This window comes from Waltera intestinalis (genome assembly GCF_009695995.1).
Taxonomy (GTDB): domain Bacteria; phylum Bacillota; class Clostridia; order Lachnospirales; family Lachnospiraceae; genus Acetatifactor; species Acetatifactor intestinalis.
This window is the reverse complement of sequence record NZ_VUMU01000008.1, coordinates 1-57,671: the sequence shown is the minus strand read 5'-3', so window position 1 is coordinate 57,671 and position 57,671 is coordinate 1. Positions and strand designations below refer to the sequence as shown.

General features: G+C 45.1%; 44 protein-coding genes (1 of these 44 running past the window's edge). 42 read left to right on the top strand and 2 right to left on the bottom strand.

The features are described 5' to 3' along the window. From FYJ59_RS08125 to FYJ59_RS07970, 33 genes are all read left to right on the top strand, one after another. On the top strand, nt 1–632 hold the 3' end of the coding sequence (locus tag FYJ59_RS08125; RefSeq protein WP_154496363.1) for an MBL fold metallo-hydrolase RNA specificity domain-containing protein. The gene continues 970 nt to the left of window position 1, outside the view; only the last 632 of its 1,602 coding nucleotides appear in the window; the start codon falls outside the window, past its left edge; the stop codon is at nt 630–632. Between the two features lie 189 nt (nt 633–821). Then, nucleotides 822–1,670 (top strand): thymidylate synthase, encoded by an 849-nt coding sequence (gene thyA, locus FYJ59_RS08120; RefSeq protein WP_154496361.1) that lies wholly within the window; start codon nt 822–824, stop codon nt 1,668–1,670. 111 nt (nt 1,671–1,781) lie between these two features. Next, a complete protein-coding gene (locus tag FYJ59_RS08115; RefSeq protein ID WP_154496360.1) occupies nt 1,782–2,276 on the top strand; it encodes a dihydrofolate reductase in 495 nt (164 codons plus the stop codon). A 173-nt stretch (nt 2,277–2,449) separates the two neighbouring features. Beyond that, entirely contained in the window at nt 2,450–3,505 is a 1,056-nt protein-coding gene (locus tag FYJ59_RS08110) for a branched-chain amino acid aminotransferase (RefSeq protein ID WP_227063998.1), read from the top strand. Between the two features lie 127 nt (nt 3,506–3,632). Then, the gene (locus FYJ59_RS08105) at nt 3,633–4,709 is read left to right on the top strand and encodes a peptidylprolyl isomerase (RefSeq protein WP_154496358.1); all 1,077 of its coding nucleotides are present in this window, start codon (nt 3,633–3,635) and stop codon (nt 4,707–4,709) included. 202 nt (nt 4,710–4,911) lie between these two features. After that, a complete protein-coding gene (htpG, locus tag FYJ59_RS08100) occupies nt 4,912–7,014 on the top strand; it encodes a molecular chaperone HtpG (protein WP_154496357.1) in 2,103 nt (700 codons plus the stop codon). Nucleotides 7,015–7,269: 255 nt separating this feature from the next. Continuing rightward, complete coding sequence (locus tag FYJ59_RS08095; protein WP_154496443.1) at nt 7,270–8,526, top strand: peptidoglycan-binding protein; 1,257 nt, start codon at nt 7,270–7,272, stop codon at nt 8,524–8,526. 791 nt (nt 8,527–9,317) lie between these two features. Then, on the top strand, nt 9,318–9,830 hold the full coding sequence (locus tag FYJ59_RS08090) for an NUDIX hydrolase (RefSeq protein ID WP_154496356.1): 513 nt from the start codon (nt 9,318–9,320) through the stop codon (nt 9,828–9,830). Next, nucleotides 9,817–11,931 carry an ATP-dependent helicase gene (locus FYJ59_RS08085; RefSeq protein ID WP_154496354.1) on the top strand — a complete coding sequence of 705 codons (2,115 nt, stop codon included), beginning with the start codon at nt 9,817–9,819 and terminating at the stop codon, nt 11,929–11,931. Before FYJ59_RS08090 ends, FYJ59_RS08085 begins: the two co-directional genes overlap by 14 nt. A 16-nt stretch (nt 11,932–11,947) precedes the next feature. Continuing rightward, complete coding sequence (locus tag FYJ59_RS08080; protein ID WP_154496353.1) at nt 11,948–13,513, top strand: response regulator transcription factor; 1,566 nt, start codon at nt 11,948–11,950, stop codon at nt 13,511–13,513. Further along, nucleotides 13,510–15,228 (top strand): cache domain-containing sensor histidine kinase, encoded by a 1,719-nt coding sequence (locus FYJ59_RS08075; RefSeq protein WP_154496351.1) that lies wholly within the window; start codon nt 13,510–13,512, stop codon nt 15,226–15,228. The genes FYJ59_RS08080 and FYJ59_RS08075 overlap by 4 nt, the downstream gene beginning before the upstream one ends. After that, complete coding sequence (locus tag FYJ59_RS08070; protein WP_154496349.1) at nt 15,225–16,208, top strand: substrate-binding domain-containing protein; 984 nt, start codon at nt 15,225–15,227, stop codon at nt 16,206–16,208. Before FYJ59_RS08075 ends, FYJ59_RS08070 begins: the two co-directional genes overlap by 4 nt. Before the next feature lie 197 nt (nt 16,209–16,405). Beyond that, complete coding sequence (locus FYJ59_RS08065) at nt 16,406–17,503, top strand: galactose ABC transporter substrate-binding protein (RefSeq protein WP_154496348.1); 1,098 nt, start codon at nt 16,406–16,408, stop codon at nt 17,501–17,503. Nucleotides 17,504–17,578: 75 nt separating this feature from the next. Continuing rightward, nucleotides 17,579–19,078, top strand: a complete 1,500-nt coding sequence (locus tag FYJ59_RS08060) for a sugar ABC transporter ATP-binding protein (protein ID WP_154496346.1) — start codon at nt 17,579–17,581, stop codon at nt 19,076–19,078. Nucleotides 19,079–19,090: 12 nt separating this feature from the next. Next, complete coding sequence (locus FYJ59_RS08055; RefSeq protein WP_154496345.1) at nt 19,091–20,194, top strand: galactose/methyl galactoside ABC transporter permease MglC; 1,104 nt, start codon at nt 19,091–19,093, stop codon at nt 20,192–20,194. A 126-nt stretch (nt 20,195–20,320) separates the two neighbouring features. After that, nucleotides 20,321–20,983, top strand: coding sequence for an InlB B-repeat-containing protein (locus FYJ59_RS08050; protein WP_154496343.1), 663 nt, complete (start codon nt 20,321–20,323; stop codon nt 20,981–20,983). Nucleotides 20,984–21,217: 234 nt separating this feature from the next. Continuing rightward, nucleotides 21,218–21,625 carry a GntR family transcriptional regulator gene (locus tag FYJ59_RS08045; protein WP_154496341.1) on the top strand — a complete coding sequence of 136 codons (408 nt, stop codon included), beginning with the start codon at nt 21,218–21,220 and terminating at the stop codon, nt 21,623–21,625. Continuing rightward, the gene (locus FYJ59_RS08040) at nt 21,622–22,320 is read left to right on the top strand and encodes an ABC transporter ATP-binding protein (protein WP_148445685.1); all 699 of its coding nucleotides are present in this window, start codon (nt 21,622–21,624) and stop codon (nt 22,318–22,320) included. Before FYJ59_RS08045 ends, FYJ59_RS08040 begins: the two co-directional genes overlap by 4 nt. Then, the gene (locus FYJ59_RS08035; RefSeq protein ID WP_154496339.1) at nt 22,314–23,207 is read left to right on the top strand and encodes a hypothetical protein; all 894 of its coding nucleotides are present in this window, start codon (nt 22,314–22,316) and stop codon (nt 23,205–23,207) included. The genes FYJ59_RS08040 and FYJ59_RS08035 overlap by 7 nt, the downstream gene beginning before the upstream one ends. Nucleotides 23,208–23,285: 78 nt before the next feature. Continuing rightward, on the top strand, nt 23,286–26,861 hold the full coding sequence (locus tag FYJ59_RS08030; protein ID WP_154496337.1) for a DUF5717 family protein: 3,576 nt from the start codon (nt 23,286–23,288) through the stop codon (nt 26,859–26,861). Nucleotides 26,862–26,896: 35 nt separating this feature from the next. After that, on the top strand, nt 26,897–28,135 hold the full coding sequence (locus FYJ59_RS08025; protein ID WP_154496336.1) for a DUF5716 family protein: 1,239 nt from the start codon (nt 26,897–26,899) through the stop codon (nt 28,133–28,135). A gap of 16 nt (nt 28,136–28,151) precedes the next feature. After that, the gene (locus FYJ59_RS08020) at nt 28,152–29,021 is read left to right on the top strand and encodes a hypothetical protein (protein WP_154496334.1); all 870 of its coding nucleotides are present in this window, start codon (nt 28,152–28,154) and stop codon (nt 29,019–29,021) included. Nucleotides 29,022–29,048: 27 nt separating this feature from the next. Continuing rightward, nucleotides 29,049–30,209 carry a hypothetical protein gene (locus FYJ59_RS08015; protein ID WP_118692246.1) on the top strand — a complete coding sequence of 387 codons (1,161 nt, stop codon included), beginning with the start codon at nt 29,049–29,051 and terminating at the stop codon, nt 30,207–30,209. A gap of 109 nt (nt 30,210–30,318) precedes the next feature. Further along, the gene (locus FYJ59_RS14090; protein WP_022152963.1) at nt 30,319–31,119 is read left to right on the top strand and encodes an amino acid ABC transporter substrate-binding protein; all 801 of its coding nucleotides are present in this window, start codon (nt 30,319–30,321) and stop codon (nt 31,117–31,119) included. 45 nt (nt 31,120–31,164) lie between these two features. Further along, nucleotides 31,165–31,815 carry an amino acid ABC transporter permease gene (locus FYJ59_RS14085; protein WP_022152964.1) on the top strand — a complete coding sequence of 217 codons (651 nt, stop codon included), beginning with the start codon at nt 31,165–31,167 and terminating at the stop codon, nt 31,813–31,815. A gap of 22 nt (nt 31,816–31,837) precedes the next feature. Continuing rightward, entirely contained in the window at nt 31,838–32,623 is a 786-nt protein-coding gene (locus FYJ59_RS08005) for an amino acid ABC transporter ATP-binding protein (RefSeq protein WP_154496333.1), read from the top strand. 112 nt (nt 32,624–32,735) lie between these two features. After that, nucleotides 32,736–33,611, top strand: coding sequence for a phosphoribosylaminoimidazolesuccinocarboxamide synthase (locus FYJ59_RS08000; RefSeq protein ID WP_022152966.1), 876 nt, complete (start codon nt 32,736–32,738; stop codon nt 33,609–33,611). A 57-nt stretch (nt 33,612–33,668) separates the two neighbouring features. Next, complete coding sequence (purF, locus tag FYJ59_RS07995; RefSeq protein ID WP_328597219.1) at nt 33,669–35,120, top strand: amidophosphoribosyltransferase; 1,452 nt, start codon at nt 33,669–33,671, stop codon at nt 35,118–35,120. A gap of 145 nt (nt 35,121–35,265) precedes the next feature. After that, complete coding sequence (gene purB, locus FYJ59_RS07990) at nt 35,266–36,723, top strand: adenylosuccinate lyase (protein WP_022152968.1); 1,458 nt, start codon at nt 35,266–35,268, stop codon at nt 36,721–36,723. 101 nt (nt 36,724–36,824) lie between these two features. Continuing rightward, nucleotides 36,825–38,231 (top strand): amidophosphoribosyltransferase, encoded by a 1,407-nt coding sequence (locus FYJ59_RS07985; protein WP_154496331.1) that lies wholly within the window; start codon nt 36,825–36,827, stop codon nt 38,229–38,231. Between the two features lie 154 nt (nt 38,232–38,385). Then, the gene (locus FYJ59_RS07980; RefSeq protein WP_148445677.1) at nt 38,386–39,678 is read left to right on the top strand and encodes an adenylosuccinate synthase; all 1,293 of its coding nucleotides are present in this window, start codon (nt 38,386–38,388) and stop codon (nt 39,676–39,678) included. A gap of 167 nt (nt 39,679–39,845) precedes the next feature. Continuing rightward, nucleotides 39,846–40,751, top strand: a complete 906-nt coding sequence (locus tag FYJ59_RS07975; protein WP_154496330.1) for a LysR family transcriptional regulator — start codon at nt 39,846–39,848, stop codon at nt 40,749–40,751. Between the two features lie 69 nt (nt 40,752–40,820). Further along, nucleotides 40,821–41,426 (top strand): HAD family hydrolase, encoded by a 606-nt coding sequence (locus FYJ59_RS07970; protein ID WP_154496328.1) that lies wholly within the window; start codon nt 40,821–40,823, stop codon nt 41,424–41,426. Between the two features lie 1,045 nt (nt 41,427–42,471). On the opposite strand, the gene FYJ59_RS07965 is transcribed toward FYJ59_RS07970, so the two are convergent. After that, nucleotides 42,472–42,753 carry a hypothetical protein gene (locus FYJ59_RS07965; protein ID WP_154496326.1) on the bottom strand — a complete coding sequence of 94 codons (282 nt, stop codon included), beginning with the start codon at nt 42,751–42,753 and terminating at the stop codon, nt 42,472–42,474. A 51-nt stretch (nt 42,754–42,804) separates the two neighbouring features. Beyond that, complete coding sequence (locus FYJ59_RS07960; RefSeq protein WP_154496325.1) at nt 42,805–44,103, bottom strand: HlyC/CorC family transporter; 1,299 nt, start codon at nt 44,101–44,103, stop codon at nt 42,805–42,807. 147 nt (nt 44,104–44,250) lie between these two features. On the opposite strand from FYJ59_RS07960, the gene FYJ59_RS07955 reads away from it, so the two are divergent. From FYJ59_RS07955 to FYJ59_RS07920, 9 genes are all read left to right on the top strand, one after another. Continuing rightward, nucleotides 44,251–44,631, top strand: coding sequence for a TIGR04086 family membrane protein (locus tag FYJ59_RS07955; RefSeq protein ID WP_154496324.1), 381 nt, complete (start codon nt 44,251–44,253; stop codon nt 44,629–44,631). A gap of 168 nt (nt 44,632–44,799) precedes the next feature. Then, nucleotides 44,800–44,943, top strand: coding sequence for a six-cysteine ranthipeptide SCIFF (scfA, locus tag FYJ59_RS07950; protein ID WP_022154192.1), 144 nt, complete (start codon nt 44,800–44,802; stop codon nt 44,941–44,943). Nucleotides 44,944–45,049: 106 nt separating this feature from the next. Continuing rightward, complete coding sequence (gene scfB, locus FYJ59_RS07945; protein WP_022154191.1) at nt 45,050–46,447, top strand: thioether cross-link-forming SCIFF peptide maturase; 1,398 nt, start codon at nt 45,050–45,052, stop codon at nt 46,445–46,447. Nucleotides 46,448–46,463: 16 nt separating this feature from the next. Then, nucleotides 46,464–48,725: a protein translocase subunit SecD gene (secD, locus tag FYJ59_RS07940; protein ID WP_154496323.1), complete on the top strand. Its 2,262-nt coding sequence runs from the start codon at nt 46,464–46,466 to the stop codon at nt 48,723–48,725. A gap of 151 nt (nt 48,726–48,876) precedes the next feature. Further along, nucleotides 48,877–49,599 (top strand): LytR/AlgR family response regulator transcription factor, encoded by a 723-nt coding sequence (locus tag FYJ59_RS07935; RefSeq protein WP_154496322.1) that lies wholly within the window; start codon nt 48,877–48,879, stop codon nt 49,597–49,599. A 3-nt stretch (nt 49,600–49,602) separates the two neighbouring features. Beyond that, nucleotides 49,603–50,892, top strand: a complete 1,290-nt coding sequence (locus FYJ59_RS07930; protein ID WP_154496320.1) for a GHKL domain-containing protein — start codon at nt 49,603–49,605, stop codon at nt 50,890–50,892. Nucleotides 50,893–50,915: 23 nt separating this feature from the next. Then, on the top strand, nt 50,916–51,077 hold the full coding sequence (locus FYJ59_RS13930) for a hypothetical protein (protein ID WP_205839492.1): 162 nt from the start codon (nt 50,916–50,918) through the stop codon (nt 51,075–51,077). Further along, nucleotides 51,064–51,954: a lysophospholipid acyltransferase family protein gene (locus FYJ59_RS07925; RefSeq protein WP_205839491.1), complete on the top strand. Its 891-nt coding sequence runs from the start codon at nt 51,064–51,066 to the stop codon at nt 51,952–51,954. The genes FYJ59_RS13930 and FYJ59_RS07925 overlap by 14 nt, the downstream gene beginning before the upstream one ends. Before the next feature lie 198 nt (nt 51,955–52,152). Beyond that, nucleotides 52,153–57,384: a chitobiase/beta-hexosaminidase C-terminal domain-containing protein gene (locus FYJ59_RS07920; RefSeq protein WP_154496316.1), complete on the top strand. Its 5,232-nt coding sequence runs from the start codon at nt 52,153–52,155 to the stop codon at nt 57,382–57,384. Nucleotides 57,385–57,671: the final 287 nt, after the last annotated feature.

Genomic DNA, 57,671 nt, shown 5'->3' with positions numbered 1-57,671 from the left:
GTGAGGAATCTAAGGCCATCAACTTTGACGAGACACCTAAGGTCATTATCTCCGCATCCGGTATGTGTGATGCAGGACGTATCCGGCATCATCTGAAGCATAATCTGTGGAGACCGGAGTGTACGATCCTGTTCGTCGGTTATCAGTCGGTGGGAACACTGGGCCGGGCACTGGTAGAGGGTGCTGACGAGGTGAAGCTGTTCGGTGAGACGGTTTCAGTGCGCGCCGAGATCCGGAAAATGACGGGACTGAGCGGTCATGCGGACAAGGAAGGTCTGATCGACTGGATCCGGGCCTTTGAAGAAAAGCCGAAGAAGGTGTTCGTGGTACATGGAGAAGACAGTGTATGTACCGGATTTGCCGAATGCCTGAAGATGGAGTATGGGCAGAGAGCCTATGCTCCTTACAGCGGTACAGAGTTCGATCTTGCAGTCAATAAGTTCACCTATGAGGCAGCACCTGTTGCCGTGCAGAAAAAGACGAAGCCTGCTACCGGAGTCTTCGAACGACTGCTTGCTTCTGCGAGACGCTTACTGGCACTGGTTACGAAGAGCGAGGGTGTCATGACCAACAAGGATATGGCGAAGTTCGCGGACCAGATCAATTCCCTATGTGACAAGTGGGAGATATAAAGTGCATCCATAGGAAGTATTTCTGACTGCTTGCAAGCGGGAAATACTTCCTATGAGAGGCACAAACAACCCTGAGTATGTAGGACGATAGCCCGGAATACGAAGGGGGGGACGATTTCGAGAGTGCGTAGCACGGAGAAATCGTTTATATATTATATTTAGAAGACAGAATCAGAATAAGGAGACAACATGAGTTTAGCGGATCATATTTTTATCGATATGTGCAATGACATTTTAACGAACGGTACCAGTACGGAGGGCGAGAAAGTGCGCCCCCACTGGCCGGACGGCACTCCTGCCTATACCATTAAGAAATTCGGAGTGGTGAACCGGTACGACCTGTCGAAGGAGTTCCCGATCCTGACCTTGCGCCGGACGGCATTAAAATCCGCCACAGATGAGATGCTGTGGATCTGGCAGCGCAAGTCCAACAACATTCATGATTTAAACAGCCACGTCTGGGATGAGTGGGCAGATGAAAACGGCTCGATCGGTAAGGCATACGGCTATCAGATGCAGGTGAAGCATCAGTATAAGGAAGGCATGATGGATCAGGTGGACCGCGTGATCTACGATCTGAAGAACAATCCCTTCAGCCGCCGGATCATGACCAATATCTATGTGCATCAGGATCTGCACGAGATGAATCTGTATCCCTGTGCATATAGTATGACCTTTAACGTGACGCAGAAGGCGGGAGAAGACAGGCTGACCCTGAATGCCATTTTAAACCAGCGTTCCCAGGACGTACTGGCAGCCAACAACTGGAATGTGGTACAGTATGCGGTGCTGGTACATATGCTGGCGCAGGTTTGCGATATGAACGTGGGCGAGCTGGTGCATGTCATTGCGGATGCTCATATCTATGACCGCCATGTGGATGCCATTAAGGAACTCATCAGCAGAGAGCCCTTCCCGGCACCGAAGTTCTGGCTGAATCCGGAGATCAAGGATTTCTATCAGTTCACACCGGATGATGTAAAGCTTGAAGGCTACCAGACAGGGGAGCAGATCAGGGATATTCCGATTGCAATCTGACATGAGTAAGTAGGGCGGTAGCCCGGAATACGAATATCAGTACGGTTTCGTGAGTGCGAAGCACGGAGAAACCGGTTATTATCATAGAAACAAACAGAAACGAGGTACACCATGAATTTAATTGTAGCAGTAGACAACAACTGGGCCATCGGCAGCAAGAACGAACTGCTGATCCGCATCCCCAACGATCACAAGCATTTCCGCGAAGAGACGACAGGTAAGGTAGTGGTTCTGGGACGCAAGACTTTGGAGACTTTCCCGCAGGGCATGCCTTTAAAGAACCGCATCAACATTATTTTGTCCAAAGATCCGAATTATCAGGTCAAGGATGCGATCGTGGTACACTCTATTGAAGAATTGCTGGAAGAACTGAAGAAATATGACGAAGAGAATATCTATATCATCGGCGGAGAGAGTATTTACCGCCAGATGCTGCCCTACTGTGATGTGGCACATGTGACGAAGATCGATCATGCCTACGAGGCGGATGCTTATTTCCCGGATCTGGACAGCGATCCCGAGTGGGAAATCACCGCGGACAGCGACGAACAGGTCTATTTTGACATCACTTATCAGTTCTTGAAATATGAGCGGAAAAAGTCTTAAATGCAATGACAGATATGTAGTGATTTTAATCTGAAAAAACTGTGAAAAGAAGAAAAACGACACATTTTCACTGAAAAAGTCACTGGAAAACATAAATGTGTATATTGACTTTTATTACAAATGGTATAATAATGAAAATCAATAAATTCTGTTAAGAGAAATCAACAGGCAGAGTGGTAAACCGAGGAAAGAAGGAATACAAAATGGAAAAGAAGAACATTGACTGGGGTAACATCGGTTTCGGTTATATCCCTACGGATTACAGATATGTGTCCAATTACAAGGACGGCAAATGGGATGACGGTCAGCTGACCCAGGACCCCAACATCGTATTAAATGAGTGTGCAGGTGTACTGCAGTATGCACAGACCGTATTCGAGGGTCTGAAGGCCTACACCACAGAAGACGGACATATCGTAACCTTCCGTCCTGATTTAAACGGTGAGCGTCTGGAGTCTTCCGCAGCAAGACTGGAGATGCCTATTTTCCCCAAGGAGCGTTTCGTGGAAGCTGTTACTGAGACGGTTAAGGCGAACGATGCTTTCGTGCCTCCTTACGGCAGCGGCGCAACTCTGTACATTCGTCCTTATATGTTCGGCAGCAACCCTGTCATCGGTGTAAAGCCTGCGGATGAGTATCAGTTCCGTATCCTGTGCACCCCTGTGGGACCTTACTTCAAGGGAGGCGTTAAGCCTCTGACCATCCGTGTCACCGACTTTGACCGTGCGGCACCTCACGGAACCGGTCACATCAAGGCTGGTCTGAACTACGCTATGAGCTTACATGCTATCGTATCCGCTCACAAGGAAGGCTACGATGAGAATATGTACCTGGATGCTGCTACCCGTACCAAGGTAGAGGAGACCGGCGGTGCGAACTTCCTGTTCGTTACCAAGGACAACAAGGTCGTAACTCCCAAGTCCGACAGTATCCTTCCTTCCATCACCCGGCGTTCTCTGGTATATGTTGCCAAGGAATATCTGGGACTGGAAGTAGAAGAGAGAGAAGTATACCTGGATGAAGTAAAAGACTTCGCAGAGGCTGGTCTGTGCGGTACCGCAGCAGTTATCTCCCCTGTTGGTAAGATCGTTGACCACGGCAAAGAGATCTGCCTGCCCAGCGGCATGACCGAGATGGGACCTGTCACCAAGAAGCTGTATGAGACTCTGACCGGTATCCAGATGGGCAGGATCGAAGCTCCTAAGGGCTGGATCCATGTGATCGAGTAATCTGATTTTCCAAAGGCGTGTGGAGTATATCCACACGCCTTTTTTATGTTTTGCAAGAAAACATGGCACAGAAGAAAAAAATAGGGTATAATCAGAATTCAGAGACTTTGAGAAAGTAGGAAAAGCTATGTTTTTTGGAAATAAATGTAATATCACCGCGGTATTGGTGGCGGGAGTGTTGGGCATAAGTATGGTGACGGGACTGACCGCCTGCGGCGGGGACGACGGCACAAAAGTAGTATTCACCACGGGATTTGGGAAAAATGAGGTCTTCCGGATCGGGGACGAATCCTGCTCTAAGGCAGAGATCATGATCTACCTGACCACGACACAGAACCAGTATGAGAATGTCTACGGAACGGAGATCTGGAACATTTCCTTAAACGGTGTGACACTGGAAGATAATGTCAAGGAGACGGTACTGGCAAGAATCGCACAGATCAAGACCATGTATCTGCTGGCAAAGGAAAAAGAGGTCGCGTTAGATGAAGCCGAGGAAGCAAAGGTCGTCCAGGCAGCGCAGGAGTATTATTCTTCCCTGAATGACACAGAGATCGAGACCATGGGTGCCACGGAGGAGATCGTGGAAAATCTGTACCGGGAATACGTCATGGCAGATAAGGTCTATCGGCTGATCATTCAGGATATCAATCCGGAGATCAGTGATGACGAGGCGCGCAAGATTACGGTGCAGCAGATCTTTTTCGCAACAGCATCCACAGATATGGACGGTAACTTAAAGCCCTATTCGGAAAGCTCTATCCAGAAATCTTACGAAAAAGCCTGTGAGGTGAGAACCATGGCGGTGGACGGAGAGCATGATTTCACGGAGCTGGCTTCTAAATACAGCGATGATTCCGAAATCACCTATTCTTTCGGTAAGGGTGAGGCGGAGAGTGCCTACGAGGAAGCAGCGTTCAATCTGGCAACGGATGAAGTGAGCCAGGTGATCCAGTGCGAAAGAGGGTATTATATTATCAAATGTACCAATACCCTGGACAGAGAAGAAACCGATGCCAATAAGCTTAAGATTGTAGAGGAACGGAAAAGGGAAGTCTTCGGACAGGAGTATGACAGCTTCGTGAATACGCTGGTGCGTCAGCTCAATGACAAACTGTGGGATGAGATTACCCTGATCACGGACGAACAGGTGACCACGGATAACTTTTTTGATGTGTATGCAAAGTATTTTCCGGAGGAGTAATTCTTAGGATCACCATATGCTTTATTAAAATTTTAGAATTGCGGAAACACTGATAAATACTGGATTTTCGACAGGTTGTTAGCACTCATTTAAAATGAGTGCTAAATTTGTCTTGACTTTTTATTTTTGCAGTCCTAAACTTAGAATCAGTTAGATAACAGTCAGCCATGACTGTGCAATTATAGAAAAGGATGTGGTAAAAATGGCAGCAAAAAGCGGTAGCTTATCAATCAACAGTGAAAACATTTTTCCGATTATTAAAAAGTGGTTGTATTCCGATCACGACATTTTCTACAGAGAGCTGATCTCTAACGGCTGCGATGCTGTGACCAAGCTGAAAAAGCTGGACATGATGGGAGAATATTCTCTTCCTGAAGGTTATAAGGGACGTGTGGATGTCATCGTGGATCCTGAGAAGAAGACACTGACCTTCAAGGATAACGGTCTGGGTATGACCGCCGACGAAGTGGAAGAGTATATCAACCAGATCGCATTTTCCGGTGCTACGGATTTCATTGAGAAATATAAGGACAAGAGCAATTCCGACCAGATCATCGGTCATTTCGGACTGGGCTTCTATTCCGCATTCATGGTAGCGGATGAAGTACATATTGATACGTTATCTTACAAGGATGGCGCCAAGGCAGTACACTGGGAGTGTGACGGCGGCACCGAGTTCTCCATGGAAGACGGAGACAAGACCGATGTCGGTACGACTATCACTCTGTTCTTAAATGAGGATTGCCTGGAGTTCTGTAATGAGTATAAGGCTCGTGAGGTGGTGAAGAAGTATTGTTCCTTCATGCCTACGGAGATCTATCTGTCCAAGGCGAACACCAAGGAGACCCAGATCATCAAGGAAGAGGAAAAGCTTCCCGATGATGAAGTCCTCGAAGAGATCGAGCCGGAGAAGAAGGAAAAAACAGAGGGCGAGAATGCAGAAGCCGAGGCAGCAGAAGAGCCCAAGAAGCTGAAGATCAGAAAGCGTCCCGAACTGATCAACGAGACACAGCCTCTGTGGAACAAGCACCCCAACGAGTGCACCAAGGAAGAGTATCTGGACTTCTACCGCAAGGTATTCCAGGATTACAAGGAGCCTCTGTTCTGGATTCACCTGAACATGGATTATCCTTTCAATCTGAAGGGTATTCTGTACTTCCCGAAGATCAATATGGAGTATGAGTCCATTGAGGGTACCATCAAGCTGTACAACAATCAGGTATTTATTGCAGATAATATCAAGGAAGTCATTCCAGAGTTCCTGCTGTTGTTAAAGGGTGTCATCGACTGTCCGGATCTGCCGCTGAATGTGTCCAGAAGTGCATTGCAGAACGATGGATTCGTGAAGAAGATCGCCGAGTACATTACCAAGAAGGTAGCGGACAAGCTGGCCGGTATGTGCAAGACCGACAAGGAAGAGTACGACAAGTACTGGGATGATATCAGTCCCTTCATCAAATTCGGCTGCCTGAAGGATGACAAGTTCTGTGAGAAGATGAATGATTACATCCTCTTCAAGAATCTGGACGGCAAGTATCTGACTCTGCCGGAGTGCCTGGAGATCAAGCCTCAGGATGAGGAAGAGAACAAGGAGAATGCCGTAGACGAGAACGGCAACAAGGTAGAAGCCGAAGTCGTAGAGGACAAGGCGGAAGATGAGGCTTCCGAGGAGAATACCGAGGAAGAGAAGAAGGAGAAGATCATCTACTATGTAACGGATGAACAGCAGCAGAGCCAGTACATCAATATGTTCAAGGCTGCCAAGATGGATGCTGTGATCCTGACCCACAATATCGATCAGCCCTTCATCTCCCAGTTGGAGCAGAAGAACGAGGGAATCAAGTTCCAGCGTATCGATGCGGATGTGACCGATGCCCTGAAGTCCAAGACTTCCAAGAAGGCTGAAAAAGAGATGGAAGAGCAGGCTGAGAGCATCAGCAAGCTGATGAAGAAGGCTCTGAAGAATGACAAGATCACGATCAAGGTAGAGAAACTGAAGAACAAGAAGATCTCTTCTATGATCACGCTGTCCGAAGAGAGCAGACGTATGCAGGATATGATGAAGATGTACTCCATGCCCGGTATGGATATGAGTGCTTTCGGCGGCGAGGGCGAGACCCTGATCCTGAATGCCAACCATCCTCTGGTACAGTACATTACGGAGCACCAGGACGGCGAGAATGCAGAAATGATCTGCGAGCAGCTGTATGATCTGGCTAAGCTCCAGCATGCCCCTCTGGATGCAGATGCCATGACCAAGTTCGTGGCAAGAAGCAATGATATTATGATGCTGCTGACGAAATAAATGAAGAGAAGGTCCGGTGAAGGACAATAAATAGAACAGGAACTGTGATGAGTGTTTTTGCATAAGTCATAGTTCCTGCTTTTTGTTAGAAAAATTATGGTAGTTATTCAGAAATTCATGCAATCATATTTATATGGCATTGAATTGCTAGCATTTAAGCACATCTTCGCGTAACGGAGCATATTCTGTAAGGAAGATTTATTGCCTGACCAAACATACGAGGACGATGTGGTACGGGATAGGCAGAAAGGACGCATGTCCATGGATGTTAAGGATACTACTTATACAGGAACACTACAGATCAGTGTTGTCTCTGCACTGGGGATGTCACCGATCCCCGGGGCTACGGTCACCATTTCTTATACCGGAGATCCGGATTCTCCGATAGAGACACTTACTACCGATGAATCGGGGCAGACCCCGGAGATCAATTTGAAAGCACCGCCCAAAGAGCTTTCTCTGACGCCTGATATTACGGAGCAGCCTTATTCTGAGTATAACATTCAAGTGACGGCAGAAGGCTTTGAAACAGTACTGGTATCCGGCTCTGAGATTCTGGCAGGTGCATATTCATTACAACCGATACGAATGAATCCATTGGATGTAACAGAAGAGGAGGAGAAGGTGGTGGTGATCCCGCCACATACCTTGTTTGGAGAATATCCCCCTAAGATTCCGGAAGAAGAGATCAAGCCTATGAACGAGACAGGGGAGATTGTCTTAAGCCGCGTGGTCATTCCGGAATACGTGATCGTACATGATGGCGACCCGGAGGATCCCACTGCCAGAAATTACTGGGTACGCTATAAGGATTATATTAAAAATGTAGCTTCCAGCGAGATTTATCCGACCTGGTCGGAAAGTGCGATCTATGCAAATATACTGGTGATCCAGTCGTTTACGCTAAATCGTATTTTTACAGAGTGGTACAGGGGAAAAGGATATGACTTTACAATAACTTCTTCTACGGCATATGATCAAAAATGGATCTATGGCAGAAATGTGTTCGAAGAGATCGATTATCTGGTAGATTCCATTTTTACCAATTATTTATCCAGACCCGGCGTACGGCAGCCTATTTTCACATCATATTGTGACGGCAACCGGACCAGATGCAGGGGACTTAGTCAGTGGGGTTCCCAGTCGTTGGCGGAGCAGGGATATTCCGCCATTGACATCATTCATTATTATTACGGTAATGATATGTACATCAATTCTGCGGATATTATATCGGGAGTGCCGTCCTCCTGGCCGGGATATGACCTGACCATCGGTTCTTCCGGGGAAAAAGTAAGACAGCTTCAGCAGCAGTTGAACCGCATCGCCAGGAATTATCCGGCGATTCCCACTCTGGTCCCGGACGGTATCTATGGAAGAGATACTGCGGAAGCAGTCAGGATGTTCCAAAAAATATTTCATCTTCCGCAGACCGGTATAGTCGATTATCCCACATGGTTTGAAATATCGGATATCTATGTGGGCGTCACACGCATCTCAGAACCGGATGTGTAGAAAATTGAGAGTTGGTGAAATAGTTGTTCTAAAATCTTCATGGGTCTATAGAAGATAAATTGCCCTGTAGGTACTTTTTGGGACAGGTAAAAAACAAAAACGAAACAATATGGGCCTATAGCGAAAAATTCGCCTGCCAGATACTCAATTTCTTCAAAATGAGTATCTCAGGGCCAGTTTTTTCCCTATAGACCCATATTCATCTTGTTATACGTTATTTGTAGCAAATTTAGTATCTCACAACACAGTTTTTCTGTATAGACCCAAAACACAGAACGCCAACGCTGAGGCAGAAGGTTTCCAGCAGAAAAGGACTGCTCCCCGGGCGTAGATGCGGCGGAGACTGTGAGATTTTCTTGGAAAGTGGTTGAACCGCAGGGGCAACGCGAACACGATGTTCGCGTTAGCCGGTAAGTGCCATGGATGGCAACGTAAAGGCGGCCCCGTCATGATGAGAAACACTTGGCCACTTTCCTTTAGAAAATCCACAGTTGTAGCTAGCATCCGAGTCCGGGGCAGGCAGCCCTTTCTGCGTGGATTTTACGGCAACCCTACGTTACGAGCCATGCACTCAATTCATAAATGTGTCGCAAAAGGCGCTCCACATTTATTTCATTGACGGCTGTCGCCGTATATAGTCAAAAACAAAAACAGCGACTTGTGAGCAAGCTCCCAGATCGCTGTTTCCGTTTTGACTTTGCATGGCTCGTAACTCTCAACATTCTATTTGTGTGCCCACCCGGAATCTGTTATACTATCTTTAATATGACATTTGTGAGGGGAGAACTTTGATGGGTATACAACAGAAGGGCAGTAATCTTACGACGCTTTGCTATATAGAGCGGGGCGGCAGGTATCTGATGCTTCATCGAGTGAAAAAAGAAAATGATATAAATAAGGATAAGTGGATTGGAGTAGGCGGCCATTTTGAGGCAGGGGAAAGCCCAGAGGAATGTGTGCTCAGGGAAGTAAAAGAAGAGACGGGATACACACTGACTTCTTACCGGTTTCGAGGCCTGATCACATTTGTATGCGGTGAGGAATACGAGTATATGTGTCTCTATACGGCGGATGGATTCTCAGGAACTCCTGTGGAATGTGATGAAGGCACCTTGGAATGGGTCGATATGGACAGAATAGAAGAATTGAATCTTTGGGATGGAGACAAGATTTTCTTCCGGTTACTGCAAGAGAACCGGCCATTTTTCTCCTTAAAATTGTCCTACGGAGATGGTGGTATTCTTCGGGAGGCAATCTTGGATGGGAAACCCATGAAGGTAGGGTGCGACATTGAACTTCACTGATTTTACGGAAAAATATAACATTCAATTGAATGAACAACAGCTTCGGGCAGTGCAGGCAGTGGACGGCCCGGTGTTACTGCTTGCGGTACCCGGCAGCGGTAAGACTACCGTGCTGGTCAGCAGACTGGGATATATGATCTATTGTCTGGGGATCCGACCGGAATCCATTCTGACCGTAACTTATACTGTGGCGGCCACCGAGGATATGCGCAGAAGATTTGCTAAAATATTCGGGGAGGAAGATGCAAAGCGATTGGAATTCCGTACGATTAACGGGATTTCTCAGAAAGTATTGCAGTATTTTGCATACCGGACGCAGAAGACACCATTTCAGGTGGCAGATAAAGAAGCTTCCACCGCGGTTAAGCAGTCCTTTCTGGAAGTGACCGGAAAGTATGCTACGGAAAACGATATCAAAGAAACACAGCTGGAGATCACTTACGCGAAAAATATGCGTCTGACACCGGAAGAAATCCGTGATATGGATACGGAAGTGGAAAAGTTCCCGGAGATTTTCCGGACGTATAATGCGAAACTCAGACAGATGCAAATGATAGATTATGATGATCAGATGATCTATGCTCTGCGGATTCTCGAACAGTATCCGGAGGTGCTTGCGTACTTCAGAGAAAAATATCAGTATTTCTGTGTGGATGAAGCACAGGATACTTCGAAGATACAGCATGATATGATGGATCTGCTGGCGGCAAAAAGCAGAAATCTGTTCATGGTGGGGGATGAAGATCAGAGTATTTACGGGTTCCGGGCGGCATATCCAAGGGCACTGGTGGAATTCGAAAGCAGACATCCCGGGGCGCAGCTGCTGCTTATGGAGACGAATTACCGCAGCAGACAGGAGATCGTCCGGGCGGCGGATCAACTGATACAGAAAAATCGGAACCGCCATGCGAAGACCATGACCGCAGCCAGAGCAGCCGGTGGCTGTGTCACGGAGATCAGGGCAGTGTCCAGACAGGGACAATATAACTATCTGCTGAAAGTTGCTGAGGACTGTGAACAGGAGACAGCGGTACTGTACCGGAACAATGAGAGTGCACTTCCCATCATTGATATGTTGGAACGAAAGGGTCTGTCTTATCGGGTGAAAAATACGGATATGACCTTTTTCTCACATCCTGTCGTGAACGATATCTGTGATTTTATTCATTTGTCACTGGATCCATGGGACGGGGAGACTTTTTTGAGGATTTATTATAAAATGGGTGCCGGAATCAGCAAAAAGGCGGCAATGGAAGCGGTTGATGCCAATACCGGGAGACTGACATTGCTGGATATGGTCGCAGAGCAGGAGGATGTGTCCGTTTATACCAGAAAACAGTGCAGGGCGCTGGCAACGCACCTGGACAATATGAGGTATGAGACGGCAGGCAGGGCGATCTACCGGATCCTGAATTATATGGGATATCAGGAATTCATGGATAGCCACGGTATGGACAGTGGTAAAGCAGAGATCTTGAAAGTACTGGGAGACCGGGAGGAGAGTCTGTTTGATTTTCCGAAGAGATTACAGAAATTGCAGGAGATGATCCGGGAAGGATGTGGCGATCCGGAGAGCAAATTTATCCTGTCGACGATCCATTCCAGCAAAGGATTAGAATATACAAGGGTCTATCTGGCGGATATGCTGGCCGGAGTACTGCCGGCAGCGATCCCGCCCGGAGGATGCAGACCGGACTCTCCGGAGGCAAATGCCTACGAAGAAGAGAGAAGGCTTTATTATGTAGGAATGACCCGTGCAAAGGAACAGCTTTATATATTTACTTTTGGACCGAATATGACTTCTGTGTTTTCAGGGGAAGTGTTGAAAAAGCCGAAGGAGCGACAGATCCTTCCGGAAAAAGCACAGAAAAACATACATAAAAATGTACAGAAAAAAGTACAGCAATTGTCTGCGCAGGAGGTGGAAAAATGTATTGAGGCATGTGTTACCGGTTGTAAGGTGCAGCATCGGAAATACGGAACCGGTGAGATCATATCAGGAGATGGCAGAATCGCGGAAATCTTGTTTTTGGGAGAAAACACGCCACGGAAGATTTCTCTTCCGATCGCATTTTCCGCGCAGATACTTACTTTAAAATAAAACAGTGAGGTTACCTATGTATACGATTGTAGTTGCAGATGATGAAGAAGAATTACGCAGAGCGATCATACGGAAAATTGATTGGGAAAGTACTGGGTTCCGTGTGGTGGGAGAAGCTGAAAACGGTATCGAAGCATTGGAGCTGGTGGAGCGGATGGAACCGGATCTTTTACTGACGGATATCCGGATGCCTTTTGTGTCGGGGATTGAACTGGCCAGACAGGTCAGAGAGGTGCGGCCTACCACACAGATTGCTTTCTTAAGCGGATTTGATGAATTTTCCTATGCACAACAGGCCATTCAGTACAACATTATCAGTTATATGCTGAAGCCTATTACTATGGCGGATCTGACGGAAGAACTGAAGAAGATTAAGCTTAAGATCGATGGTATTTTTGCGGAATTTGACACCAGAAAAAATGATAATCCCAATCTTCAGCAGTTTTTTCTACCGCTGCTATTGGATGATTATGTAAATTTCGACAGTGGAGAGAGAGAAGAGAAGCTGATCGAACAGGCGATTGCGAATGGATTCCTGAAGGACCGGAATAACTCGTTTGAGTATGCTGTATTGGCAATCTCGGTGGAAGACAGAGACGGACAGAACTGCACCCGGCCGGAGCTCGCACATTCGGCTGATATGATCCTGCAAAAATATATGAAGCATTACAGCTTTGCCATGGATGGGCGGATCATAACGATACTGGCGGCTACGAGGACCACGTTTGAAAAATATCTTCATATTGCAGTCGGTGAGATGGTACAGAGTACGGAACGTATTTTGAACATGCATTGCCACATTGGTGTCAGCCGTATCAGAGAGCGTCTGGGAGAATGTCACGAGGCATACCACGGAGCCATGAGTGCACTGGGATATTGCAAACCGGGAGAGAGCGGGATCCATTATATCGCGGATGAGGAACGGGACAACTCCATGGATATGGAAATGGTTTCGGAATACGTGGTGCAGATGGAGAATCTGATCCGAAGCGGTTCCCGCACAGAACTGGAGCAGTATCTGAAAACTGTTTTTGAAAAACTGGAGTCGGAACAGGATGCTCAGTTAAAATGCAAGTTTATGATTTTCAGAATGTCATCGGCACTCATCCGTATAGCTTATACCGTGACGGATGACAGCGCCCTGTTCCAGCGGTTTGCCATGCTGGAGGGTCCGGTGCGAGAGGTAAAAGACCGTTTTACGTCCTTATGTCTGGAGGTCTGGGAGCTGATCAACACCGGCAAGAAAAAAAGCAGCCAGATCCTGTGTGAGAAGGCAATGCAGATCATCGAAAGGGATTATGGTGATCCGACGCTGTCTTTGGTGGGTGTCAGCAACAACATTCATGTAAGTCCGAACTATCTAAGCGCACTGATCAAAAAGGAGACCGGAGCCAGCTTCGTAGACCTGCTGACCAAAAAACGGATCGAGACGGCGAGAGAGCTGGTACTGGGCAGCGCAATGAAAATGAGGGAGATCGCGGAACGCTGCGGCTACAGCGATCAGCATTATTTTAGTTATTGCTTTAAAAAATATTGCGGAATGTCTCCCAATGCCATGCGTCAGGAGAAAGAATCATTATGAAAAAACGGAAAGCATCACTTTCTTTTATCATTACGATATTGGTGGTCGGACTGGTTACGCTTTTTTTACTGTGGTCTACCTTTTTCTTTTTATCGCTGTATGTATCCAGTATGAAACAGGCAGCGCAGACCAGCAGTGAACAGGCGGTGACACAGGCATCCAATGCGATCTCCAACTATATCGGAGACATGCAGGAGATCATGAGCCTGATCGAAAAGAATCTGACAAAGAGCGGAGAAAAATCCGACCAGACCCTGGAGACGCTTTGCAATGTACGCTCGGATCTCGTGGCTGTCTATATTTACGATGAACAGGGACGGCTGACGGATTCCTATACAGGGACGCATACTCTGAAGGAGCATTATCTGAAAGATCTGTCTTATATTGCACTGGATTCTTACAATCCGGACGTGCTTTATTTGTCAGAACCGCATGTAGAGTCGCTGCTGCAGGATTATTATCCCTGGGTGGTATCGGTGCTTCAGGAGCTTACCGGGGCAGATGGACAGAGGATGCGGGTTGTCATTGATATCCGCTTCTCTAAAATATCGGATTATGTGGATAACGTGGGAATCGGACAACATGGTTATTGCTTTATTACGGACAGCAACGGAGAGATTATCTATCATCCACAGCAACAGCTATTATATTCCGGGCTGAAAAAAGAGGCAACCGCCGGACTGGATCTGAGCAGCAACGGTTCTTTCGAGACAGATGACCTGATCTGCAACGTGAGGTCTCTGGATAATTGTGACTGGAAGGTTGTGGGAGTCAGTTATATCAGCGAACTGGTGACAGCCAAGGAAATGGAACTTTTGGGCAATATCTGCGTGATGCTTACCATTATTTTGCTGGTGACAATGCTGGTAAGCTTTCTGGTCTCCAGACTGGTGACGAACCCGGTGCAGCGCCTGATCCGGGCTATGGGAGAGTTTGAAAAGGATGCAGCGGGATATGTTTATCGTCCGGTGGAAGGGACTATGGAGATCGAGGCACTATCCCAGTCCTATGAGCACATGGTACGAAAAATCCAGAAATTGATGAATCAGGTACGTCAGGAGGAAATATCTCTGCGAAAAACAGAACTGAAAGCATTGCAGGCACAGATCAATCCTCATTTCTTATATAACACACTGGATGCCATCGGCTGGCTGTGTGAAGAAGAAAGATGTCAGGATGCCGTGGAGATGGTCAACGCATTGGCTAAGCTGTTCCGTATCAGTATCAGCAAGGGACATGAGCTGATCACGATTCAAAAAGAGGTTGAACATGCGAGAAGCTATCTGAAGATCCAGAACTTCCGGTATAAGAACCAGTTTTCCTATGACTTCCAGATAGAAGAAGACTGTCTGCAGTATTATTGTAATAAGATCACATTACAGCCGATCATTGAGAATGCGATATATCATGGGTTGGACCGCATGGTGGATGAGGGGCATATCCAGATCCGGATCTACAGTGAAGGTGAGGATGTTATTTTCCGGGTGGAAGACAACGGGGTCGGTATGTCGGAAGAACAGTGCAGATCCATTCTGCATAAGGAGCCGGGGGACAATTCCGGTATCGGTATTAAAAATGTAAACGACAGGATCAAAATATATTTCGGAAAAGAGTATGGACTGTCCATTGAAAGTGAACTGGATGTGGGAACCTGTGTTACGATACGGATGCCTAAAGTAGAAGAAAATGCAGCGGCAGGATGGGAGAAAGTATGAGAAATAAGATAAGGAAGAAAATACTGTCCCTGCTGCTTGCGGGAATCCTGGCAGCCGGGCTGTGTGGCTGTGGACAAGAAGCGGAGACACAGAAGACACGGGTTGCAGTGATCGTAAAATCTACAGAAAGTGCTTTTTGGAAAAGCGTTTTTGCCGGAGCCGGAGCAGCAGCCACGGAGTACAATATTAATGTATCTTTTGATGGGCCGGCGGCGGAGGAAGATTATGAAACGCAGAATGAGATGGTACGCCGGGCAATGGATGACGGTGTGGACGTGATCATATTTTCTGCCGTGGATTATAATGCCAATGCCGAGATCATTGATCAGGCGGCACAGAGAGGGATCAAGATCATCGTGATCGATAGTGATGTGAACAGTAGTCAGGTCAGCTGCCGTATCGGAACCAACAATCTCCAGGCAGGGATAAAGGCAGCGGAAGCAGCGCTTGCCACTGATGATGAGGAATTATATATCGGTATTGTGAACTATGATGTGAATTCCGCTAACGGACAACAGAGAGAGCTTGGATTCCGGCAGACGGTGGAGCAGGATCCGAGGGTCAAAAATATAACCACGATCAATGTGCTCTCCACCACGGAAGATGCCAGAGCGGGAGCCAAGGAAATGCTATTGTCCGATTCCAGGATCAATGTGGTGGTGACCTTTAATGAATGGACCAGTCTCGGAGTAGGCTGGGCGATCCGGGATCTGAACCGGGCGGACAGGATCCAGGTGGTGGCTTTTGATTCCAATGTGGTCTCTGTGGGAATGTTGGAGACCGGAGAAGTAGATGCCCTGATCGTACAGAATCCATATGCTATGGGATATCTCGGAGTGGAGACAGCAGCTAATCTGATGAACGGACAGACAGGCGGTCCCAGCGTGGTGGATACTGCCACGACCATTGTCACCAGAGAGAATATGTATGAACCGGAGAGCCAGAAGATATTGTTTTCTTTTGAAGAGGAAGGTTATTGATCCTGTGCAAAATCTTACGATAACGATAAGCAAAGTGTAAAAATATGTACAAAACATGAACGAAATATGTACAGAATAGTATAATTTCTTACCCCTTGCGTAAGATTTTGCATATCTTTTTTGTACAACCTGACATATAATTACCTCATCAAGAGATGAAACACATACAATTTCATCAAAACAAGGAGGTATTTTGTATGAAAAAGATCATGTCACTACTGTTGGTCGGCATTATGATGCTCAGCCTCGTAGCGTGCGGAAAAGACGGCGGAAAGAACAGCGGAGAGCTGAACGTAGGTGTATTCTATTATACTTACAGTGATACTTACATCTCCAGCGTACGTACCGCGCTGGACAACGCACTTACCGAAGCAGGTATCAAGTTCCAGAATTATGACGGCAACAGTAACCAGACCACCCAGAACGAACAGATTGATACCGCTATTGCACAGGGTACCAACCTTCTGATCGTTAACATCGTTACATCCGGTTCCGTAGACGCTTCCCAGGCTATCGTTGACAAGGCAAGCGCAGCAGGAATCCCTGTTATCTTCTTTAACCGTGCGGTTGAGTCCGATGAGGATGAAGGTAAGGTATTAGGCAGCTATGACAAGTGTGCATTCGTAGGAACCGATGCTCCCGAAGCAGGTCATATGCAGGGTAAGATGGTAGGCCAGTACGTAGTAGATAACTTTGATGCTATCGACTTAAACGGCGACGGCAAGATCAGCTACGCAATGTTCATGGGTCAGTTAGGTAACGTAGAAGCAATCTATCGTACCCAGTACGGCGTAGAAGATGCAGACGCAGTGATCACCGCAGCAGGCAAGCCCGCTCTGGAGTACTTCGATGCATCCAATACTGATAAGTACCAGGTTGACCAGGACGGTAACTGGTCCGCAACCGCAGCTAACAACTACATGACTACCAACCTGTCTCAGTACAATGAGTCCGCTGGTAACATGATCGAGCTGGTAATCTGCAACAACGACGGTATGGCTGAAGGCGTTATCTCCGCTCTGAATGACAAGGGCTACAACTTAGGCGACGGCAGCTGCACCACCATTCCTGTATTCGGTGTTGACGCAACTGACGCAGCTAAGCAGCTGATCGCAGATGGCAAGATGACCGGTACCATCAAGCAGGATGCAGAAGGTATGGCAAACGGTATTGCTTACCTGGCTAAGAATATCCAGTCCGGTAAGGAGCTGATGGCAGATACCAACAGCTTCAACATCTCTGAGAAGGTTAGCAACAAGATTTACATCCCTTACGCTACTTATACCGGAGAATGATCTGAATAACAAGTAAATAAAAAGAGCGGCTGCTGCATCGGGCAGCAGCTGCTCTTTATGTATAGGAGGATGCGTATGGGACAGGAAGTATTGCTTCAGATGACAGACATATGCAAGGAATTCCCCGGCGTAAAGGCACTGGATCATGTATCCCTGACCGTAAAAAAGGGAACGGTACACGCGCTGATGGGAGAGAACGGCGCCGGTAAATCCACCTTGATGAAGTGTCTGTTCGGTATCTACAGTAAGGATGCAGGAAAGATTGAGCTGGAAGGCAAGGAAGTTAATTTCAAGAATTCCAGAGAAGCACTGAACAACGGAGTGGCCATGGTTCATCAGGAATTGAACCAGGCACTGAAGAGAAATGTCATGGATAATATCTGGCTGGGCCGTTATCCCATGACAGCAGGTATTATGGTCAACGAGCATAAAATGCTGGAAGACACCAATAAGATTTTTGAAGAACTGGGGATCGCAGTAGACCCCAAGAGAATTATGAGTACGATGCCGGTATCACAAAGGCAGATGGTAGAGATCGCCAAGGCGGTATCCTATAACAGTAAGATCATTGTATTCGACGAACCTACTTCATCCCTGACGGAAGAAGAAGTGGAGCATCTGTTTAAGATCATCAACATGCTTCGAGACAGAGGATGCGGTATTATTTATATCTCTCACAAGATGGCAGAGATCCTTAGGATCGCAGATGAAGTAACCGTCATGCGTGACGGTACCTGGATCGCAACGGAGCCTGCAGAAGAATTGACCACAGATAAGATCATCAGACTCATGGTAGGACGAGAGCTGACCAATCAGTTCCCTCCCAAGACGAACAAACCCGGAGAAGTGGCATTGGAAGTGGAGCATCTGACTGCAAGGTATTCTCTGTTGCAGGATGTGTCCTTTAAGGCCAGAAAGGGTGAGATCGTGGGCCTGGCCGGACTGGACGGAAGCGGAAGAACGGAGACTCTGGAGAATATCTTCGGCGTTGCTACCAGAAAAGACGGTCTGATCAAATTAGACGGCAAAGAAGTGAAGAACCGCAATGCCAGAGAATCCATTAAAAACGGCTTTGCACTTCTGACAGAGGAACGTCGTGCTACCGGTATTTTCGGTATCCTGAATATCCGGGAGAATACGGTGATCTCCAGTCTGAAGAAGCATAAGAGAGCAGGATTTTATCTGAGTGATAAATCCATGGAGAAGGACACCACATGGGCTATTGATGCCATGCACATCAAGACACCTTCTCAGAAGACGAAGATCCGGTCATTGTCCGGTGGTAACCAGCAGAAGGTTATCCTCGGCAGATGGCTTCTCACAGAGCCTGAGGTGCTGATGCTGGATGAACCTACCAGAGGTATCGACGTAGGTGCAAAATATGAGATCTACCAGCTGATCATCGATCTGGCGAACAAGGGCAAAGTTGTCCTGATGGTATCTTCGGAGATGCCGGAGCTGTTGGGTGTATGTGACAGAATACTTGTCATGAGCGGCGGCAGACTGGCAGGAGAAGTAGATGCCAAAAATACGACACAGGAAGAGATCATGTCTCTTGCTGCAAAATATGTATAGGAGGATATGCGTATGAATCCCGGCAAAGCAATTCAGAATAAAATTAACGGCGTAAAGCAAAATTTTGCAGACTACAAGAAGCTGGACAGCAGAGACAAGAAGACCTACTGGAAAGAATTTTTCCTTAACAATGCCTTATACATCCTGCTGATCGTAGCAATTATTTACACTTACATCCAGAACTCCAATTTCCTGTCGGCGGCTTCCATTGTCAACATTATCAGCCTGTCCGCAGCGAACCTTCCCATTGCCTGTGGTATTGCGGGATGTATCGTATTGACCGGTACTGACCTGTCCGCAGGACGTGTGGTAGGACTTACCGCATGTATTACCGCATCCCTGATGCAGTCCGTAACCTATGCGACCAAGATGTTCCCGAACCTTCCGGTACTTCCGATCCCTCTGGTGATCCTGATCGTACTGTTGGTCGGTGGTATCGTAGGATGGGTCAATGGATTCTTCGTGGCGAAGTTCCAGTTACATCCCTTCATTGTAACTCTGGCTACCCAGCTGATCGTATATGGTTTACTGTTAATGTATATCATGATCAACGGCAATAACGGTCAGCCTCTGTCCGGTCTGGATCAGCATTTCAATGATGTGGTAAAAGGAAGCGTAGTATCCTTTAATGCCGGCGGAGCAAGAATCGCCATTCCCAACTATGTATGGCTGGCAGCTGTCATTGTTATCATTATGTGGTTCATCTGGAACAAGACAACCTTCGGTAAGAATATGTTCGCAGTCGGTTCCAATCCGGAAGCAGCGAAGGTATCCGGTGTTAACGTAATGCGTACTACCATTCTGGTGCATACTCTGGCAGGTGCTATGTACGGTCTGACCGGTTTCATCGAGTCCTCCCGTATCGGTTCCAATACCGCCAACACCGGTCTGAACTATGAGTGTGATGCTATTGCAGCCTGCGTTATCGGCGGTGTATCCTTTGTAGGTGGTACCGGTAAGATCAGCGGTGTTGTACTGGGTGTATTCCTCTTAAGAATTATCTTCGTAGCACTGAACTTCCTGTCCATCAACATGAACATGCAGTATGTGATCAAGGGACTTATCATTCTGGTTGCCTGTGCGATCGATATGAGAAAGTATCTGGTAAGAAAGTAATGATATAAGACACACGCATAGAAAACATCCGCGCCTGCCTGCAGGCAAAGGATGTTTTCTGCGTGGGGAGTAAAATAATATGAGCATGAAGAAATTGCTTATATCAGATTAGGAAAAGGAAAGATTATGAATCAGGAACAAGTGACAGCAGAGAATACAGAAGAAAAGGCAGCAGAGGTCACCGCATCGTCAGAAATGGCGGGACAGACGCAGGAGGCGGTCCGCCCGAAGGGAAAATGGTTCGGCCGCGGTATCTACGGAAGCAAGGATGTCCCCATCCGCATTTTGGACGGCCTGATCGGTGTTTTGATCGTGGTGATCGTGGGAATGATCATTTTCTTCGCGGTACGCGGTGGATTCAACATTATGTACGATACGGATGGCGGAAGCGAAGTGCCCGCACAGAAGATCCGCTACGGTGAGTTCATTACGGAGCCGGAGACACCTTACAAGCCCGGATACACCTTTGACGGATGGTATACGGAAAAGGAAGGCGAGACGGTGTTATGGTATTTCCAGTCGGAAAAAGTTACCGGCGATATGACATTGACCGCGCATTGGATACCGGCACAGTTCACAGTGAAATTTGACTATGACGGTGGCACGGATGCAGACGGTGCGGTCACGGAATCCAAGCAGGTGACTTTCGGTGAGACCTATGGCACACTTCCGGAACCGGTCAAAGAAGGAAGCATCTTTGCCGGCTGGGAATACAGCGGACAGACGATCACCGCAGATACCGTTGTCCAAATGACAGGAGAACATGTCCTGACAGCAATCTGGAAATGATCTGTTTATTGTTTCAATATCGGTAAATTCAAGAACTCCCGGCTGGAGGCAGATACTGCTTCCGACCGGGAGTTCCTGTTTTTTGAAAGCAATTTTCCCAGACTGTTATAAAAGAAAAGCCTCTTGACAGGATGCAAATAATGTCGTACTATTGTATTATACAAATAATACAACAAAACAATAGATATGAAAATGTAAAAACGAAATGAAAATTATTAAGAAAGGATGATAGGAATGGCGTGGGAATTAGATGCTGACAGACCAATCTATGCGCAACTGGTAGAACGGATCCAGCGGGAAATCGTATCCGGAAAATATCAGCCGGGAGAGAAGCTCCCCAGCGTCCGTGATCTGGCAGCGGTGGCAGCGGTGAATCCGAACACGGTCCAGAAGGCATTTGCGGAACTGGAGCGGAGTGGTCTGATCATGACGCAGAGGACCAGCGGCAGAACGGTTACGGAGGATACGGAACTGATCTCCAATACGAGGGAGAAGCTGGCAGCCGGTCATATGAGGAGCTTTATAGACAATATGCAGGAGCTGGGGTATGACACCGGGGAGATCAGAGAGCTCTTGGCTAAAATGCAGTCCCGAGAGACCGGGGATTCCGGTAAACAATCAAGAGAGGCGGAAAATAAATGAATAATTTGGTGGAAATCGTGAACTTAACCAAGAAATACGGCACCAATGTGGCCGTGAATCATCTGACCGTAAGTCTTCCCAAGGGGAAGATCATTGGTCTGCTGGGACCCAACGGCAGTGGTAAGACGACCCTGATCAAAATGCTGAACGGTCTGCTGACACCGACGGAAGGAACCATTTTGATCGATGGCAATAACGTGGGACCGGCGACTAAGAGTAAGGTGGCCTATCTCCCGGACCGCACATACCTGACTATGAATCAGACGATCAGGGAGATCCTGGATTATTTTCAGGACTTTTATGCGGACTTTTCCAGGGAACGTGCAGAAGAAATGTTAAAAAGCCTTGGAATCGACCCCACGGTGAAGATGCGGACCTTATCCAAAGGTACAAAAGAAAAGGTACAGCTGATCCTGGTGATGAGCCGGAATGCCAGCCTGTATATTCTCGATGAGCCGATTGCCGGTGTGGATCCTGCAGCGAGAGATTATATTCTGCGCACCATCATCAACAACTACAATCCCGAAGCTACGGTACTGATCTCCACCCATCTGATCGAGGATGTGGAGCAGGTACTGGATGAAGTGATCTTCATGCGCTACGGTCAGCTGGTGTTGTATACCTCTGTTGACAATATCAGAGAAGAGAAGGGGAAGTCTGTAGATGCTTACTTCAGGGAGGTGTTCGCATGTTAGGAAAGTTGATGAAATATGAATGGAAAAATATCTGGAGAGCAGGTACACTGATGCTTCTTGGAATGTTTGTAGTCACCGTGATCGGCTGCGTGGTATTACGCATGCCGGGAGGACTGGTAACGGAAATTGTGGACGGCAATGATATAAATGCGGCACAGAGCTGGTTTGTAGTCTCTTCCTTTGTGGCAACACTGATCCTGTATGTGATCATGCTGTTGGCGTCCACCTGGGGCATGCTGATCTTCCTGGGAATCCGCTTTTACCGCAGCATGTATACGGATGAAGGCTATCTGTCCCATACTCTGCCGGTGACGGCAAACCAACTGTTCTTAAGCAAGGTACTGGTCTCCGGCGCCTGGTATCTGTTTCTTACGATAGGCATTGGTATCTCAGTGATGGCATTGGTCGTGTCTTTGATGACAGGACTTTTAAATGTTGGTGAACTGAGTGGTGTAATGACACAATATAATGGGAATATCTGGGAATTCCTGACGGATGCTTTTTATGAGATTGGCAGAGCATATGAAGACGAGATGGGAATCAATCTGCTGCATTATGGGATCACACTGCTCTTAACCTATGTAGTAGGACCTTTCATTACTATGGTCACTCTGTTCGGAGCCCTGACGATCGGCCAGTTGTCTTCTAAACATAAAGGGTTCATGGGAATCCTGGCCTATGCGGGAGTGACAATCCTGTCTTCCATCATAGGCAGCACTGTACAGAGTGCTTTCATGTTTGGTACAAATGTCATGAGCAGTCAGAGTGGAATCTCGGTGAGTGCCAATTCGGCCTATGATATTAATGTGATCACCAGCCTGCTCCTGGCAGCGATCATGTACGGAGTATCTTATTACATCATGAATAAAAAATTAAACCTGGACTAACAGGTATGGCACCTTGCCCTTACGTACGAAATTTGGTATAATAAATCCAAATTGACAACAGGGAACGGGTGAAGGTATATGCAGGAGATAATTGATAGAATTTTAGGAGGAAACTTCGATTATGAGAATGGTTCTTTGGAATTCTCCTGCTCTAAAATAGAGATTTCCCTGTCTCAGGGAACAGCGTACGAAGGCTCTTTTCACATCCTTTCTGCATCGGAAGGCTATGTAAAAGGATCTGTAATATCGGACCATCTGCTGATGGAATGCATAACAGACCAGTTTACCGGCTCCGATGCAGAAATTTTTTATTGCTTCCATGGAGAGAATCTGGAGGAAGGGGATGTGGTGAAGGGCTCTTTTTCTGTAGTCAGCAACAGGGGAGAATACAATCTGCCTTTCGTGGTGACCGTGGAGCATGGCGTATTGAATTCTTCCATCGGTACCATAAGGAATCTGTTTCATTTTGCTAATCTTGCGAAAAGTAACTGGGCGGAAGCGGTACGGTTATTCTATGATCCGGATTTTCGGCGTCTGTTCCAGGGGAATGATGAACATTTTTATGGCTGCTATCGTATGCTGTCCGCCTATGAGGGCAATGAGCAGAACGTGGAGGAATTTCTGATCTGTATCAATAAAAAACAGCAGATAGAGTTTCTGATAGAGGAAAAGGAACTGGTGAAAAAGCTTTCCAGAGCGGAAGGTAATTACGGGGTGACGGAGAACAGCCTGAATATTGTCAGAAACGGCTGGGGATATACCGATTTACAGATCGAATGTGAGGGAGAGTTTGTCTTCACAGAAAAAGAAACATTAAGTGATGACGATTTTCTGGGAAACAGGTGCAGACTCCCGGTCTATATCGACAGCAGTATATGCAGGCCCGGTAAAAATTTCGGCAGGATCTATATATACAATGCTTATACGTCGCTGGAGATCCCGGTGACGGTACAGCTGGGGGATATGACGGTGGTGCGGCATGCGGACCACAGTCATATGCAGTGCAGAGCTCAGATCATGAAATATTATGAGGATTTTAGATTACGTAAGATCGGAACAGGTACCTGGCTGGCAGAGACTGGCAAATTGGTGGAACGTATGGTGACTATGGATGAACGGGATGCATCGGCCAGACTGTTTCAGGCACAACTTCTGATCACCGAAGAGAGATACAATGAAGCCGGCTGGATTCTGGATCATGCAGCGGATATGCTGGAGGAACAGAAAGCTGCCGGCGGGGATCTGTGGGCATATTATCTGTATCTGACGACACTGATCCACAGAGATCCCCAGTATACCAGGCAGATGGCAGAACAGGTGGAGCAGATCTATCGCTATGACAGGACCAGATGGCGGGTGGCGTGGTTGCTTTTGTATCTGTCGGAAGAGTATAACCGGTCTGCTTCCGGAAAATGGTTGTTTCTGGAGAAGCAATATCAGTATGGATGTACCAGTCCGGTCATCTATCTGGAGGCACTGGCACTTCTGAACAGCAATCCTGCATTGTTGCGGAAGCTGAACGGATTTGAACTGCAGGTGCTACATTTTGGCGCCAGACAGGAGGCGATCAGTGACAGCCTGTTAGAGCAGCTTCTGTATCTGTCTGGCAGAGTGCGGGAATATTCGCCGCTTTTGTGCAGAATTCTGAAAAAAGTATACGGGAAAAAAGAAGATGTACGTATCCTGCAGGAAATCTGCAGTCTGTTGATCAAAGGAGGCAAGACCGGTACGGATGCTTTTGGCTGGTATGAGAAGGGTGTGGAAAGCCATCTGCGGATCACCAATCTGTATGAATATTATATGGCCTCGATAGATATGGATTCCGTAACGGAACTGCCGAAGGTAATATTGATGTATTTCTCGTTCCAGAACAATCTGGATTACGAACACAGTGCCTTTTTATATGCGTATCTGTTGAAACACAGGGCGGAATACGAAGAATTGTATGAACATTACGAACCGCGTATCGAACGGTTTGTCATCGATCAGATTCAGAAACAGCACATTAACAGACATCTGGCGGTGCTGTATCAGGAATTCCTGACACCCGCGATTGTGACGGAGACAATGGCAAAGCCGCTTTCCCGTCTTCTTTTTGCACATCTGGTACGGGTGGAAGATAATAGAATACGCAAGGTGATCGTCGGTCAGCCGGGCAACCTGAAAATGACGGAGACTTTACTGCAGAACGGTATCTCATGGGTAGCAATCTACGGAAATGATTATACCATTGCATTTGAGGATGCCTATGGGAACAGATTCCTGAAAAATGTGGAATACACGCTGGAGAAGCTTTTGGTGCCTGGAAAATATCTGCGGCTGTTGGAACATTATGTGCCGGATACTGTGGAACTGGATCTGTATTTTGCAGAAAATGACAGAGGAGAAGATGCTATGTCTTCCGCAAAGTTAATGCGTATGGCAAGACTTGCGGCATCCGATGCCGTGGAGCCGAAGCTGCGGCATAAAATAGCGGTAGAGCTGGCGCAGGCTTATTTTGATGCCGATGATGTGCAGGCATTGGATGAATATCTGCAGGAGTTTGATGGAGAACACCTGACGGTGGAACAGAGGGAGACCGTACTGCGTTTCCTGATACTGCGTGGGAATTATGAGAAGGCATATCAGTGGATCGAACGGTATACACCGTATTTTGCGGAAGCCAAAATATTGCTGCGCCTGACGGATGCGCTGATCTCACAGTCCGTACATGACGGAGAACCTGCCTTATATGCGGCGGCATTGTCTGTTTTTCGCAGAGGAAAATACAACGGAAATGTTTTGGAGTATCTGTCTCATTATGTACAGGGAACGACGAAAGAGCTGCGTGATATCTGGAAAGCAGCCAGATCTTTTGAAGTAGACTGCTATGAACTCAGTGAGAAAATTCTGGTACAGATGTTGTTTTCCGGTGCATTTGTGGGAGAACGGCTGGATATTTTCCGCTATTACGTATCTCAGGGAGCCGGACAGGAGATCGAAGAGGCGGTTCTGATCCAGAGCTCTTATGATTACTTCTGCAGAGAAAAACTGACGGAGGAATACATTTTTCATGAAATCCGTAATTGCTATCTGCGGGGGGAAGAGACACAGAGAATCTGTAAACTGGCATATCTGAAATTCTATGCGGAGAACAGAGACAGGCTGGAGAGAGAAGATGAGCTGCTGATCTGGGACTTCCTGCAGGAAATGATGAAAGAGCATATTCATCTGAACTTTTTCCGGGAATATAAGGACTGCTTTCCCGAGCTGCAGGAACTAAAGGACAAGACCATTGTGGAGTATCATACCAGAGGCGGTGTCCGGGCAAGAATTCATTATGTGATGCTGCATGAGAACGGACAGGCAGAGGATTATCTGTCGGAATACATGCAGGAAGTATACAGTGGAGTATTTTTCAAAGAGTTTGTGCTCTTTTTTGGTGAGAATATTCAGTATTATATTATGGAAGAATCCGCAAACGGAGAACAACTGACGGAGAGCGGAAGCTTACAGAAGAGTGATATCATGAATGATAATCCAGACAGTAAATACGAGATTGTCAATGATATGATGATCAGTATGACGCTGCAGGATGATGATACACTGGATCATCTTCTGGAGGAATATTACCGCAGAGAATATCTGGATCACAGACTGTTCACTCTGCAGTAAGATCAGACAGACCACAGAGAGGAGGCGGAAGGAAGATGCGACTGCCGGGAAGCGAAAAAGTAATCGTCGGATATGATCTTGGCAACAAATATGCGCAGATCAGCTGCTATGTTACGGGTAGTGAGGAAGAGATCAGAACATTGTCTTCCGTAGCGGGATCTTCGGTCTATACCATTCCGCTGGCGCTCAGTAAGAGACAGGGAGTCAACCAGTGGTTTTACGGAAGTGAAGCAATACGATATGCCGGGGAGGAAGAAGGAATTCTGGTGGAGAACCTTTTGAAGCTGGCCAGGGACGGAGAACCGGTGCAGATCGACGGCGCACCGATTGATCCGGTGGCGTTACTGACGCTTTTCCTGAAACGAAGTCTGGGTCTTTTATCTCAGGTGACAAATACGGAACGTATCGGTGCCCTGATGATCACCTGCGAAGAATTGGATCATCGGATGTTGGAAGTGCTGACAGCGGCCACAGAGGGACTTCATCTGAAGACGGATCAGATCTGCTTCCAAAGTCATGTGGAGAGCTTTTATTACTATAATCTGTACCAGCCGGAGGAACTGTGGCGGCATAAGACGATATTATGCGAATATGGAGAGGCTTCCATACGTACCTACTGCATGGAATGCAACCGGCATACCACACCTGTAGTGGCATATATGGAGGAGAGGGAATTTCCTTTCCCGGTACCGGAATCCGATGAGAAAATGCAGGAGATCGCGAAAAAACTGTGTGAAAATCAGATGATATCTTCGGTATATCTGATCGGTGAAGCTTTTTCCCGGGACTGGATGAAGGAATCCCTGCGCTATCTGTGTAAGGGGAGGAGAGTTTTCCAAGGCAATAATCTGTTCAGCAAGGGTGCCTGTTATGGCATGATGGAGAGAATGACTCCCGGGGAAAACGGTAAAAATCATGTGTTTCTGGGAAGAGATAAACTCAAATCCAATATCGGAATGAAGGTTCTCAGGCAGGGAGAGGAATCCTACCAGGCATTGCTGGATGCCGGAATCAACTGGTATGAAGCCAAAAATACCATGGAATTCTATCTGCTGGAGGGACGAGCTGTGGAGATCCTGATCACTTCCCTGACCGGCAAGGGGAACCGGATCGCCAGAATCGTACCGGAAGAATTACAGGAGGGAATCATCCGCCTGCGGATCAGCGTGGAAATGCGGGATGACACACACCTCAAGGTAGAACTGGAGGATTTGGGATTTGGCACATTTCGTGCTGCAACACATCACATCTGGAAGGAAGAGATCGAACTCTGACCGGAGATGAAGATGGATGGAGATGAGAATGGAAATGAAGGCAAGTCTGTGTGTAGGTGAATATTGTGAAACAGCCTATAATATAGAAGGACTGGAGATCCGGGTCTATTGCATGGAGGAACTGTGTTATTGCCTGAAGGAAAATGCGTTTCTTCTGGATATGTCTATCATGAATGATAAACTGGTGGACTGGATCGGAGAGGAATGCAGGGTCAGAGAACTGGCAAAGCAATTGTACCCCATGGTACATAAACAGGGGTCACTGAGTGTTTTCGTGCTGACGATTCTGCAGTATGTGGGAATCTATGGGGAAGAAGAGCTGCAGGCAGTCGCACAGGTGCTGAAGCAGGGATCCGGACTCAGCAACCTGGAGAAACGTAAGAGCCAGATCGACTATATGGTGGAAAAAAGAAAATATGCCGCGGCCATTCGCGGATATGATATGCTATTGGAAACCTGGAGTGATCTGGAGAGAGAAGGAAGAGAGCTTCCGGCCGGAAAAGTCAGGGCGGCGATCCTGCATAATAAAGGCGTGGCCCTTACCGGACTGATGCTTTATGATAAGGCGGCAGAGTATTTTCGTGAGGCATGGCAGGCGGATCCGGACAGAAGCCATCTGGATGCTTATCTTGCGGCAAAACGCATGGAGCTTTCGGAAGATGCTTATGTGGCATTTGCGGCCCGGAACCCGGAATTCTATACAGAATCGCTGGAACTGGAGAAAAGTATGGAACAATTCGGGAGAGAATGGGAACAGCAGCCGGAATTCCGGCAGTTGAAACTGCGAAGAGAATGGCGCGCAAATGACAGACAGAAATACGATGCGGAAAATGAGAGACTCATCACAGCATTGAAAAACAGTTATCGGACGAGTGTCAGCATATAACAGGACCAGAACGGACAGGAGAAAACTATGGCGTGGTGGAAACGCTTTTTTAAGAAAAAAACAGAGCCGGTGGAAGAGGATGACTGGGAACAGTTGGTCTATACACGTAACGGTGTAAATTTTGAAGAGGAAGATCAGCGGAAACGTTACATTGTGAACTGCCTGGAGCAGATAGCGGAAGCTTCCAGGGAGATCGATCTGCTCACCGGAGAATATACACTGGTAACATCGTACCTGACGGATATGGAAGAGATTGAGGCGTTACCTGCACAGCAGAGAGGGGAGATCAACCGTACCGCAGGTAAAATATCTGCGCTGGAACAGGAACGCAGTAAATATCGTGAGAAGAAAAACCGGATGAAAGATGCGGATTATTATGCCATCCGTAAAAGAGAAGATGAGATCGAAGAAGGGATTCAGAAGATCCGGGAAGGCGAAAAATACGGCAATCTGGTACGACAGGATCTGCATCGACTGGATGGAGAACGGCATGCCTATGAATATCGCAGAAATGAACTGGAGAATCTGATGAACAATCAGAGGGGAATGGCGGTGATCTTCCTGACGGCATTGATCGTGTGCGTGATCATGCTGGCTGTTCTGCAGTTTGCATTTGAAATGGATACTTACGTGGGATATTTCCTGGCGGTAGGCGCCGGCGCAGTGGCAATCTCCTATGTGTGTATCAAATACATGGACAGTGACAGGGAATTGCAGCGTGTGGAGAAGACCATCAATAAACTGATCCAGCTGCAGAACAAAGTAAAGATCCGGTATGTGAACAACTGTCAGCTGATGGAATATCTGTATCTGAAATATAATACAGACAGTGCAGCCAGACTGGAAAAGCTGTGGAAAATGTACCAGGATGAAAAGGAAGAACGGAAACAGTTCGCGGAGGCGGAAGCCAAGATCGAATATTACCAGAAGCAACTGGTGGAACAGCTGTCTAACTATCGGGTACAGATGCCGGAACGCTGGATCGGTCAGACAGCAGCTCTTTTGGATAAACGCGAAATGGTGGAAATCCGACATGAACTCATTCAGAGAAGACAGGCGCTCCGCAAACAGATGGATTACAACCAGGAGGTGGCGGAGACCGCCAGGAACGAAGTGAAGGATGTAGCAGCAGCATACCCCAGATATGCAAAGGAAATTCTCTCGATGGTGGAACGTTACGACCGATAAAGAATTGACAAGACCCTCCCGTTATGTTACTATGACACCGTGTTAGCAATTTACCATGCTAAAGTATACAATGCGGCCAACAGTGAGTGGCAGAACGGGAGGATGTATTATGAAAAGAGTATTAGTGGCATTATTGGCGATCAGCATGGCAGCAGGTGTTCTTACCGGCTGTGGTTCTAAAGGATCTGATAAGACATTTACCGTAGGTTTTGATGCGGAATTTCCCCCTTACGGATATCGTGATGACAATGGAGAATATGTAGGCTTTGACCTGGATCTGGCAGCGGAAGTATGCAAGAGACAGGGCTGGGAACTGGTAAAGCAGCCCATTGACTGGGATGCAAAGGATATGGAGCTTTCTTCCGGAGCCATTGACTGTATCTGGAACGGGTTCACCATGAACGGCAGAGAGGATGCCTACACCTGGACCGAGCCCTATGTGGATAACAGCCAGGTGTTCGTCGTAGCAGCAGCTTCCGGTGTACAGAATAAGGAAGAGCTGGCAGGCAAGGTTGTAGCGGTACAGAAGGATTCTTCCGCACTGGCTGCACTGAATGATGAAGAGAACAGTGATAACATTGCACTGCGTGATTCCTTTGCACAGCTGATCGAGTATGCGGATTATAACACTGCTTTCATGGATCTGGAGCAGGGTGCGGTAGATGCCGTAGCTATCGATATCGGTGTGGCACAGTACCAGATCGCCCAGAGAGAAGCAGGGAAGTTCGTTATGCTGCAGGGTGAGGACAACAAGCTGGCAGTAGAGCAGTACGCCGTTGGTTTCTTAAAGGGTAACGATGAGTTAAGAGATACCGTGCAGAAGACCCTCGATGAGATGGCAGCAGACGGTACTTTCACACAGATCGCTGAAAAGTGGGGACTGACCGACAGTGTCTGCCTCGGTAAATAACAAAAGCTAATTGATGTAAGTCAGGATAATTAAGGAGTAGATTTCATGAGTTTGCTGACCATGAGTGCCCAGCTGGCAGAGGGCTTTCTGATAACGGTGGAAATATTTGTACTGACCCTTTTATTCTCCCTTCCTCTTGGGTTGATCGTAGCCTTCGGAAGAATGTCGGGATGTAAGGTGATCCGCATTATTTCCAAAATTTACATATCCATCATGAGAGGAACCCCTCTGATGCTGCAGATCATCGTGGTGTATTTCGCACCCTTTTATGTGTTCCGCATGCACGTGGGAACGGGGTATCGTTTCCCGGCGGTGATCGTAGCATTCGTGATCAACTATGCAGCATATTTTGCGGAAATCTACCGTGCGGGGATCGAATCTATTCCGGTGGGACAGTATGAGGCTGCGCAGGTACTGGGCTACAGTAAGGCACAGACTTTCGTGAAGATCATTCTGCCGCAGGTGGTGAAGCGGGTGCTTCCGCCGGTGACCAATGAGACTATCACATTAGTCAAGGATACTTCTATGGCATTTACCATTTCCATCGCGGAGATGTTTACAGTGGCGAAGCAGATCGGAGCAGCACAGACCAGTGTGGTTCCGTTGCTGGCGGCAGGTGTATTCTATTATATCTTTAATCTCGTTGTGGCATCCTTCATGGAATACCTGGAGAAGAAGACATCTTATTACAGATAGGTGACAGACAGGAGTATCGTATATGGAACAGACAGACGGCGAAATCCTCTTAGAAATGAATCATGTGAAAAAAAGCTTTGATGGAAACGGAGTGTTGGAGGATATCTCCCTTACCGTGAAAAAGGGAGAGGTGGTCTCCATCATCGGTCCCTCCGGTTCCGGGAAGTCCACACTGCTTCGCTGTGCAACGCTTTTGGAAAAAATGGACGGCGGTGAGCTGATCTATTTAGGGCAGACGGCAGCTTCAGAGAAAACGGATAAAAACGGCAGAGTACAGTGCGAATATGCATCGAAGGCGGAATTACATAATATCCGTAAATGTTTTGGACTGGTATTCCAGAATTTTAACCTTTTTCCCCATTATACAGTGATGAAAAATATCATCGATGCGCCGATCCATGTGGATAAGGTAAGCCGCACAGAAGCCGTGGCGAGGGCGGAGAAGCTTTTAGCACAGTTGGGACTGTCGGATAAGGCAGATGCCTACCCTTACCAGTTGTCCGGCGGACAGCAGCAGAGAGTATCCATAGCCAGGGCACTGGCACTGCAGCCTAAGATCCTGTTCTTTGATGAGCCGACCTCAGCACTGGATCCGGAATTGACGGCAGAAGTATTAAAGGTGATCAGACAGCTGGCAAGTGAACATATGACCATGATCATCGTGACTCATGAAATGCAGTTTGCCAGAGAAGTATCCGACCGCATTATTTTCATGGAACAGGGTGTGATCGTGGAGGAAGGTTCTCCCGAAGCACTTTTTACAACGGAAAATGCCCGGGTTCGGGAATTTATCGGTAAGTTGCAGTAAAAACATATTGATTTTTTTTCGCAAATCTGTTTATCTATTAGGTGTGGGTGTATCTTGCCCACACCTGTTTCAATAAAAGACTGAAAAACATAAGAATGCGAGGACTGATGGTATGAGCGTACAGGAAATGAAACCTATCAAGGAAGGCAAAGTTCGTGAGATCTACGACAACGGAGATACCCTGATCATGGTGGCAACTGACCGTATCAGCTGCTTTGATGTGATCTTGGACAACACAGTAACGAAGAAAGGAACTGTATTGACCCAGATGTCAAAATTCTGGTTTGATATGACTGAGGATGTGATCCCCAATCATATGGTATCCGCTGATGTTAAGGATATGCCGGAATTTTTCAGACAGCCGAAGTTTGACGGCAACAGCATGATGTGCAAGAAGCTGAACATGCTCCCCATCGAGTGCATCGTTCGTGGATACATTACCGGAAGCGGCTGGGAAAGCTACAAGAAGAACGGTACCGTATGCGGCATCAAGCTTCCGGAAGGTCTGAAGGAGGCAGATAAGCTTCCTGAGCCCATCTATACCCCTTCCACCAAGGCAGAGATCGGAGATCATGATGAGAACATCTCCTACGAACAGAGTGTGGAATATCTGGAGAAGCGTTTCCCCGGAAAGGGTGCAGAATATGCTGCCAAGCTTCGTGACTATACCATCGCTATTTATAAAAAGTGTGCGGATTACGCATTGACCAAAGGAATCATCATTGCAGATACCAAGTTCGAGTTCGGTCTGGATGAGAACGGCAATATGGTACTGGGAGATGAAGTGCTGACTCCCGACAGCTCACGTTTCTGGCCGGTAGACGGCTATGAGCCCGGACATGGCCAGCCTTCCTTTGACAAACAGTTCGCCCGTGACTGGCTGAAAGCCAATCCCGAAAAGGGCTGGAAGCTGCCGGAGGAGATCGTGGAGAAGACCATCGGCAAATACCTTCAGGCATACAAGATGCTGACAGGAAAGGATCTGTAAATAATAATTTTGGGTATTCCTTTTTGCGGGGGCAGGCAGGAAAGGTAAGGCTTACAAGTGACGGACAACATTTATATCCAGACAGAAAATAACGACAAATTAAAGGAAGAATGCGGTGTCTTCGGTGTGTACGACTTTGACGGACACGATGTGGCATCTACGATCTATTACGGACTTCTGGCATTGCAGCACAGAGGTCAGGAGAGCTGCGGTATTGCCGTCAGCGATACAAACGGACCGAAAGGGAAAGTCTTAAGCAGCAAGGATATGGGACTGGTCAATGAGGCATTTACACCGGAACACCTCGAGAAGTTAAAGGGGGATATTGGTGTGGGACATGTCCGCTATTCCACGGCGGGCGGTTCTACCAGAGAAAATGCGCAGCCTCTGGTATTGAATTATGTAAAGGGTACTTTGGGACTGGCACATAACGGTAATCTGATCAATGCTCCGGAACTGCGGAGAGAGTTAGAGTACACCGGTGCTATCTTCCAGACCACCATTGACTCCGAGGTCATTGCATACCATATTGCCAGAGAGCGTCTGAATTCCAAATCCGTAGAGGAAGCGGTGGGCAGAGCCATGACGAAGATCAAGGGAGCGTACTCCCTGGTGGTGATGTCTCCGAGGAAGCTGATCGGCGCCAGAGACCCTTATGGTTTTAAGCCGTTATGTATCGGTAAGAGAGACCATACCTATTTTCTGTCCAGTGAGACCTGCGCTCTGGATACGGTAGGAGCTGAATTTGTCCGGGATGTGTTACCCGGTGAGATCGTGACCATATCTCCGGAGAAGGGGATCGAGTCCGACACCAGCCATGTGCTGAAGCCTGCGGATACCGCAAGATGTATTTTTGAGTATATTTATTTCGCCAGACCTGACAGCTTTATCGATGGGATCAGCGTGTATGATTCCCGTATCCTGGCAGGAAAGTTCCTGGCTATGGATTCCCCGGTGGATGCGGATCTGGTCATCGGCGTACCGGAGTCCGGCAACTGCGCTGCCATGGGATATTCCATGCAGTCCGGAATCCCTTATGGTATGGGCTTCGTGAAAAATGCCTATGTGGGCAGAACTTTTATCAAGCCGAAGCAGAAGAGCAGAGAGAGCAGTGTACAGGTCAAGTTAAATCCTATCCGGGAAGCCGTGGAAGGCAAGCGTGTCATCATGATCGATGATTCCATTGTCCGCGGCACCACCTCCGACCGTATCGTGAAGATGTTGCGGGAGGCAGGAGCGAAGGAGGTCCATATGAGAGTCAGCTCACCGCCTTTTCTGTGGCCCTGCTATTTCGGCACAGATGTTCCGGCGAGAGACCAGCTGATCGCATATAACCGTTCCGTGAAGGAGATCAGTGACATCATCGGTACAGACAGTCTGGACTATCTGAAGATCGAGAGACTGGAAGAACTGGTGGGCGGTAAGCTCGGTATCTGTAAGGGCTGCTTTACCGGCAAATACCCTATGGAACCGCCTGCGGAAGATATCCGCGGAGATTTTGACAAATAAAAGATGACTATTCAGAAAACCACACCACACATGAACAAAATTAGCTGCGAAGCAGCGGGAAAGTATGTGTAACATACGGTTTTGAGAATGTGTGGGATGGGTTTGGAATAGTTGTAATAATTAGAAAATAAGAGGAGCAAGACAAATGAGTACAGGTACAGACAGATATCAGAGCCCGTTATCCGAACGCTACGCTAGTAAGGAGATGCAGTATATTTTCTCCCCGGATATGAAATTCCGTACATGGAGAAAACTGTGGATCGCACTGGCAGAGACGGAGAAAGAGCTGGGACTGTCCCAGGATGGGAAACCCGTCATCACAGATGAGCAGATCGAGGAGCTGAAGGCACACGCAGAGGACATCAATTATGATGTGGCAAAAGAGCGTGAGAAGCTGGTACGTCATGATGTTATGAGCCATGTATATGCATACGGACAGCAGTGCCCCAAGGCAGCCGGAATCATTCATCTGGGAGCAACCTCCTGTTACGTAGGTGACAACACCGATATTATCGTGATGACAGAGGCTTTGAAGTTAGTCAGAAAAAAGCTGATCAATGTCATGAAGGAGCTGGCTGACTTCGCAGATAAGTATAAGGCACAGCCTACCCTGGCATTCACTCATTTTCAGCCTGCACAGCCTACGACCGTAGGTAAGAGAGCAACCTTGTGGCTGCAGGAGTTCTCTCTGGATCTGGAGGATCTGGATCATGTTCTGGGTACCATGAAGCTGTTAGGCTCCAAGGGAACCACCGGAACCCAGGCATCCTTCCTGGAACTGTTCAACGGGGATCAGGAGACCATCGACAAGATCGATCCCATGATCGCTGCCAAGATGGGCTTCAAGGAGTGCTATCCCGTATCCGGCCAGACTTATTCCCGAAAGGTGGATACCAGAGTAGCTAACGTACTGGCAGGTATTGCGGCATCCGCACACAAGATGAGCAACGATATCCGTCTGTTACAGCACCTGAAGGAAGTGGAAGAGCCGTTTGAGAAGAATCAGATCGGTTCCTCCGCAATGGCATATAAGCGTAATCCCATGAGAAGTGAGCGCATTGCGTCTCTGTCCCGTTATGTGATGGTGGACGCACTGAATCCCGCGATCACTTCCGCTACCCAGTGGTTCGAGAGAACGCTGGATGACTCTGCAAATAAGAGACTGTCCATTCCCGAAGGCTTTCTTGCCATCGACGGCATCCTGGATCTGTGCCTGAATGTTGTGGATGGTCTGGTAGTATACCCGAAGGTGATCGAGAAGCATATGATGAGTGAGCTGCCCTTCATGGCTACCGAGAATATCATGATGGATGCTGTAAAGTTAGGTGGCAACCGTCAGGAGCTGCATGAGCGTATCCGTGAGCTGTCCATGGAGGCGGGCCGCAACGTGAAGGTAGAAGGAAAAGAAAACAATCTGTTAGAGCTGATCGCCGCAGATCCTGCATTCCCCATGGGACTAGAGGAACTGAAGGCATCCATGGATCCTTCTAAGTATATCGGACGTTCTAAGGAACAGGTGGAAGCATTCTTAAAGAACGTGATCCATCCGATTCTGGAAGCCAACAAAGATCTTCTGGGCGTAAAGGCAGAGATCAATGTATAAATAGAAATCATATCATTACAGAAATCCGTCATTAGACCAGGAGAGCCAATGGCGGTTTTCTGCGTTGCGGAGAAATATCAGAGAGCAGGAGATAGATAAAAATGGGTGGATTTTTTGGAGTCGCAGCAAAAGAAGACTGTGTATTTGATCTGTTTTTCGGAACAGACTATCATTCCCATCTGGGAACCAGACGCGCCGGAATGGCAGTCTACAGCAAAGAGGAAGGTTATAACAGAGCCATTCACAACATCGAGAATGCGCCGTTTCGTACCAAATTCGACAAGGATGTCAATGAAATGCGGGGCAATCTCGGTATCGGATGTATCTCAGATTTTGAACCACAGCCACTGATGGTGCGTTCCCATCACGGAACTTATGCCATCACTACGGTTGGCAAGATCAATAATACTGATGCCATTATAAAGGATCTGTTCGCAAAAGGACATTCCCATTTTCTGGAGATGAGCGGCGGAGACATCAACGCCACGGAGTTGGTGGCAGCCATTGTGAATCAGAAGGATAACCTGGTAGAGGGCATTCAGTACGCCCAGGAGATCATTGAAGGTTCCATGACGCTTCTGATCATGACACCGAAGGGAATCTATGCGGCCAGAGATAAGATGGGACGTACTCCTGTGGCCGTGGGCAAAAAGGAAGGGGCATATTGTGTTTCTTTTGAAAGCTTTGCTTATCTGAATCTGGGATACCAGCCGGTACGTGAACTGGGACCGGGAGAGATCGCCGTGGTGACACCGGAAGGCGTGCGGACGCTGGTACAGCCGGGAAAAGACATGAAAATCTGTACCTTTTTGTGGGTATATTACGGATATCCTTCTTCCTCTTACGAAGGAATCAGTGTTGAAAAAATGCGTTATCAGTGTGGCGCGAAGCTCGCGGAGCGTGATCATGTAAAGCCGGATATCGTAGCCGGTGTGCCGGATTCCGGTACCGCCCATGCAGTGGGATATGCGAACCGTTCGGGGATTCCTTTCTCCCGCCCGTTCATCAAATATACGCCGACCTGGCCGAGATCTTTTATGCCGACGATACAGACCCAGAGAAATCTGATCGCGAAGATGAAGCTGATTCCGGTACATGACCTGATCCAGGATCAGAGCCTGCTGCTCATTGATGATTCCATTGTCCGCGGTACACAGCTGAGAGAGACGACGGAATTTTTATACCAGAGCGGTGCGAAGGAAGTACATATCCGTCCGGCATGTCCCCCCTTGTTATACGGTTGTAAGTATCTGAACTTCTCCAGATCCTCCTCCGAGATGGATCTGATCACCCGCCGTGTGATCAAGGAGATGGAGCAGGAAGACAGACAGATCGACCTGAAGAATTATGTGGATCCGGATACGCCGGAGTATGAAGAAATGGTAGGCAGGATAGGAAGGCAGCTGAACTTCACTACCCTGCAGTTCCAGAGACTGGATGATATGATCGAGTCTGTGGGGATCGGAAGAGACAAACTCTGTACCTATTGCTGGGATGGAACACAATAATCACAGATTATATAAAATATAATAAATATTGATTTTACTTATATCACAAAGTGTTGTATACTAAGAGAGAGTGTGAGAGAAACATTGTTCTCTCAAAAGAGTAAGAGAGTTGAGTTAGATTTATCACGAATTGTGATAAAGAATGGAGGAAAACATGGTAAAGGCAGTTGTAGGAGCCAACTGGGGCGACGAAGGAAAAGGAAAGATCACAGATATGCTGGCAGAGAAAGCGGACATTATCGTACGTTTTCAGGGCGGCGCAAATGCAGGACATACTATCGTGAACAATTATGGTAAATTTGCTCTGCACACCCTTCCTTCCGGTGTATTTTACAATCATACCACCAGCGTGATCGGTAACGGTGTGGCATTGAACATTCCCATCCTTATGAAGGAGATCAAGTCTATCACAGACAGAAATGTTCCCATGCCTAAGATTCTGGTATCCGACCGTGCACAGATGGTAATGCCTTATCATATTTTATTTGATCAGTATGAGGAAGAGAGACTGGGTGGCAAGTCCTTCGGTTCCACCAAGTCCGGCATTGCACCTTTTTATTCCGATAAGTATGCGAAGATCGGTTTCCAGGTAAGTGAGTTATTTGATGACGAACTGTTAGAGGAAAAGGTACAGCGCGTCAGCGAGATGAAGAATGTCATCTTAGAGCATCTGTATCATAAGCCGCTGATCGATCCCGCAGAACTGTTAAATACCCTGCATGAGTATCGTGACATGATCGCACCTTTCGTATGCGATGTATCTGCATTCCTGGATAAGGCACTGAAGGAAGGCAAGACCATTCTGTTAGAAGGTCAGTTAGGTACCATGAAGGATCCGGACCACGGAATCTATCCTATGGTAACTTCTTCCTCCACCCTGGCAGCATACGGTGCCATCGGTGCAGGTATCCCTCCTTATGAGATCAAGCAGATCGTTACTGTAAGTAAAGCATATTCTTCCGCAGTAGGAGCAGGCGCTTTCGTATCCGAGATCTTCGGTGACGAGGCAGATGAGCTGCGCCGCCGCGGCGGTGACGGCGGTGAGTTCGGCGCTACCACCGGACGTCCCAGACGTATGGGTTGGTTCGACTGTGTAGCTACCAAGTACGGCTGCCGACTGCAGGGTGCTACCGATGTAGCATTTACCGTACTGGATGCACTGGGATATCTGGAGGAGATCCCTGTATGTGTAGGCTATGAGATCGATGGCGAAGTGACCACTGATTTCCCTGTAACCTACAAGCTGGAGAAGGCTAAGCCCGTACTGAAGAAGCTCCCCGGATGGAAGTGTGATATCCGCGGCATCAGAAAATTCGAGGATCTGCCTGAGAACTGCAGAAAGTATGTAGAGTTCATTGAGGAGCAGATCGGCTTCCCTATCACCATGGTCAGCAACGGTCCCGGAAGAGAAGATATCATTTATCGTGAGAGTCCTCTGAAGAAATAATGATAGAGTATAATACGAAATACCCTGCGAAGCAGGATGTAGAGTGCGATAGCACGAATTCGTGAGCTTATGATTTATAGTAATGCAGGAAAAGGGCATGGCGCGGCAGAAGATGCAGCCTATGCCCTTTTTTCTCAAAGCGGTTTGCGGGATTGATGGGAGGCACTATGATCAATAACCTGGAGGCATATAAAGTATTTTATTATGTGGCAAAATGCGGAAGTGTGACGAAGGCAGCAGGGGAACTGTCCATTTCACAGCCGGCGGTCAGTCAGGCTGTCAAGCAGCTGGAAAACACTTTGGATGTGTCGCTTTTCCACCGGGCGGCAAAAGGTGTGCACCTGACCGGTGAGGGAGAAATGTTATATTCCTATGTGGCAAAAGGATACGAACAGATCGAACTGGGGGTGAAGAAGGTCCACCAGATGCAGAATATGGAGCTGGGTGAAGTCCGGATCGGTGCCAGCGATATGACACTGCAGTTCTATCTGCTTCCCTATCTTGAAAAATTTCATGAGAAGTATCCCGGCATTAAAGTAATCGTATCCAATGCCCCCACCCCGGAGACACTGAATTCTTTAAGGGAGGGAAGGATTGATTTCGGAATCGTCAGCACTCCTTTTCCAGACAGACCGGATATTCAGATGATCCCCGTGCGGGAGATCGAGGATGTGTTTGTGGCCGGGAGAAGATTTTTCGGGTATAAAAATAAAATGCTGGATTTTCAGGAACTGGAGAGCCTGCCCCTTATTTTTCTGGAGAAAAATACCAGCAGCAGAAGTTATATGGATGAATTCCTTGCGGGCAACGGTGTCTATGTGCAGCCGGAGTTTGAATTGGCTACCAGTGATATGATCGTACAGTTTGTCAGGAGGAATCTTGGTGTGGGCTGTGTGATGCGGGATTTCGCCAGAGATTATGTGGAATCCGGTCTGCTTTTTGAACTCAGGTTCAATAAAATGATACCGAAGAGACAGTTCTGTGTTGTAAGGAATACGAAAATGCCTATGGCGCCGGCGGCGGAGAAGCTGCTGGAGATCATGGAACTGGATGCGGCAGCTGCTACGGTATAAAGAGGTCGATATAAATGATGCAGATGGCATATGCAAGAGAATGTACGAACAGATAGGAGACGGGATAAGATGATACGTAATATAATATTTGATATTGGAAATGTACTGACTGATTATCGCTGGGAAGGATTTCTGGCAGACAAAGGATTCGATGCGGAGATGATTCAAAAGATCGCCAAAGCATCCGTGATGCATCCGGCATGGGCAGAGTATGACCGCGGTACCTGGACGGATGAACAGGTACTGGCTGCGTTTGTAAAAGATGCACCACAGCTGGAGCAGGAGCTGTATCAGGCATTTACGAGTATTGCCGGAATAGTAACTCCGAGAGCCTATGCAATCCCCTGGCTGCAGGAGTTAAAGGCAAAAGGATACCATGTGTATTATCTGTCTAATTTTTCCCACAAGGCCGAGGTAGAGTGTGCAGACGCATTGAATTTCCTGCCGGAGATGGAGGGTGGTATCCTGTCCTATAAGGAGCATCTGATCAAGCCGGAACCGGAGATCTATCAATTGCTTTTGAAACGTTATGGATTGAAGGCAGAAGAGAGCGTATTCCTGGATGATACCTTGAAGAACGTCGAAGCCGCCGAAGAACAGGGAATCCATGGCATCCACTTCCTGACCAAAGAGCAGGCGGAAAAGGAACTGCGCAAGCTTGGCGTGGACTGCTGATAATTTTTTCTAAAAAATACAAAAACATGAGATTTTGCCATGTAAAAAGCTGTTATTTTCGCTGAACGGGCAAAATGAAGAAATTCCGTACAAAAATCCCTGGTTTAGGAACTTTTTCGTACGGAATTCATTATTTTTGGGGTATTTGCGACAGCCGTCAATGAAATAAATGTGGAGCGCCTTTTGCGACACATTTATGAATTGGGGGCATGGCTCGTAACGTAGGGGCCGTAAAATCCACGCAGAAAGGACTGCCCGCCCCGGACTCGGATGCTAGCTACAACTGTGGATTTTCTAAAGGAAAGTGGCCAAGTGCTTCTCACCATGACGGGGCCGCCTTTACGTTGCCATCCATGGCACTTATCGGCTAACGCGAACATCGTGTTCGCGTTGCCCCTGCGGTTCAACCACTTTCCAAGAAAATCTCACAGTCTCCGCCGCATCTACGCCCGGGGGAGCAGTCCTTTTCTGCTGGTTTATGAAAAACATCCCAATTATTTAGGCAGAGCATTTGAGAATACATGCGCAGAAGTTAATAACAAGTTCTGCATTTTCATAAAAACTGTTATAAATGTTGTTTTTATGAAAAATATCCCCATCTTTTATGTTTCAAAACTAATAAATTTCATAAAATTCGAGATATTATAGAATTTATGAAAAAAAGGAATGTATTTTAAGAATTTTTTTCATAAATATAGTAAAATAAGTACCTTTTTATGAAACTAATAGCCCTTGGCAGGGCTACTGGTTTTTGAAAGCTTTTCAAAACGCAGAACTCCCGGAGTATGCGGTGCCATGTCGAAGATGTTTGTCGGAGGATGTTGATATTTTCTAGAAAAGTGCTGAAAGACAGGGGGAAAGCGGACACGATGTCCGCGTCAGCCGATTGTCGACATGGATGTCGACTGTAGGCGGCCCCGTCATGACGAGAACTACTCATCACTTTTCGTAGAAAATTCACATCCGGAGACCTTACATCGAGACATGTGTATCGCATGCTCCGGGAGTTCGTGGATTTTGCCAATGTATTTAACTAACTCTCAATTTACTTGTCTTTATTCTTATCCTCCGGATGGAAATCTGCGAAGGTGGAGCGGTTCGTCAGCTTCCCGAATATCCAGGTGTAGATCCAAATGAGAAGAGGAATGGCTACCGTGGCTAACAGGCAGGTGGCGAACAATGCGTGGCTGGCGGAACTGTCGAAGATCGCTGCTAACAGTGTTACAACATACAACAGCACCAGCACAACGATTCCTGCGATCGCGAAGATCTGTTTGGAAGTCATTTTTGTTTTCTTGTTTTCTGTATTTTTATCCTGTGACATCATTTTTCCTTTCATTACCCATGGACCAACAAAGAAGAAAGCTTTGTCTGTGTGCTATTCGTGATCTTCCGAAATCTCGGCGGTGCCGGCATCATGTTCTTCGGGAACTTCCGGTATCGTCATCAATACCTTTACAATACGATTCTGGTCGATGCCCTGTACTTTCAGATGAATACCGTTTTCCAGGGTGACTTCCTCACCGTCCTCCGGCAGACGATCCAGACAGTCGATGATCAGACCGCCGATGGAATCATAGTCTTCACTGGTCAGATCGGTACCGAGAGCATCGTTAATATCGTCCAGCTTCATACTGCCTTCTACCAGATAAGTGTCGTCGGACATTTTCTGGATCAGTTCTTCTTCATCCTCATCATATTCGTCACGGATCTCACCGACGATTTCTTCCAGTAAGTCCTCTAAAGTGATCATACCTACGGTAGCACCGTACTCATTTAATACGAAAGAGACATTCGTGGTCTTTTCCCGCATCTCGTACATCAGATCGGCAATCTTTTTATATTCGTAAGTATAATAAGCATCTCTTAAGATATTTCCCACATGGAAAGCACTCTGATCCTCCGTCAGGATAAAGTCCTTGATGTTGATGAGACCGATAATATTGTCTTTATCATCCTCATAGACCGGAAGCCGTGTGTACATGGAATCACGGAACACTGCAAGTACATCATCATAGGTAGCATCAAGACTGACCGTTACCATATTGATCCTGGGGATCATGATGTCCTTGGCATGAGCATCGGAAAAATCAAATACGTTGTAGATCAGCTTTCGCTCTTCGGATTCAATGACGCCATCCTCGTGGCTGACATCTACATAGGTCTTCAGTTCACTTTCTGTCATGGCACTGGCTTTTTTATTCGGATCAATATGTAACAGTTTCATAATGCCATGGGAGAGCAGGTCTACCACGATAATAACCGGTGTGAGTACCTGCATCAGCAGGTATATGATATTACAGTAGGACAGTGCCAGCTTTTCAGGACACAGAACCGCCCAGGTCTTCGGTACGATCTCACCGCAGAGTAATACGACAATAGTTAAAATACCGGTTGCGATACCTACAGCCAGATTAATGCGCATAGCTAAAGTTGTTGCAAGGGAAGATGCCGTCAGATTTACAATGTTATTACCGATCAGAATGGTACTGATCATTTTACTGTAATTATCCAGAATTTTATTGACGCGTGCAGCACGCTTGTTGCCTTCCTCCTCCAAAGAACGCATTCGCACACGGTTCACCGTGGACAGTGCAGTCTCGGCGGAAGAGAAAAAGCCGGACAGAAAAATAAGAACAATAATAGAAATCAGTTGTATGACACCAGAGGTATCCAAAAAAGTTCACTCCTTCTTAAAATAAAATAGCAGGCTTATGCCTTATTTATGTGTTATTAAGCAACAATATACAATAGGACAGGAATAGTTGTCAAGTTTTCCGAAGGCTTTGAATATACATTTTACATAGGTAAAAGGAGGGATGACATGGAAAAAAGAGGAGAAGGAAAAGAAGGCATTCCGGTACTGGCACTGGCGAAATGCCTGCTGGTATCTTATGTGCTGACATTGCTGCTTCTATGTCTGTTGGCACTTTTATTGTATAAACTGCATCTGACGGAAGGTATCGTGACGATTGCAATTTCCGCCATCTATGTAGCCACTACTTTTACGGCGGGGCTTTTGGCAGGGAAAAGAATGGAAAAGCAGAAATTCCTATGGGGAGCTTTCATGGGAGCGGCATATTTTGTGATCCTGGCGGTGGTGTCGGTGCTGATCAGGACACCGGAGACCGCATTAGGCAATTCCTTCTGGACTACCATGATATTGTGCGTGGCAGGGGGAACGCTGGGCGGAATGCTAGGGTGAAAAGCAGGTAACAATGACTTTTACCGCTTTTTTACCGTTTTTTGAGAAAAAAAGCTTTTACAAATGCCAAATACATGATATAATGAGCAAAAATGAGTCGCGTGTCTGCATATTTATATACACGCCGGCGTCTATAGGCGCTTTGAAATCATAAGGAGGCTATTTTTAATGAAGCATATTAAGACTTTAACAACCAGAGATTTAAAGGAATCTATGAAAAAGGGCGGCTGTGGTGAGTGCCAGACTTCCTGCCAGTCTGCATGTAAGACTTCCTGCACAGTAGGAAATCAGAGTTGTGAAAAGATTAAATAATCTAAGAAATTGAGAAGAGACTAACGTAAGCAGCGATTCAGGTCGCTGCTTATTCTCTGTTAATGTATCTTAAGCAATAAGAAGTAGAAAGAAGAGGAATAGAACTGTGATACACCAGTATAAGAGCAACGGCTATAATATCGTTATGGATGTGAACAGTGGTTCCGTTCATGTCGTAGATGATATTGTGTATGATATGATTCCACTGGTAGAGCCTCTGGTGACAGAAGGCATCAAGGATGCGGACACCATCAAGGCTGCTGTACTGAATCTTGCGAATATCCCTTATCCCCAGGAAGAGATCACCGAAGCGGTGGACGAAGTCCTGGAGCTGGAGAAGGCAGGACAGCTGTTTGCTCCCGATATTTACGAGAATTATATTTTTGATTTTAAGAAGCGCCAGACTGTAGTCAAGGCACTGTGCCTGCACATTGCCCATGACTGTAACCTTGCCTGCAGATATTGTTTTGCGGAAGAGGGTGAGTACCACGGCAGAAGAGCGCTGATGAGTTTTGAGGTCGGGAAAAAGGCACTGGATTTCCTGGTAGCCAATTCCGGCAACCGCGTGAACCTGGAAGTGGATTTCTTCGGCGGCGAACCCCTGATGAACTGGGATGTGGTAAAGCAGCTGGTAGAATACGGCAGAAGCTTAGAGAAACCCAACAATAAAAAGTTCCGTTTTACCCTGACTACCAATGGTATCTTATTAAATGATGAGATCTTGGAGTTCGTGAATAAGGAAATGGGTAATATCGTGCTGAGTATTGATGGACGTAAGGAGATCAACGATAAGATGCGTCCTTTCCGCGGCGGGCAGGGCAGCTATGACATCATTGTTCCCAAGTTCCAAAAGGTAGCGGAGAGCAGAGACCAGATGAACTATTATGTGCGTGGTACATTTACCCACAATAATCTGGATTTCTCCAAGGACGTTCTGCATCTGGCAGATCTGGGATTCAAGCAGATCTCCGTGGAGCCCGTTGTGGCACAGCCTACGGATGATTATGCCATCAGAGAAGAGGATCTTCCAATCTTAAAGGAAGAATACGATAAACTGGCAGTAGAAATGATCAAGCGTAAGAAAGAGGGCAAGGCGTTCAATTTCTTCCACTTTATGATCGATCTGCAGGGCGGCCCCTGCGTAGCCAAGAGACTCTCCGGCTGCGGATCCGGCACTGAATATCTGGCGGTTACTCCCTGGGGAGACTTATATCCCTGCCACCAGTTCGTGGGTAACGAGAAGTTCCTCATGGGCAATGTGGATACCGGTGTGGTAAGAGATGATATCCGCGACGAGTTCAAATGCTGTAATGTCTATGCAAAGGACAAGTGTAAGAAGTGTTTTGCCAAGTTCTATTGCAGCGGCGGATGTGCTGCGAACTCCTATAATTTCCATGGCAATATCAATGATGCGTATGACATCGGCTGTGAGCTGCAGAGAAAACGTATCGAATGTGCTATCATGCTGAAGGCTGCGGAAGCAGCAGAAGCTTCAGAAGAATAGAAAGGACAAAGGAAAGATGAAAAAAAGTAAAGCAATCATCATTCTGCTCTGCGCACTTCTGGTCCTGCTGGGTGTCGGCTATGTGGATCTCTATGGCGTAGATGCGGAAGGAACTGCCAGTGCTTCAGACATAAGTCTGGGACTGGATCTGGCCGGTGGTGTCAGCATCACTTACCAGGTGGTAGGCGATGAAGAGCCGGATGCAACGGATATGGCAGATACTATTGCCAAGCTGCAGAAGCGTGTTGAGAACTACAGTAAAGAGGCTATTGTATACCAGGAGGGTACCGATCGTATCAATATCGAGATCCCCGGTGTAACAGATGCCAACAAGATCCTGGAAGAGCTGGGACGTCCCGGTTCCCTGTATTTCATTGCAGAGACAGACAAGGACGGCAATGCGAACTACTCTATGCAGGCAGTGACCGATGCACAGGGCAATGCAAGCTATGCGTACGCTCTGAATAAGACCATCGATGAACTGAAGGCAGATGGATCCATCATGCTGGAGGGTACGGATGTCAAGACTGCTACCGCAGGCTCTATCAAGGACCAGACGATGGGCAATTCCACCTATGCGGTAGACCTGGTAATGACGGAGGAAGGTACTAAAAAGTTTGAAGAGGCTACCAGAAATGCTTACGAGAAGGGCGAGACCCTGGGTATCTATTATGATGGATCCTTTGTAAGTGTTCCTTCCGTAAAAGGTGTATTCTCCGACGGTAATGCACAGATCTCTCCCATGAACTCTTATGAAGAGGCAGAGAGCCTGGCTTCTACCATCCGTATCGGTGGACTGAAGCTGGAACTGGAAGAGCTGCATTCCAAGGTAGTTGGTGCACAGCTGGGAGTGGAAGCAATCTCCACCAGTTTAAAAGCAGCTGTGATCGGATTTATCGTAGTGGCTGTTTTCATGATCGCAGTTTATTTCCTGCCCGGATTTGCTTCTGTCATTGCACTGGGCATTTATGTGGCATTGGTAGTATTGCTGCTGAACGGCTTTGACATGACCCTGACCCTGTCCGGTATCGCAGGTATCATCCTGTCCATCGGTATGGCAGTAGATGCCAACGTTATCGTATTTGCCCGTATCCGTGAGGAACTGGCAACCGGCAAGACTGTTAAGAGTGCCATGCAGATCGGTTATGACAAGGCACTGTCCGCTATCATCGACGGTAATGTAACTACCCTGATCGCAGCAGCAGTGCTGTGGCTGTTAGGACCGGGTACCGTAAAGGGCTTCGCGCAGACGCTGGCACTTGGTATCGTATTATCCATGTTCACTGCACTGGTAGTGACCAAGTACATTATGAAAGCTTTCTATGCACTGGGACTGAAGAATCCCAAGTGGTATGGTGTAGGTAAGGAACACAAGACCGTGAACTTCTTAGGTAAGAAGGGCATCTTCTTTGGACTGTCTCTGGCAGTGATCCTGACAGGATTTATTACCATGGGTGTCTACAAGATGAACACCGGAGATGCACTGAATTACAGCCTGGAGTTCAAGGGTGGTACCGCAACTACTGTCACTTTTGATAAGAGCTATACGCTGGAAGAGATCAACAGCGAGATGGTACCTCTGATTGAGAGCACCACCGGCAGTGCAGTTCAGATCCAGACCGTACAGGGCTCCAATGAAGTTATCTTCAAGACCGGTTCTCTGGATGTGGATCAGAGACAGGCACTGAATCAGATGTTCGTGGATAATTTTGGTGTGGATGAGACACTGATCACCTCCGAGACCATCAGCTCCACCATCAGTAACGAGATGAAGTCCGATACGATCCTGGCGGTAGCAGTAGCAATTATCTGCATGCTGATCTATATCCGCTTCCGTTTCAGCGATATCCGTTTCGGTGTCAGCAGTATTGCCTGCCTGCTCCATGACGTGCTGGTAGTGATCACTTTCTACGCACTGGCAAGAGTATCCGTCAGCAATACCTTTATCGCGTGTCTGCTGACCATCGTAGGTTACTCTATCAACGCCACCATCGTAATCTTCGATCGTGTACGTGAGAATATGGCAGTTATGACCAAGAAGGATGATCTGCAGGATGTTGTAAACCACAGCATCACCCAGACACTGTCCCGAAGCTTATTTACCTCCCTGACCACGCTGGTAATGGTAGGTGCGTTGTACATCTGGGGTGTGACCAGCATCCGTGATTTTGCACTGCCTCTGATGGTAGGTATCATCTGTGGTGCTTACTCCTCTGTATGTATTGCAGGTGCCCTGTGGTATGTATTGAGAAAAAAGTTCGCACCCAAGGCGAAATAAGGTTAAAGGGTTGTACAAGAAATATTGATGCGATTTTAAAAGGAGTCGGAACGAAAGTTTCGGCTCCTTTTAACTTATAATTGCGTAATTGACAAACTATACAAACGAGTTTACGATAATAAAGAATTTACGTTTACTAAAGAGGTCGATTATGAAGGTTGCGATTTGTGATGACAAAGAAATCTATTTGAAACATGCCTATGATATGTTACAGACAATAGATGACATAGAAGCAGTAGCAGGTTTTACAAAAGCTTCAGATTTATTGAAAAGGATTGAAGCAGGAGAAAAATATGATTTGATTTTGATGGATATATTTTTTCCGGAAGAAGAGGAAGATGGAATTGCATATGCGATAAAGATAAATCATTGGTTGCCGGAAACGCAATTTATCTATATGACGGCATATAATGATTGTTATGCGGAAAAGATTTTTTGGACAAATGTTAATTTATGCGGCTATCTGTTAAAACCGATTCAGCAAAACAGTTTAGAAATTTTGCTGGAAAAGGCTAGAAGAAAGCAAATACAAGAAGAGGAATCCGTTATTTTCTGCTACAAAAATGGAATCGAAGCAATTCGGAAAAAAGATATTATATATCTGGAAAGTGAGGCACATAAAATTCTGATTCATACATTGCAGGGAGATCGTATTGTATATGATAAACTGGACAGTTATGAACAAAGATTAGAGAAGACATTTACAAGAGTACATAAGAGTTACCTGGTTAACATGGATTGGATTTACAGTATCTCATCCAAAGAACTTCTTTTAAAAAATCAAGTAAAAATTCCTGTCAGCAGATCAAAATATCAGCAGGTAAAAGAGCATTACTTTAACTATGTGAGATTGGAATTAAAGGGGAGTTTATAAAAGATGTTTTGCTATATTGCCAATTTTATTTTATGGATTACGGGTGTCATAACAGATTCTATTATTTTTTGTTTTGCATTCGATGCGAAAAATGAAGAGATAAAACGATGGAAAATGATTGCCGGGCTAGTAGCGGTAAGGGTGCCGTTTACGATATGTAAGTTTTTTTATAATAGTAATGCAGGCATTCGGACATTATGCATTTTTGTAGCAATGTTGGGAATGATTATCTATGCGCATTTATTATTAAAAGGATATTTGTGGCAAAAAGTACTGTTTGTTATTCTGGAAGTGGTATGTTCCTTTTTTGCAGAAATGTGCGTACAGATTATATGGAACGATAAATTTGCACAATATGATACCTTGTCGCTGGATATGCCGTTTATGTTGCAAATGAATGTATACATATATATGTTTTTGACGATACTTTACGTCATGTGTCTTTTCCTATGGAGAAAAGTATTGAGAAAAGCCTATGATCTGAGAGTATTTTTACTATTTAGTGTCTTTCCGGTAAGCCAGATTTTATTGGTGTCATCCATTAATGACAAAATATATACAGGAATTACAGCCAGCGGCGTGATTACAATATGTGGTTTTTTTATAGGAATTTTGTCAGACATTATGCTCTTGTATATATTGTTAAAGCAGCAGAGCATGCAGGAAATGAAAGTGCGAATCCTGCAGATGCAGATGGCATGGGACGCGGAGCATGCGCATTATGAGGAAACCGAATCCAGACGTAATGAACTTGCTAAAATCAGACACGATCTGAATGATCACTTTATTGTCATTAAAGAACTGCTGAATTCCGGAGAGAATGGAAAAGCAAATGAGATGCTGGATACACTGATTGACTATGTGATGTCAACGAAGGAGTATGCGTATTGCGCTGATCCTATTGTAAACGCTGTTTTAAATGAGAATGAAATGATATGCAAGGAAAGAGGCATTTCGTTTACCTATGCAATGCAGATAACTGCGCCATTAAAATTAAATCCGGTAGTGGTGTGCAGTATTTTTTCTAATCTTTTGAAAAATGCGGTCGCAGGGGCTACAGAAGCAATGAATGATGACAAAAGACCATATGTTAACGTGAAAGCGTATGCAGATGCCGTGTACTTGCATGTAATTGTGCAAAATAGTTATACGGTAGGAGAAGTCAAAAAAAGGCGGAAGGGGTATGGACAGGAAATACTTCGTTCACTGGCAGACAAATACGATGGACAAATGGAGATTAAAAAGGAAAAGGGGATGTATGAGGTAAGTATTTCTATAAGACTGGAAGAGTAAAATGTATGATATGAGAAGGCTTTGTGCGAAAAAAACACAAAGCTTTTTTTGTATGGAAGTATACCGATTTTGCATGGAGTGTTGAAACAGGAGTGGCATCATTAGATAATTTAAAAAACGAAATTTGTGAAGCAAGAGGTATGAAAGAAAATGTCAGGCAGACTGAAATCAATGAAAGAGGTTGAAAAGTACACGTTATCTGAAAAAAAGAGATATTATACTTCTTTAAAAAATATATGCCATCATTTGAAAAATGCCTCAATGTCATGCAATGGAGTAATCTCATTTATAGCTCCTGCATTGCGTAAGTTCGAAATAGAAATAAGAGGCTGTGAAAACATTCCGGCAAGCAATGTGCTATTTGCGGCAAATCATTCTAATTCCCATGATTATTTTGTGACCAAAGAAGTTTTTTCAAAATTAAAAAGAAAGATAACTCCATTGGGAGCAAGGGACGGACTTAATATATTGGCGTATCTGGTATTTAGGATGGGGGATGTGACATTTATAGATAGAAATGACAAAAAATCCACAGAAAAGGGAATTTTGAATTTCTGCAGTAAAATTTTGTCTGGGAAGGATGGAATAATATTTGGGGAAGGAACCTGGAACTTACATCCGATACGACCGATGCTGAAAATAAAAACGGGTGCAGTACAAATAAGTCTGATTACTGAAAAACCTATCGTTCCTGCTATATATGAGTATGTAGAGGTTCCGACTAAATGTAATAAGGAAGGAGAACTATATACAAAATGTATTGTTCAATTTGGAAAGCCGATTTATACAGCCATTGGAGAGAACATCTATGAGCAAACAGAAAAGGTCATGCAAGTTATGATAGCCATGAGAAAGAACTTATGGGAAGAATTGGGAATTAACAGAAATAGTATATCGGAAATCAATAAAGATGTGTATTTAAATCATTTATATTTGAAAAAATTTAAGGCAATTGGCTTTAAATATAATTCCCGGTGGGAATCACAGTTTTTAGTAGATAAGGAAAATGAGTATTTTGTGAATGAGAATGGAGAATTTGTTCCGAGAATATTGAATAGCTAAAGCATATAACTAGAAATATTTGTTTCCGTACATTCCTTAACGGCAATTATTCTTTCAGAGCGTTTATATTGTAATTGGTAAAAGTGAGTGAATGGACAGAAACAAAAATTATTTATGGTACTACAAAAGAAAAACAAAAAACAATTGATTTATAGTGAAGGATAATCGAAACATTAAATAGTAAAGAGAGGAAAACTAATGAATAAAAAGATAAGATTAGTAAGAATCATTGCACTGGTTTTATGTATTTGCATGCTTGAGAACATATTTGAGGCTATGGGAACTATAGTGGTAAAGGCAGAAACAGGTGAATATATTGGCACTGCGGAAACATTATCAGGTAATGATGCAGAAGTTGAATCAGTATCAGAAAATAGTAATACAGAAAATAGTAATACAGAAAATAAGGATAGGGTGATAATTGCTGAAAATCAAAAGAATCTTTTAGAAACAAATAAATATACAATTTATTTTGATATAACTGAAAATGCATTTGTAATAGAGGATTTGTCTAGCTTGCTAGCATTTCGGGCAATAATTAATGATGAACCAAATGTAGAAGTATATGATGAAAAGGGATTAATAGAAGATGAAGAAAGGATTTCGAGTTTAGGGCAAAATGCATATATGACAGCTGATATTGATTTGAAAAATGATAAAGCGAATCAATGGATTCCTATTGGAGAAAGTTTGAAAAAACCGTATTCAGGGACATTTGAGGGTAGGGGACATAAAGTTGACAATATTAATTCTTACAAGATAAGCAATGGCACCATCGGCTTTTTTGCATATACAAAAGATGCAGAGATTCATGATTTAGCAGTAGAAATGGATGAAGATGCAGTGCAAAAAATGTATGGGGTGACATATGGAGCAGTATTAGTTGGATATGCAATTGATTCTAAAATAGAGGCTTGTTATGCATATGGAAAAATATTGGGGGACGAAAGACCAGAATATAATGCGTTAGAGTATGCAGGACTGATTTGTGGTAAGGGAGAAAGTACCAGTATCAGAAAATGTATTGGTGAAGGAGAAGTATATGCCCTACAGCCAACTGGATATATCGGTGGAAGAGAAGCATATGCGGGAGGAATTATCGGATACAATTCTGAAGGGGTAATTGAAAATAGCATGGCATTTGGTGATATTAGTGCAAAAGGTTTTTATAGTTATGCGGGAGGAATTTGTGGACAAAATGATAATGGTGTAATTACAAAAAACTATTATGTTGGAAATGCTGGAGCTTTAGTTTATCGAAATTTGGGAAAGATGGATAATAACTATATTCGTTCTTTGCCAAGTGATATGAACAAGGAAAATATTCTGAAAGTTAGATCAACGTATGTTGACTGGGATTTTGAAAATGTATGGGAACAGAGGGCGGAAATTAATGATGGATATCCTTTTTTAAAAGAAACATTTTTGCCGCAGGGGAAGACAAAGTATGTACACCCTAGTGTGTGCGCTTATTCCATAAAAACAGGATCGACTTTAATTTATCCACAATTAGCATTAAACATTACTTTTGATCGTGAGATTGATTGTAATAAAGAATTGGGAATTTATTTAGAAAATACGGATACTAAAGTAAAAGTGCCGTGTGAATATGAATGTGATGGAAACAATTTGAGGATTGTGTCTAATATACTACAATATGGAGAAACGTATGCATTAACTATTAACCAAAGTACAATATATGACAGGGAACAGGAATCAAATTATTTTGGCGGAACTTATAATGAATATGTTATAAATGTTGCAGAATATCTATTAGATGGAAAAGGGACAGAAGATAATCCTTATCTTATTAATTCTCCAGAAGGTCTGGCATATATGAGGTATGAATTAGAAAGTCATTATAGATTGATTTCTGATATAAATATGTGCGAATACAATAATGGTGAATGGCGAGCTATTGGAGATGAGGGAAAAGCGTTTACTGGAACATTTGATGGGGCAGGTTATACAATAAGTGGAATTAAAACAATTAAATCTAATCGTAATTATATTGGACTTTTTGCAACAACGCAAAATGCAGAAATTAAGAATTTAAAAGTTTGCCTTACAGAAAATGGTGTATTAGATTACTCAATACAAAATCCCGGAACTTTTTCATCGACAGCGTATCCATATATTGGAATATTAGTAGGAGCCGGCTCTGGGACTTTAGAAAAATGTTATGTGGAAGGGAGCATTGATTCAAATCAAAAAACATACGGAGCTGGATTGCTTGCAGGTGAATTTGATGGAATAATTTCTCAATGTAGTGCTAAAGGGCAGAATATACATACGAGGGATTCAGAATTAACTTTTGCGTATAGTGTGGCGGGAGGATTGATTGGAAAATTCAAAGGACAAATGAATGATTCTTATTGCGTAATAGATACCATTTATGCAGAAGCATATAGTGGAGCCGGAGATTCGGCATATGCAGGAGGATTGATAGGAGAAGTAGAACAGGGAGAAATACGAAATTGTTATGTTAGAAATAGCAATATCAAAACCTGTATTTCTGGGGGAAGTATGGGAAGCATGGGAGCTATTGTTGGATATACAGGAGATAAGACAACCATTGAAAATTGTTATTATAACGCTGATATACTTACTTTGGAAAACCCTCGAAATGGGATTGCAATGACAACAGAACAGATGAAGAATTCCAATTATTATGAAAATTGGAATTTTGACAATATATGGAAGGTACTGCCACAATGGAATGACGGTTATCCTTTTTTATCCTGGATGGGAAAGAATAATATTGTTAAATATTATGTAGATCCGAATTATAATGAACAGATAAAAGCGGATATTGATATATGGGTTTCATATGGAACTTTGGAGAATGAAGCATTAAAAGAACTTCCTCAAAGAGTATATATTTGTATAGAAGAAGGCGATAAAAAATTTCAGACTATAGCAAATTTAACTTGGAAATTAACAGGTGTATATAATGAGAGACCAGGAATGGGTGGTGGCATTTCTAAAGCATATGCAGATGTCGTTTACGAAAATGAAGAAATTGTTAATAAATATGCAGATTATCTGTGGGAACTAAAAGCAAACATTTACGTTGAGGAATATGAATACCAGGAACTATTAAATAAATATGGAATGTATTATGATGATTTATTTCGTACATACCCGCAGGCATTGGCGGAGACATATTCTTATGACTCAGTGTTAAATGTATACGTCAATAAATCTTTAGATGCAATGAATTCATTGTCAAAATTGGATACAATATCTGCAGCGTTACTAATGGGATTGAATTCAAAAGATGCATTGAAATTTGTGACAAAAGAATTTTTATATCAAAATGCAATAATGGTTTCGGAAAGTACTTATGAAGAATATATGGATGAAATTGTTCTTTCTATTATGCAAGAGTGCTTTCCAACAGAGGAAAAAATGTCTGGACCTTTGGCTGAATTTTCAGAAACTTTAAAATCGGTGCAATCTTTAAATGCGGTTTCACAAAAAGCAGAAAAAATACTGGATCGTTATACAGAAAGTTTAACTATTCATAATTTGCTGGAAGGGCTACAAAATAGCCAAAAAACTGCTGATATATTGGTTGAATATACAAAAAAAGGTATAGATGAGGAAGTATATTTTTTGACTGTTGTTGAAATGTATACTATAAATTACATCCAGATAGAAGAAATGAAAAATGTTGCTGCAAATGCAGGGAACAAAGAACTATATTACACATTAAATAGAATGCAAGACAGGATGATAGATAATCCAGCTTCGTATGTGTATGAGCATTTGATTACTGAACAAATTACATCAATGATGATAGATGAAACTTTGTCTGTTTTAAACGCTATGATGTCACCAGGGATGCAAGGGGCATATAAAATATATAAGATAGCTTATAAAGCAGTGAATAGTGCATACAAGTATATAAAACCTGATGTGGATACAATAGTAAAAGTCATTATTGCCGATAATATGTTTCACACATGCAGTTCATTGGTTGATCGTTATCAAATCAATTTTATGAAAGCAGAAAATATAACAGTAAATGAAATACAAGAGTACGAGATTGCATATAAAATGATGCTTGCATCATTAAAAGTGTGGATGAATACAGCAGCTGATGTTTATGGAAAATTAGGGGCCGAACAACTTGAATGGTTAACTCCGGAGAATAGTGCAAAGAAAAAAAATTTACAAGAGTTGGCAGCTACTATCTTAAAAGATGGCGAAGTGGATTATCTCAATTATATTGATCATTGTATGAAAGCAGCTGTGTTATATTCTGATAGGAGGACAATTTCAACTCCTGTATTTAATGGCGAAGAAGAGGGAGTCGGAATGCGTAGAGTTAGTGTATTATGCGATGAACCAGATGTAACTATATATTATACACTTGACGGGACACTTCCGACAAGTAAAAAGGGGTATTATGAACGGTATAATTGTTGGATATATACTAATCCAATATTGGTTGCACCTGGGCAAATGTTTAAGGTAAGAGCTTATAAAGAAGGGATGATTGCAAGTGATGTGACGACATATATGATATCTGAAGATGAATATTGGAAACAAGTAGAAAAAAATATTCAGAATCGTAGAAATACAAATCTAAATTTAAAAGGTTATTCACATTATGATATTCCAAGTGATTTACTGAAAAGACTTAAGGAGAATAATTTAAACGTTGAAATTGAATATGATAACTATAGCTGGATAATAGAAAGCAAAAAAATTTCGGTAATTAAAGATGTGAGTCTGAAGGCAGAAAAGAAATACTTTATGGATGTGATTAATGATGCCTTATATGAAGATGGAATTAATGGAAATGTAAAATCCGTTGGGCTTCATCTCGCGTATGATGGAGAATTTGGATTTGAAGGTATTTTGAAATATTATATGGGAATTAAGTATACCGGAAAAGAAGCACGTTTGTATTACTATAATGATAGGGAAGGAAAATATGATAAGAATTATCAGCAAACAATTATTGATGATAATGGGTATGCTAAGTTTAAATTTAGGCACGCATCAGATTATATGATTATATATGATGCTACGGAAAATAATAGGGATAGTAGTAATGATATTATTAATAATACATTTACAGAAAATGCAAACATTATATACGGAATAGTATCTGGACAGAAAAGTATGTTACAAAATAGTTGTGGTAAAGAAATTGCACAAGAGAAAGGAGGGATGATTGTGAGTGTTCAAGATGAGAAAAAGGAGGAAGAACAATCAGAAAATAATATTCAAAGAGGAGAACCTATTGAGAACGTGACAAACAATGGAGTTCCTAAACCGGATATGGATCCAAAAGATGATAAAAGACTAATTTTACTTATTATTATAATTGGATGCTTAGCGGTTTTGGGATGCTGTTTAGTAAAAGCATTTCGAAAAATAGTAAAAGGTAGGGTGTTGTCGGATGGAAAAACCTGAAGGGTAATCTGGACCAATAAAGAACTTGAGATGAAGATTTCAAAAAAAGTGAAAGAATTATAGTGGAGTACAATAAAAAGATCATCCAGAATGATCAGTTCTCAGTTGCTGTTGTGGTATTTATTCTGTTTATAGTACATAAAAAACATCGAGAATAAACGTAAACGCTCCATAGCGAATACCTTGACAACTATAAGCCGCTTTTGCGGCCTGCTGTAAATTCTATTTTCGAATGTTTTCCGGAAGCGCTGGTGACCAGGGGAGCAACTCTTCCAAAAAGCTGCGAT

What these genes read in the sequence shown, in the direction of transcription:
- secD (WP_154496323.1), top strand. Translation starts at nt 46,464, where the DNA reads ATGAAAAAAAGTAAAGCAATCATCATTCTGCTCTGCGCACTTCTGGTC.
- FYJ59_RS08000 (WP_022152966.1), top strand. Translation starts at nt 32,736, where the DNA reads ATGAGCGTACAGGAAATGAAACCTATCAAGGAAGGCAAAGTTCGTGAG.
- FYJ59_RS08075 (WP_154496351.1), top strand. Translation starts at nt 13,510, where the DNA reads ATGAAAAAACGGAAAGCATCACTTTCTTTTATCATTACGATATTGGTG.
- FYJ59_RS08045 (WP_154496341.1), top strand. Translation starts at nt 21,218, where the DNA reads ATGGCGTGGGAATTAGATGCTGACAGACCAATCTATGCGCAACTGGTA.
- FYJ59_RS08040 (WP_148445685.1), top strand. Translation starts at nt 21,622, where the DNA reads ATGAATAATTTGGTGGAAATCGTGAACTTAACCAAGAAATACGGCACC.
- FYJ59_RS07975 (WP_154496330.1), top strand. Translation starts at nt 39,846, where the DNA reads ATGATCAATAACCTGGAGGCATATAAAGTATTTTATTATGTGGCAAAA.
- FYJ59_RS14085 (WP_022152964.1), top strand. Translation starts at nt 31,165, where the DNA reads ATGAGTTTGCTGACCATGAGTGCCCAGCTGGCAGAGGGCTTTCTGATA.
- FYJ59_RS07925 (WP_205839491.1), top strand. Translation starts at nt 51,064, where the DNA reads ATGAAAGAGGTTGAAAAGTACACGTTATCTGAAAAAAAGAGATATTAT.
- FYJ59_RS08030 (WP_154496337.1), top strand. Translation starts at nt 23,286, where the DNA reads ATGCAGGAGATAATTGATAGAATTTTAGGAGGAAACTTCGATTATGAG.
- thyA (WP_154496361.1), top strand. Translation starts at nt 822, where the DNA reads ATGAGTTTAGCGGATCATATTTTTATCGATATGTGCAATGACATTTTA.
- FYJ59_RS07955 (WP_154496324.1), top strand. Translation starts at nt 44,251, where the DNA reads ATGGAAAAAAGAGGAGAAGGAAAAGAAGGCATTCCGGTACTGGCACTG.
- FYJ59_RS07935 (WP_154496322.1), top strand. Translation starts at nt 48,877, where the DNA reads ATGAAGGTTGCGATTTGTGATGACAAAGAAATCTATTTGAAACATGCC.
- FYJ59_RS08015 (WP_118692246.1), top strand. Translation starts at nt 29,049, where the DNA reads ATGGCGTGGTGGAAACGCTTTTTTAAGAAAAAAACAGAGCCGGTGGAA.
- FYJ59_RS07970 (WP_154496328.1), top strand. Translation starts at nt 40,821, where the DNA reads ATGATACGTAATATAATATTTGATATTGGAAATGTACTGACTGATTAT.
- FYJ59_RS07965 (WP_154496326.1), bottom strand. Translation starts at nt 42,753, where the DNA reads ATGATGTCACAGGATAAAAATACAGAAAACAAGAAAACAAAAATGACT.
- scfA (WP_022154192.1), top strand. Translation starts at nt 44,800, where the DNA reads ATGAAGCATATTAAGACTTTAACAACCAGAGATTTAAAGGAATCTATG.
- FYJ59_RS08060 (WP_154496346.1), top strand. Translation starts at nt 17,579, where the DNA reads ATGGGACAGGAAGTATTGCTTCAGATGACAGACATATGCAAGGAATTC.
- FYJ59_RS08020 (WP_154496334.1), top strand. Translation starts at nt 28,152, where the DNA reads ATGGAGATGAGAATGGAAATGAAGGCAAGTCTGTGTGTAGGTGAATAT.
- FYJ59_RS07930 (WP_154496320.1), top strand. Translation starts at nt 49,603, where the DNA reads ATGTTTTGCTATATTGCCAATTTTATTTTATGGATTACGGGTGTCATA.
- htpG (WP_154496357.1), top strand. Translation starts at nt 4,912, where the DNA reads ATGGCAGCAAAAAGCGGTAGCTTATCAATCAACAGTGAAAACATTTTT.
- FYJ59_RS14090 (WP_022152963.1), top strand. Translation starts at nt 30,319, where the DNA reads ATGAAAAGAGTATTAGTGGCATTATTGGCGATCAGCATGGCAGCAGGT.
- FYJ59_RS08025 (WP_154496336.1), top strand. Translation starts at nt 26,897, where the DNA reads ATGCGACTGCCGGGAAGCGAAAAAGTAATCGTCGGATATGATCTTGGC.
- FYJ59_RS07985 (WP_154496331.1), top strand. Translation starts at nt 36,825, where the DNA reads ATGGGTGGATTTTTTGGAGTCGCAGCAAAAGAAGACTGTGTATTTGAT.
- FYJ59_RS08105 (WP_154496358.1), top strand. Translation starts at nt 3,633, where the DNA reads ATGTTTTTTGGAAATAAATGTAATATCACCGCGGTATTGGTGGCGGGA.
- FYJ59_RS08050 (WP_154496343.1), top strand. Translation starts at nt 20,321, where the DNA reads ATGAATCAGGAACAAGTGACAGCAGAGAATACAGAAGAAAAGGCAGCA.
- FYJ59_RS08035 (WP_154496339.1), top strand. Translation starts at nt 22,314, where the DNA reads ATGTTAGGAAAGTTGATGAAATATGAATGGAAAAATATCTGGAGAGCA.
- FYJ59_RS08065 (WP_154496348.1), top strand. Translation starts at nt 16,406, where the DNA reads ATGAAAAAGATCATGTCACTACTGTTGGTCGGCATTATGATGCTCAGC.
- FYJ59_RS08005 (WP_154496333.1), top strand. Translation starts at nt 31,838, where the DNA reads ATGGAACAGACAGACGGCGAAATCCTCTTAGAAATGAATCATGTGAAA.
- FYJ59_RS08115 (WP_154496360.1), top strand. Translation starts at nt 1,782, where the DNA reads ATGAATTTAATTGTAGCAGTAGACAACAACTGGGCCATCGGCAGCAAG.
- FYJ59_RS08095 (WP_154496443.1), top strand. Translation starts at nt 7,270, where the DNA reads ATGTCCATGGATGTTAAGGATACTACTTATACAGGAACACTACAGATC.
- FYJ59_RS08055 (WP_154496345.1), top strand. Translation starts at nt 19,091, where the DNA reads ATGAATCCCGGCAAAGCAATTCAGAATAAAATTAACGGCGTAAAGCAA.
- FYJ59_RS08080 (WP_154496353.1), top strand. Translation starts at nt 11,948, where the DNA reads ATGTATACGATTGTAGTTGCAGATGATGAAGAAGAATTACGCAGAGCG.
- FYJ59_RS07920 (WP_154496316.1), top strand. Translation starts at nt 52,153, where the DNA reads ATGAATAAAAAGATAAGATTAGTAAGAATCATTGCACTGGTTTTATGT.
- FYJ59_RS07980 (WP_148445677.1), top strand. Translation starts at nt 38,386, where the DNA reads ATGGTAAAGGCAGTTGTAGGAGCCAACTGGGGCGACGAAGGAAAAGGA.
- FYJ59_RS08070 (WP_154496349.1), top strand. Translation starts at nt 15,225, where the DNA reads ATGAGAAATAAGATAAGGAAGAAAATACTGTCCCTGCTGCTTGCGGGA.
- purB (WP_022152968.1), top strand. Translation starts at nt 35,266, where the DNA reads ATGAGTACAGGTACAGACAGATATCAGAGCCCGTTATCCGAACGCTAC.
- FYJ59_RS08090 (WP_154496356.1), top strand. Translation starts at nt 9,318, where the DNA reads ATGGGTATACAACAGAAGGGCAGTAATCTTACGACGCTTTGCTATATA.